Source organism: Mycobacterium sp. 1274761.0 (assembly GCF_001668615.1).
Classification (GTDB): Bacteria; Actinomycetota; Actinomycetes; order Mycobacteriales; family Mycobacteriaceae; genus Mycobacterium.
Genome location: NZ_LZMC01000058.1, coordinates 57,672 through 115,342, shown reverse-complemented (window position 1 = coordinate 115,342; position 57,671 = coordinate 57,672). Strand labels below are relative to the sequence as shown.

The window sequence follows — 57,671 nt, the reverse complement described above, 5'->3', positions numbered from 1 at the left end:
CCGCTTCAAGCTGGCGTACCGCGTCGGTCGTCACCGTTGGCCCTCCTGACAGTGCCGCGAACGAGCCGTGGTGCGCGACGGCATACCTCGCGCGTTCGCGCACATAACTCCTGACTCTACGAATCGACGGGGCCTATCGCGCTGTCTCAGCGAAAACATCGATACGCAGCCGCAGGCGCCTCGAATCGATCGCAGAAGGACGAGGTCAAGCTGGTAAACGCAAGTCAGAACGCATAGCTGTCGCATGCCGCATGCACTGGCTTGCACGGATGCCGTCGACGCCCATCCCCGTGGTCTTGGCCATGCTTGCCCTGCGGCGCGGGCTCAAGCAGCTCGCCGACCTGCTGGTGCCGCCGCAAATCGCGATGCTGGATCTCGGCCAAGGCGCGCAGAGCTGCGGCCCTTCTGTTGTGGAGCTGCTGGGAATCGAATTAGGTACAGATCTTCGCCCTAGCTGCGAAAACACTGAATATGAATTGCGCAAGATCACGCCAAAGTACGCGAAAGCAGTTGCGGAAACGCGAAAGGTGTTGACGTCGTCAACAACCTGTTACGTCATATGTCGCGTGGAGTCCCGCGCTCACCCGCGGTTCCGTGGCTGATATCCGCGGTAGGTCGAGGGATTGGCCGGCCCCGGCGATAGATCGTGTTCGCGACTGCGTCGAGGGCACGAGGGCGAATCGGATTGGCGCGCGCGTTATCGGGTTAACCCTGTAACCGTGAGGCGGCTTTCCAGCGTCGACTCGGCGTTCTGGTTCGCGGAGACGCATCAGTGTCCACCAAACGGCGGCGGACTTTTGATCTGTGACCCGTCCGAGGCACCAGGTTTTTGCTTTGCTGCGATCAGAGATCTTCTCGCCGCCCGCATCCAAGAGTTGCCGCTGCTTCGCTACCGGGTGGCCGGCGCGTCGCTGGGCCTCGACAGGCCTTGGTTTGTCGAGGATCCGAGAGTCGACGTCGATTTTCACGTCCGACGCCTCGCTGTGCCCGCGCCCGGGGGACGTCGCGAACTCGACGAGCTGGTCGGCCGTCTGATGTCCTACCCGTTGGATCGCGACAGACCGCTGTGGGAAGTGTGGGTCATCGAGGGCATCGAGCAAGGGCGTGTCGCAGCCTTGACGAAGGTTCACCACGCCCTCGTCGACGGTGTGTCGGGCACCGGCTTGTTCGAGGCCATGTTAGACGTAACCCCGGAACCGCGACCGCCTGCTGGCGAGGTCGGTCAATCGTCTGCCCAGTCCGGCGTTCCGGGAATTGCCCAGCGCGCGCTCGCCGCGATTCTGAACATCGCAATCATGACCCCCTACCGGGTGTTGCGGCTTGCTAGGCAAACGCTGTCTCAGCTGTTGGCCGTGCGCGGGCTGGCTCACAAACCGCCCCGTCATTTCAGCGCACCTACTACGCGCTTCAATGCCCCGCTTTCGCCGCAGCGGCGAGTCAGCAGCACCAGAGTGCCGCTGGATCGCGTGAAAACGGTCCAACGCACATACGGTGTCAAGCTCAACGACGTGATAATTGCCTTGGTTTCAGGCGCGCTGCGCAGTTACTTGACCGCTCGCGGCGAGCTTCCCGAGCGGCCACTTGTCGCACAGATTCCGATTTCGACCGCCACCGAAAACACGCAAGAGAGCAACCAGGTGACGACTACGACCGTCGGGCTGGCTAATGACGTGGCCGACCCCGCCGAGCGGATGAGGACAATCCATGCCAACACTCAAGGCGCGAAGGGAATGGCGAAGGTTCTGGCCGCACACCGGATCATGGGACTAACCGAGACGGTCCCGCCCGGCTTGATCGCTTTGGCCGTCCGGGCATACACCGCTAGCCACCTTGGTGGTCACCTTGCCCCCTTCAACATCGTGATTTCGAACATCCCTGGGCCGGAGTTTCCCCTCTATCTGGCGGGTGCGATCGTCGAGCAGCAGATACCCATTGGCCCGCTGATGATGGACGTCGGATTGAACATCACGTGTTTCAGCTACCAAGGGTGGGCCGAACTCGGCTTCGTCACCACTCCGGAGATCGCGAACGATATCGACGAACTAGCCAACGCCATTGAGCCAGCCCTGCAGGAGTTGGAAGAAGCTGCCGGTCTGATGGTGTCCGCTTGATCAAAGTTTGGTCGGCCGGACGACGAGTCGTTGCGGCACTGGCGACCACTGGACAGGCTCCCTGCCGTCAGCCGATGCTAGATAGATGGGGGAACCGGAGTCACCGGATCGCGCCTCCGCTGCCGCTGCCACGGGGGCTTCGGGTCACTCCGCGCTTCGGTTGGAACAGGTGGGATGCACCTACGGCTCCGGGCCTACAGCCATCGAGGCGCTCCGGGATGTCGACCTCGAGATCTGGCCTGGCGAGTTCGTAGTTTTGCTGGGTCCGTCTGGCTCGGGCAAGACCACGTTGCTCAACCTCGCCGGTGGCATCGAAGAGCCCACCGCGGGACGAATTTGGGTTGCCGGTAGGGCGTTCGCTGCTTCGCGCAAACGTGACCGCACAGCGTACCGACGCGACCATGTCGGGTTTGTCTTCCAATTCTTCAACTTGGTGCCGACTCTTTCCGCGCTGGAGAATGTGGAGATCATCGCCGAAGTCACCGGCAAGGAATCGACAGCACGAAGCCGCGACGCACTCGACATGGTGGGCTTATCCGATGTCGCCGACCGCTTTCCAGGCCAGATGTCCGGCGGTCAACAGCAACGCGTGGCTATAGCCCGAGCCATCGTCAAAGAACCGACGCTGCTGTTGTGTGACGAGCCGACGGGCAGCCTTGATCTAGCAATGGGTCGCCAAGTCCTCACTGTGCTCAGGGACATCACTCGACGACGGCACACCGCCGCACTGCTCGTGACCCACAACTCGGCGATCGCCGCGATGGCCGATCGCGTCGTCTGGCTGCAGTCGGGCACCATCGCCCGGCAGGACCAGATCACTGCGCCGCTGGAAGCGCGGGACCTCGACTGGTGAGCATGGTCCTGTCCCACAAGCTGTGCCGCGACCTATGGCGGCAGCGCTGGCAATTCGTCGCCGCCGCTGTCGTCACCGCGATCGGTGTCGCTGTGTATGTTGCCGGAACAGACGCCTACGCCAACTTGAAACAGTCGATCGACAGTGCATACGCGAATCACCTTCTGCCGGACGTCGTCATCACGGGGCCTGGGGCGTTCGGTTTGCGCACTCACGCGAAACGACTTCCGGGCGAACCGGTTCTGGATTTTCGGCAACAGGGTGATGTGGGCATCCGCATCCACAGCCACACCGTTTACGGACGCGCTGTCAGCCTGCCCCCACAGGCGCAGCCGACGGTGTCCACGTTGGCGCTGCGTTCCGGCGAGCTCCCCAGACGTGGTGCGGTGCTGATGGAAGAGCACTTCAGCCGGCACTACCAGCTAGAGCCCGGGGATACCGTCGAATTGCGTGGACCACATGGCTGGCAGACCGTGTCTGTCTCGGGTTCCGCGACGTCGACCGAGTACCTCCGGCCGGCCCGCTCCGAGCAAGAAATCATGAGCAGCCCAGAGGATTTCGGTGTGGTGTTTGTGACCGCACCCGACTTCTTGCAGGTGGTGAATCAGCCCGCGGACCAACTTTTGCTGTACGCGCGTGATCGCGACGCGGCTCCCCAGTTGCTAGACGCCGCAGAGGAATTGGCGCACGCGCGCGGACTGGCGGTCATGTCGCGCGACGAACAACCGTCGTATCGCAGGTTGCACGACGACGTCGACTCGGTTGGCACCTTCGCCAAGTTGCTCCCGTGGGTCTTCCTGGCGGCTGCGATGGTCGGAACCTACGCGCTGCTATCGCGATTGGTCGTCGCACAACGAGCCGTCGTTGGAACGCTCTTGGCGAATGGTCTTTCCGGGCCCAAAGTACGTGCCCACTATGTGGGTTACGGTGTCGCGGTCGGTTTACTCGGCGCGACAGCGGGTTTGATCGGCGGCTACTTCCTGGGCGGATGGTTCACCATCCAGTATGTAACGGCACTGGGTATGCAGCCGGGAGTGACGTCGCTGCACCCGACGAGCCTCGTAACAGGAGCTGCGGCTGGTATGTCGGCAGCCGCGCTGGCGGCGTGGGCTCCGGCACATGCCGCATCGCGGATCAGCCCAGCGGAGGCGATGCGAATATCTCCGCCCGCGGCGAAGGGTGGCTTGAGTGTTCTGGAAGCGCTGCTGCCGCCGCTTCGCCAACTGCCGGCCCGATGGCGCATGGTGTTGCGAAGCGTGACCCGCAACCGCAGGCGCACGGCCTTGACCGTGACAGGTGTCGTCATCTCGGTCTGCCTCCTGATGGTCTTCGCCGGCTTGCGCGACACCATCAACCGCTTCTTCGACCGCCAATACGGTGGCATCGAACTCCAAGACGCCCAAGTCATTACGACTGCGGGCTCGGCTGACCAAGTCGCCACCATGCTGCGTGCTGATCGGCGTATAACCGACGCAGAATTGTTCACACGCACAGACATCACCGTCGAGGCCGGCAATAACCGGGCCGAAACTCTGCTGATCGCCCTACCGCTGTCAACCCACATGCACCGATTCATCAGTCAGGGATCGACACGGAATCTCCCCAGTGAGGGCGTTTTGATGGGTCAAGGGTTGGCGAAGAAGCTCGGGGTGACCGTTGGCGACCGGGTCGGAATTACTTACTCTCATAGCAACATTCGCACCGAGCAACCGGTCGCCGGCTTCGTAGACGAACCGACGAGCCCGGTGGTGTACATCGCCGCGGCGGCCGCGCGGGCGGCACCATCCGGAGTCATGGTGAAGCTGGCGCCCGGGACGCCGCCTGACCAGATGAGCCAGACCGTGACCGCGCTACCCGGTGTGGCCGCCTATGTGTCCACAGCCGCGGTCAAAAAAACAGTTCGGGACGCGTTTTCCCTCTATAACGCCATGGTGGCGCTGCTGCAGGTTTTCGCCGCAGTGATGGCTGCGGCCCTGCTCTACAACACGATGTCGGCCAACGTCAGGGAGCGCACCGTAGAACTCGGCACACTGCAGGCAGCCGGAATAGGCAGCGGTCTGCTCGGTCGGTGGCTCGCCGTGGAAAACATGCTGCTGGTTGCGGTCGGCCTGCCGCTAGGGCTGCTTGCCGGAAGACTGCTGGCCGACGGGATTTTGGCTACCTATCAGACCGAGTACCGATGGCACATTGACATGGACACCGAAACTCCGTTCATCGTCGCCGCGGCGATTCTTGGCACCGCATTCCTCGCGCAGATTCCGGCCTTCCGGATCATCGGACGGATAGATGTGGCTAAGGTGGTGCGTGAGCGCTCGCTCTGAATCCGCTACTCAAAGCGGGTCAGTGCTCAAATAGCCCCTGACCTGCCTCTTCTCTTGTGGAGCTGCCGGGAATCGAACCCGGGTCCTACGGCATTCCCTCAAGGCTTCTCCGTGCGCAGTCCGCTTTGTCTCTACTCGGATCTCCTGATCACGCGAACAAGTCAGGATGACGATCCCAGCCGCTGTTTGGTGTCCCGTTAGGTCCCGCGACCGGACCTAGCGGTTTATCCCTCTAGCTGATGCCAGACACCGGGTCGAGGGCGTTCCCGGGCTGACAGACTTGCTGTCGCTTAGGCAGCGAGAGCGAAGTCGCGCTGAGTGTTCTCGGCGCTTAATTGGTTGCAACGACGCTTACGGTGGTCTCTTGCCTGCACCGGCACGCTTCCCTTGATTCGATGCGCGAAGTCGAAACCGTTCAGCCCCTCGCACACCTGCCGACCTTCGGCAGGACAGTCCAGTTTACCGTCCGCTTGAACAATGGCCAGGCATTGAATAATCCCGGCTAGATCACATAGTTCAGGCGCTCGACGATCCGCTTGCCCACCGCCTCGTCGCCGTCGTAGGCGATCGCGCTGTGGTCGACGGGCACCCGGCCTCCGGCCAGACGGGTGAACAACAGCCCGTCCACCGTGATCGTCGTCGTGGGCTGCGCATCGCCGAAGTCGTCGACCACCTTCGCGCGTCCGTCGACGGCCACGTTGATCGTGCGCGCCAGCGGACCGGTCAGGGCGATTCGCACCCGCGACCCGTCGGGCGCACCGCCCAACTTGCCGACGACAAAGCCCATGCTCGCGGCCATCTCGTCGAGCGCCAGCTTGGCATCGGCCCCCGCGAAGTCGCTGTCCGCGGCGGGCCTGTCGACTGCTTCGCGAACGTCATGCTCATGCATCCAGCAGTCGAAGGTCCTCACCCGCATGAATCGCCCGTAGGTATCCGGCCCCGCGGGAGTCGCGGTCACCTCGTTCCATTGCGCCTCCCCCATCGCCGACAATGCCTCGCGGCGCTGCTGCGTCGTGGTCCGGAAACGCTCCAGCAACTCCGCGTGCGACAGGTCCCGCATATTGCGCACCCACCGCTCGTTTAGGACGCCGATGTCGTTGCGCACATGCGGCAGCGTCGAGCAGTCGATGTCTGCCTCCGGCGTGCCCACGCCCTGCAGCATCGATTCGGTGCCGATCACATGTGCGACGACGTCGTGCACGGTCCAGCCCGGCAGCGACGTCGTCCTCTCCCACTCGCCGTCTGGAAGGTCTGCAACCACGCGGTCGATCGCGTCCCATGTCGCGAAGAGTCCACTCAGGACCTGGGACTTGTCCAACAGGGTGACGGGACGGGCGGGCCTGTTCACGGCCCGACGCTACGCTTACAGTCCCGCGAGCGAGCCCGAACTGCTGCTAATCGTCGGCGTGTTCATGAGCAGCCACGCCCGCTCGCGGAAGAGTCCCGCCAGGGCGAACGAAGTCGGTGATCGGCGCGGCCCGGCCGAACAGGTGGCCCTGAGCCAGTCGGCACCCCGCGGCGAAGACGGTTTCGGCCTGGGCCGTCGACTCGATTCCCTCAGCGATCACGCCCATACCAAGCTCGGTGCACAGCCGGATCACGGAGCGGTACAAGGTCATGATCCGGTTCGGCTCGGGCCCTACGGCCAGTCCGCGGTCGAGCTTGATGATCTGGACCGGCAACGCATGCAGATAGGTCAGCGAGCTGTAGCCGGCGCCGAAATCATCGAGGGCGACCCTGACGCCCATTGCGTTGAACCGTCTGATCTGCGCGGCCGCGTCGGGTAGGTCGACGATCGGCACCGTCTCGGTGATCTCGAGGACCAGTTGGTCGGGAGTGAGCCCGCACCCGTTCAACGTCTGAAGCACCCGACGCTCGAACTCGAGACTGCCCAGCCGGGCCGCGCCGATATTCACGTGCACGGTCAGGTCGGCGCCGACCGAGGAGAGCTCGCTGCAGGCCATGTTCAGCACCATCGAGTCAAGCGCGGCGCCCAGACCGGCGGCCTCGGCCGCGGCGACGAACGCGTCGGGTTGGATATCTGCCCCGTTGGGGGCGGTCCACCGCGCCAGCGCCTCGACCGCGACGGGGGTGGCATCAGGCAACCGCACCACCGGCTGGTAGGCCAGGCTGAAGCCCTCGGGTACGCCGCCCTTCGCTTGCCGCAGCGCGGTCGGAAAGTCCGTCGACACACCGAGCGACGGGCGGTAGACCACGGCCGTGTCCTTGCCCACCCGCTTGCCCGCATACATCGAGACGTCGGCCTGTCTCAACAGGTCGTCGGACGAGGGCGCGGGTTCTCCGTTCGGACGGACCAGGCCCATACTGGCGCGGACGCGAATCGACGAGCCGTGCACCGCGAACGGGTCGCGAAGCGCCACCCGGATCCGGTCGGCGACGACCTCGGGCGGTTCCTGTTCCCCATCGATGAGGATCGCGAACTCGTCGCCGCCGATGCGCGCCAGCGTGTCCGCCTCGCCGATACAACGGGCGAGCCGCTCGCCGACCGCGCGCAGCAGATTGTCGCCGCCAGCATGGCCGAACCGGTCGTTGACCTCTTTGAAGTCGTCGAGGTCGACGAAGATCAACACGAACGGGCCCCTGCGGATGGCCTCGTCGAGCCGCTCGGCGAACAGAACCCGGTTGGGCAATCCGGTCAGGGCGTCGTGGTGCACCTGATGGGCAAGCCGACTCTGAGCTTCCATCAGGCGGTTCATCAGCTGCCGGTGTGAACGCACGGCAACCACCTGCCGGCTGGCAACGAGCACGACCATCAGCAAGGTCATCGTGACAGGCACCGCCGTCAACGGCTGACCGATCAGCACGTGGAAGGCGAGCAACACGGTGATACCCAGAAAACCAACGTATGGCAGCACCAACTGTGCCCAATCGATCAGCTCGCGGGCGCGTTTGGGGGGTTGGTGCGGATGCTCGGCCATGGCGAGCCCGAGCATCAGCGGTCCCATGACGAATCCGATCCCGCCCCACAGCCGGCCGTGCTCCACCCCGACGGTTTGCAGATAGGCCAGGATTCGATCAGACGAGGCCAGCATGATCACGCCGCCGGCGAGTAGGAGGAACGTAGCCCGGTACGGGCTCTCCGGCGGATACACCATCGCCACCAGCGCCGAGGCCACCACCACGACCAGCTCGATGATCGTGTACGCGACGACAACGGTCGAGCTCGACGCCCTTGGCAGAGATCCACCTTCCACGACGTTGAAGCCGCCTAGGAAGACCATAATCGAAAACGCGATCGTCGCCACCAACCCGTCGAGGACGGTGACGCCGCGGGAGTACCGGAGTCGAGCGTCCCTTCGCGCGATCGAGCCGACCCCCGCCCCCAGCAGCACGACGCTTGCCGCCGCTCCGAAGATCGGAGGCAGAAAGAACGCGGCGACGCTAACGGCCGGGGCTGCGCCGGTGCCCGTCACGCCGCGCGCCGTCCAGTATGAGGCGAACGCGATAAGCCATGCGGTCAAGCCGCCGACGACGAGCAATCGCCACAGACGTCCGCTACCGCTCGCGCGCGCGGCGACGACCAGGCCGCAAAGAATGGACCCGACGCACACCGTCAGCTGTAATGCCGCATCGATGCGCGTGGCTATGGTGTGCCCCCAAGGCGCCGACGCGTTGATGCAGAAGACCACGAGCACGCCGGCAAACAAACCGGAGCGCAACTGGCTGCCCGTCACCGACACCCGATTATTTCCCCCTCGCGGCTCGATGGCGGTTACTCACACGCCATGATGCCCTAGGAGCAAACTCCAAACCGGGTTATCCAGCAGCGATCATCGCCACCGACCCCAGCGCCAACACCATGCCGGCCGCCTGCCACCGGGTCACCCGCTCCCGAAGCACCACGATGGCGAGCACTACGGTCGCCGCGGGATAGAGCGACATGAGCACGCCGGCCAGGGACAGTAGCGCTGTATGAACGGCCACCAAGGTCGCGACGTTGGCGCCCACATCGAACATCCCAGCGAGAATCGACAGCCGCAGCGGCGCACCGGACGGTGGAACCAGGTTGGCGGTGAAGACCGCGACGATCAGCACCACCGCGCAGGCCGCCAGCCGCGCGAACACCAGGGGCCACAACTCCGCGTCCTGCGGCGCTTGCGCGATCAACGCGAATTGCAGCCCGAATGCCACTCCGGCGCCCAGGGTCAGCCAGGCGACCGTCGTGGTGAACCTGTGCGGCGTGGTGTCCTCGTCGGTCGCCTCGCGGCTGACCAACACCACCGCGACGAGCGCAAGCACGATGCCGACAGCGGCGATCGCACCCGGCCGCTCCGCCAACGCCAGGCCGACACCGACGGGGATCGCCGCCACCACGATGGCGGTCAGCGGCGACACCACCGAAATCGGTCCGGCGGCGAGAGCGGCGTAGAACCACCACACCCCAAAGGCCTGCGAGATGCCGCACAAGCCACCCCACAGGACCGCGCCGCGAGATACGTCACCGCCGACGATCACAGCCAGAATCACCAACAGCACCAAAGCGACGGGATACGACACCAGGACTACGCGCAGCGCGGCTACCCGCCGCGATGCGATTCCCCCGATGAAATCGCTGATGCCGTAACCCAGCGCGGAAGCCAGCGCGAAAACGATTCCTATCAGGACATACCCTTGGCGCGTCGGCCCATCTCGCGTGCCACCTCGCGCTGCGCGTCACGCTTGGCAATGTCCTGGCGCTTGTCGCGGGCCTGCTTACCGCGGGCCAACGCGAGTTCCACCTTGACTTTGCCGTCGGAGAAGTACAGCGACAGCGGGACCAACGTGAGGTTGCCGTCGCGGATCTTGCCCACCAGCGCGTCAATCTGCCTGCGGTGCAACAACAATTTGCGATTGCGGCGCGGCGCATGGTTGGTCCAGCTGCCGTGGTGATACTCGGGGATGTGCAGGTTGCGCAGCCAGATCTCGCCGTCGTCGACAGTGGCGAACGCATCGGCGAGCGACGCCTGGCCGTCGCGCAGGCTCTTCACCTCGGTGCCCATCAAGGCAACCCCCGCCTCGAAAATCTCGAGAATCGAGTAGTTGTGCCGCGCCTTGCGATTGGTCGCGACCACTCGATTGTTGCTTGACCTCGTCGGGTCGGCTTTCTTGGCCACGGCTATCGACGGACGTACAACCGCAGGGTGACGTAAGCGGTGACGCCCGCCATCACGACACCGACGAATATCAACGCCGGCGAAATGTAGAGGATGTCGGCGTAGTCCACTCGCGCAATGAGATTCGCCTCATAGAACTGGTTGAGCGCATTCTCCAGGAACCAGGCTCGCACGATGATCAAGCCGATAATCGAGATGACCACACCGATGAGTGCGGCCAAACACGCTTCCAACAAGAACGGCAGCTGTGTGTACCAGCGGGTGGCACCGACCAGCCGCATGATTCCCACCTCGGTGCGACGGGTATAGGCCGCCACCTGAACCATGTTGGCTATCAACAGGATCGCACCGATCGCCTGTACCAATGCGACGGCGAACGCCGCGTTCGACAAGCCGTCGAGCACCGCGAACAACCGGTCGATCAGCTCCTTCTGGTTCAGCACGTTCAGCACACCCGGCTGGCCGGCCATCGCGTCGTCGAAGTCCTTGTGCTGCTCGGGATTGTCCAACTTGACGACGAACGAGGCAGGAAACGCGTCCTTGCCCGCGACGTCCTTGTACTGCGGGAATTTCTTGATCGCATCGTCGTAGGCCTCGTCGCGGTTCAGGAAGCGGACGGAGCGCACGTCCTGACGATCTTCGATCTTCTGCCGCAACGCCTTACACGGATCCGCATCACACGTAGGGTCATTGGCCGACACGTCATTGGTCAAGAAGACCTGGCTCTCCACCCGATCGAGATAGATGGCCTTCGAGTTGTCGGCGAGGCGCACCACCAGCAGGCCGCCACCCAACAGGCCGATGGAGATGGCGGTGGTCAGGATCATCGCGACCGTCATCGTGACGTTGCGACGGAGGCCGGTCCAGACCTCGTTGAGCAGGAAGCCGAAGCGCACTAGCGATCCATTCCGTAGATGCCGCGCTGCTCGTCGCGAACGAGGCGGCCAAGGCTGAGCTCGACGACACGCTGCCGCATCGAGTCCACGATGTGGTGGTCATGGGTGGCCATCACCACCGTGGTGCCGGTGCGGTTGATGCGCTCGAGCAGATCCATGATGTCTTTACTGGTATCGGGGTCGAGGTTGCCCGTCGGCTCATCGGCCAGCAGCACAAGCGGGCGGTTGACGAACGCGCGGGCGATCGCCACTCGCTGCTGCTCGCCGCCGGACAACTCGGCGGGCAACCGGTTGGCCTTCCCCGACAAGCCGACCATCTCGAGGACGTCAGGCACCACCCGGTTGATCACGTCACGCCGCTTACCGATCACCTCCAGAGCGAAGGCGACGTTCTCGAAGACCGTCTTCTGCTGCAGCAGCCGGAAGTCCTGGAACACACATCCGATGACCTGCCGCAGGCTGGGGACGTGCCGGCCCGGCAACTTGTTGACGTGAAATTTGGACACGCGGATGTCGCCGGAGCTGGGATGCTCCTCGGCCAGCAGCAGCCGCATGAACGTCGACTTGCCCGACCCCGACGGGCCGATCAGGAAGACGAACTCACCCTTGTCGATCTTCACCGAGACGTTGTCCAGCGCCGGACGCGCCGAGGACTTGTACTGCTTGCTGACGTGGTCGAGGGTGATCATCACGGCACGCCAGTGTAGCGGCGAGAGGCCACTGGCCTATCTCGGCGCCTGCGGCGTGGCAGGCGCGATCCCGGGCACGGGCGTGGCCGTCGTCGGGGTCGGCGTCTGCGTCAACGTCTGCGGGCCGAGCGGCCCCAACGGGCCGTCCGGATCGACCACGGTCGTTGTGGGAGCCGGCGACGTCGGGCTGGTCATCGGGGGAGTCGTCTCCGACGGAGGCGTCGTCGTGGTTGTGGTCGTCGGCGGCGTGGTCGTGGTCGTGGTGTACTCCGGCTCTTTCGGTCGCCGGACGTTCGTGCGCGGCACCCACGTGTAGTTGGGGTCGGGCACGAACCCTGGCGGCACGACGGCGGGCGCGGGCGGCGGCGGGGGTGGTTCCGCCTGGAAGGTCTGCTGCACCCAGAACAGGGCGATGAACACGCCTACCAGCACGAGGGTGGAGACGCGGAACTGACCCAGCCTTGCCTTGAACCACGACCTCACTGCTTGTGTCCCGGTGCTTGCTGAGTTTCGTCGGCCTCGGCGGGCGCCTCCGCCGGGTGCGGCAGCGCGGCGACCATCGGCGCGCTTCCATCGGACGCCACGATGCCCGCCCGTCTCAGGGCGCGGATAACGAGCACGCGGATGCGGCGACCCACCTCATACTGCTTGCCCGGCAGTGTGCGGGCCACCATCCGTAGATTCACCGTGTCCAGCTCGATGCTCTCGACACCCATAAGTTGAGGCGCGTCGAGCAGGAGATCTTTCAGCGTCGGATCCTCTATCGCCTTCTCCGCCACGCCGTGCAGCACATCGTTGACCAGGTTGAGGTCGGCCGAGGTGGGCACCGGGATGTCGACGACGGCGCGCGCCCAGTCCTTGGACAGATTGTTCGTCTTGACGATCTGGCCGTTCGGGATGGTGAACATCTCACCCTCGGTTGAGCGCAGCTTGGTGACCCGCAACGTCACGTCCTCAACGGTGCCCTCGGCCGGCAGCGCGATGCCCGCCACTGTCAGGGACACCAAATCGCCGAAGCCGTACTGCTTTTCGGTGATGATGAAGAACCCCGACAGAAGGTCCTGCACCAGTCGCTGCGCGCCGAAGCCGAGCGCGGCGCCGAGCACTGCCGCGGGTGCCACCAACGACCCGATCGGTATGGCCAGCACATCGGTGACTTCGACTGCCACCAGGACGAATAGCAGCGCCACCGAGACCCAGGAGATGACCGAGGCCACGGCTTGGCGGTGCTTGGCGCTTTCAGACCGCACCAGCTGGTCGCTCGCGCGATACTCGGCGTCGATGCGGGTGACGATGCGGCGTGCGCCCCAGTTGATGAAGCGCGCGGCCAGCAGACCGCCGATCAACAGCAGCGCGATCCGTACGCCTCGATCGAGGATCCAGACGCCGAGGTTGCCGCGCCAAAAGCCTTGCCAGCTTTCGGCGAAATTCAGTGCAAGTACGGTGCTATTCGTCATTGTGTATTGCGCCAACGGATTCCGGCCTCAAGGAACCCGTCAATGTCTCCATCCAGTACCGCAGCGGGGTTGCCGACTTCGAAGTCGGTGCGTAGGTCCTTGACCATCTGGTACGGGTGCAGCACGTAGGAGCGCATCTGATTGCCCCACGAGCTGCCGCCATCGCCCTTCAACGCATCCAGCTCAGCACGTTCTTCTAAACGCTTGCGTTCCAATAGTTTTGCCTGAAGCACTCGCATCGCCGAGACCTTGTTTTGCAATTGCGATTTTTCGTTCTGGCAGGTGACCACGATACCGGTCGGAATATGCGTCAGTCGAACAGCCGAGTCGGTGGTGTTGACCGATTGGCCACCCGGTCCGCTGGAGCGGTACACGTCGACACGCACGTCGGTGTCGGGGATGTCGATATGGTCTGTGGTCTCGACCACAGGCAACACTTCCACTTCGGCGAAGGACGTCTGACGCCGGCTCTGGTTGTCGAACGGGCTGATGCGCACCAACCGGTGCGTGCCCTGCTCCACCGACAGCGTGCCGTAGGCAAACGGCGCGTGCACCGCGAACGTCGCGCTCTTGATGCCCGCCTCTTCCGCATACGACGTGTCGAACACCTCGACGGGGTAGTTGTGCTTCTCCGCCCAGCGGATGTACATCCGCATCAACATCTCGGCCCAGTCCGCCGCGTCGACACCGCCGGCGCCCGACCGGATGTTGACCAATGCCTCACGCTCGTCGTACTCCCCTGACAGCAGCGTCCGGACCTCCATCGCCTCGATGTCCTCACGCAGCTGCTTGAGCTCGGCGTCGGCTTCGGCGATGGCCTCGGATCCGCCTGCTCCCCCTTCCTCGGCGGCGAGCTCGTAGAGCACCGGCAGGTCGTCGAGGCGCTGCCTCAACTCCTCGACACGCCGCAGCTCGCCCTGGGTATGCGACAGCTCGCTGGTGACCTTCTGCGCACGCGCCTGGTCGTCCCACAGGTTCGGGTCCGAAGCCTCGCTTTCCAGCTTCTCGATGCGGCTGCGGAGCCCCTCGACATCGAGCACCCGCTCCACCGTCGTGAGGGTGGAGTCGAGGGCGGCGATATCGGCTTGACTGTCGGGATCCACGGAAGATCAGGTTACCGACACCGCAGTTTCCGCTGACCAGCGGCAGGACGCCAGGAGCGCGTTCTAGAGTCACATGGGGGAACACGCTCGGCGATACACGCGACAGCCCCTTGCATCGCCGGGCAGCGACAGTAAGGCGCACATATGCCTCAAAGGCGTCCGTACCACGTGGCAATCGTCGGCTCAGGCCCGTCGGGATACTTCGCCGCCGCATCGTTACTGAAGTTCGCGGACAATGCCGAGGACGCCGACGTCCGAGTCGACATGCTCGAGATGCTGCCGACCCCGTGGGGCCTGGTGCGCTCCGGCGTGGCGCCCGACCATCCGAAGATCAAGTCGATCAGCGCTCAGTTCGAGAAAACCGCGCTGGATCCCCGATTCCGGTTCTTCGGCAACATCGTCGTCGGCGACCACGTGCAGGCCGCCGAGCTGGCCGAGCGCTACGACGCAGTGATCTACGCCGTAGGCGCGCAGTCCGACAGGTCGCTGGGCATTCCCGGCGAGGATCTGCCTGGCAGCGTCGCCGCCGTCGACTTCGTCGGCTGGTACAACGCCCACCCGCACTTCGAAGAAATGGCGCCCGACCTGTCCACCGGCCGCGCCGTCGTCGTCGGCAACGGCAACGTCGCGCTGGACGTGGCCCGCATCCTGGTCACCGATCCCGACGTGCTCGCCACCACCGACATCGCGGACCACGCGCTGAAAGTGCTGCATGACCGCGGCGTCGAAGAGGTGCTCATCATCGGCAGGCGTGGTCCGCTGCAGGCCCCATTCACCACGCTGGAGCTTCGCGAGCTCGGGCACCTCGAGGGCCTCGGCGATGTGGACGTGGTGGTCGATCCGGCCGACTTCGCCGACATCACCGATGAAGATTTGGAGGCGGCGAGCAAGACCGTCCGCAACAACATGAAGGTGTTGCGCGGGTACGCCGAGACGACACCCAAGGGCGCCAAGCGGCGCATCGTGTTCCGGTTCCGCACGTCTCCGATCGAGATCAAGGGCGACGGCCGCGTGGAGTCGATTGTGCTGGGCCGCAACGAACTCGTCGTCGAAGACTCCGGTCGCGTCTCGGCCAAGGACACCGGCGAACGCGAGGAGATCCCGGCGCAGCTCGTTGTCCGCGCCGTCGGCTACCGCGGGGTGCCGACGCCGGGGTTGCCCTTCGATGAGAAGAGCGGCACCATCCCCCACAGCGCCGGCCGCATCGAAGGCAGCCGCAACGAATACGTGGTGGGCTGGATCAAGCGCGGACCGACGGGCGTGATCGGCAGCAACAAGAGCGACTCTCAGGAAACGGTCGACACGCTCATCGGCGACCTCGACGGTGCGCAGCTGGCTGACTTCGATGAGGACCACGCAGAGAAGCTCGCCGAATGGCTGGTCGAGCGGCAGCCCAAGGTCGTCACCGACGACCACTGGAAGCTCATCGACGAACACGAGCGCTCGGCAGGCGGTACCGGGGGCAGGCCGCGGGTAAAGCTGACCAGCGTCGCCGAACTGTTGCGCATCGCGCACGGCTGACGACGAAACCGGCGAGGCACGAGCCGGTGAGGAGTCAGCCCAAACGCGCACGGCTGACGACGAACCGGCGAGGAACGAGCCGGTGAGGAGTCAGCCCAAACAGCACGGCTGACGACGAAACCGGCGGCCGGCGCATCTTGTCGGTGCCTCGAACTAGCGTTCGAAGTATGAGTTCGGTGGTCGTGGAGAAGCGGATTGCGGCAATGGACGCCGAGGTCGATGCGCTGCTGGACGAGCCTTTGGACGGGTTGTCGACCGCCGAACGGACAGCGGTTACCTATCAATGGGAGACGTTGGCGCGACGGATGGATGCGGTCCGCAACCGGCTGGTCGCCGCGCTGGCACAGGTGCCGACTGAAGAGCTGGGCGAGACGTCGCTGGCGCGCGCGTTGGCGACCTCGCTGCGGATCTCCAAACCAGAAGCCAATCGCCGCGTCCACGAAGCCGAGGAACTTGGGCCACGGGCCACGATCACCGGCCAGCCGCTTGAACCGGTTCTGACGAATACCGCCGAGGCGCAGCGCCGTGGACTGATCGGCGGTGAGCATGTACGGATCATCCGCCGGTTTTTCGATCAGCTTCCCGGATTCGTCGACCACAACACACGTGAAGCTGCCGAGGCGCATCTCGCCCAACTGGCAGTAGGGCTCAAGCCCGGGGAATTGCGTGCGGCGGCCGACCGGCTGGCTGTGTTGCTCGATCAAGACGGCGAACTCAGCGACGAAGACCGTGGGCGGCGGCGCTACCTGATCGTGGGCAGACAGCAATCCGACGGAATGACCGAGGTTCGCGGCCGCCTCGACCCCGAAACCCGCGCGTTGTGGGATGCGGTGGCCGCGGCGTGGGCCGCACCCGGCATGTGCAACCCCGACGACCCGACGTCCCCCGTCGACGGGGAAGCGTCCGGTGAACATCAGACTGCGGATCTGCGCTCCACCGGGCAACGTAACCATGACGCCCTCAAAGCCGTGCTGCGCGCAATGCTCGCGTCCGGACAACTGGCCAGCCACAAAGGTCTGCCAGTCACCATGGTCATTTCCACCACGCTGGCGGAACTGGAGTCCGGCAGCGGGCACGCAGTGACTGGCGGTGGCTCCCTCCTACCGATGCGGGACGTGATTCGGCAAGCGTCGGCGGCACATCGCTACCTCGCAGTGTTCGACAACCACACCGAGGAACCGCTCTATCTGGGTCGCGCCAAACGCCTGGCCACCAAGGCCCAACGCCTGGTGCTCTACGCCCGCGACCGCGGCTGCACCCGGCCCGGCTGCACTGCCCCGGCCTACCACTGCGAAGCCCACCACACCAACGGCTGGGCCAACGGCGCCCCCACCAACATCACGGCCATCACCCTGGCCTGCCCGAACGACAACAGACTTATCGAAAACACCGGCTGGGCCACCCGCACGCGCCCCGACGGCCGCATCGAATGGATCCCGCCGCCTAACCTCGACACCGGCCAAGCCCGGGTCAACAACTTCCATCATCCTCAGAAGTACCTAACGCCCGACGAACACCACGGACGTGACGACGACTCCTAGTTAGACGGATAGTTGGGCGCCGCCTCGGCGCCTGGCGGCGGACCAGCCGGCGCAAACGCCCACTTGTCGGGGTTCTGCGGCGCGTACACCACCGGGAACAGCTGGCCCATGGTCGGCCATTCGTCGACGTCCACTTCAAGGCGTTGGTAAACGACGTGCTCGTTGACGGTCGGCCCGTTGATGACACCGGTGATCGTCACGAACTGCCGGCCGGTCTCGTTGGGCCGCGGGCTCACACCAGTCACCACCAACGTGCCCTGCGCCAATTCACCGCGGATGCCGCGACGGCGCATTATCCAGGGTGCGGCGACCAGCACGACCACACCTGCGAGCAGTAGCAGCATGCCGAATTCCCACACCCGGCCATGGTAGGACTGCTGCCATGACCACGGTCGCGAATGATCTCGCACTCGCCCTGGAACTGGCGGCCGCCGCCGACGTGCTGACGCTGGACCGCTATGGCGCACTCGATCTGCGCATCGACACCAAGCCTGATCTGACACCGGTCACCGACGCCGACCGATCAACCGAAGAACTTCTGCGCTCGTCGCTGGCGCAGCACCGCCCTGACGATTCGATCTTCGGCGAAGAGCTCGGCGGCACACCGGCTTTCACCGGGCGGCAATGGGTGATCGACCCGATCGACGGCACGAAGAACTTCGTCCGGAAGGTGCCGGTGTGGTCCACGCTGATCGCGTTGTTGGTCGACGGTTCCCCCATCGTCGGCGTCGTGAGCGCTCCGGCTTTGGGGCGCCGGTGGTGGGCGGGCGCGGGCGAGGGCGCATTCACGTCGTTCGGTGGTGAGACGAGGCGGATCTCGGTTTCCGGTGTCGACGACCTCGCCTCGGCGAGCCTGTCGTTTTCTGATCTCACCACCGGCTGGGGTGAACGGCGTCAGCGCTTCATCGACCTCACCGATTCCGTCTGGCGGGTGCGGGCGTACGGAGACTTCTGGTCGTACTGCCTGGTCGCCGAGGGCGCCGTCGACATCGCCACCGAACCCGAGGCCAATCCGTGGGACCTCGCTCCCCTCGACATCCTGGTGCGGGAAGCGGGCGGGTCCTTCACGAATTTCAGCGGGCAATCCGGGCCACACGGCGGAAGCGCGCTGGCGACCAACGGCCTGCTTCACGACGCGGCGTTGCGCGTGCTCAACGCCTCCTAGAGATGTGAGACGCCTAACAGGTGCTCGCTATCTTACTCCGGAGTAAGATAGCGTCATCGGCACCTGCCCCTGACACCGAGGCTGTACACAAATGACCAACACAATCGACCGCAAGTCCGATCGCGCACCCAAGCGCAACGGACGCGAAAGCGCCATCGGAGCGCACAAGCACAAGCGCACACCGACCGACATCGGCCTGGCATTGATCACGCCGATCGTCGGTCAGGAATTCCTGGATCGCCACAACCTGCGGGATCCGCTCAATCGCGGCCTGAAGTATGGCGTCAAGCAAGTGTTCTCCGTCGCCGGAGCCGCTAACCGCCAGTTCAAGAAGATCTCCGGCGACAAGGGCGGCCCCACGCGGCTGAAGGCCAGCAGGACCGACTATTTCGACCTCACACCCGACGACGACCAGAAGATGATCGTCGAGACAGTCAGCGAGTTCGCCGAAGAGGTGCTGCGCCCCGCCGCCCGCGAAGCCGACGAAAGCGCAAGCTACCCAGCCGATCTGGTAGCCAAGGCCAATGAGCTGGGCATCACGGCGATCAACATTCCCGAGAACTTCGACGGCATCGCCGAACACCGCGCCGCGGTGACGAACTCGTTGGTGGCCGAGGCACTGGCCTACGGCGACATGGGCTTGGCTCTGCCGATCCTCGCTCCGGCGGGCGTCGCATCAGCGCTGACCCATTGGGGCAGCGCCGACCAGCAGGCCACCTATCTCAAGGAGTTCGCGGGCGAGAACGTGCCGCAAGCCTGCCTGGCGATCGCCGAGCCGCACCCGCTGTTCGACCCGACCACGCTGAAGACCACCGCCGTCCGCACCCCCAGCGGATACCGCCTCGACGGCGTGAAGTCGCTGGTTGTCGCCGCCGCCGATGCCGAATTGCTCATCGTGGCAGCGCAATTGAACGGTAAGCCCGCACTGTTCATCATCGAGTCGTCGACCAAGGGCCTCACCGTCACCCCCGATCCCAGCATGGGTATCCGGGCCGCGGCGCTCGGCAAGGTCGAGCTCGACAACGTCACTGTGCCCTTGTCGGCACGTCTCGGCGAGGACGCCGCCACTGACCGGGATTACTCGGAGGCCGTGGCGCTCTCGCGGCTCGGCTGGGCGTCACTCGCCGTCGGCACCGCCCACGCGGTTCTCGACCACGTGGTGCCCTACGTCAAGGAACGGCAGGCGTTCGGCGAGCCGATCGCCCACCGCCAGTCTGTGGCGTTCATGTGCGCCAACATCGCGATCGAACTCGACGGCCTGCGCTTGATCACCTGGCGTGGCGCCTCGCGCGCCGACCAGGGCCTGTCGTTCGCGCGCGAGGCGGCGCTGGCCAAGAAGCTCGGGACCGACAAGGGCATGCAGATCGGCCTTGACGGCGTGCAGCTGCTCGGCGGTCACGGCTACACCAAGGAACATCCCGTCGAACGCTGGTACCGCGACTTGCGCGCGATCGGTGTCGCCGAGGGCATCGTCGTTATCTAGGGATCGGAAAAACCTGTCATGGCAATCAATCTGGAACTCCCCCGCAAGCTCAACGCGGTGATCGACAAGGCGCACCAAGGTGCCGCCGAGATGTTGCGCCCGATCTCACGCAAGTGGGACCTTCGCGAGCATGAGTACCCGGTCGAGCTCGAAACCCTGGCCACCCTCTTCGAAGGCATCTCGGATGCAAAGGCTTTCGCGTTCGCAGGCGCCGAGGCGTTCGCCGGTGGTGACGAGCCCAAGGAGGCCAACCACAACGGCGGCAACATGTCCGCCGTGCTCAACGTGATGGAAATCAGTTGGGGCGACGTGGCATTGATGCTTTCAGTGCCGCGCCAGGGGCTGGGCAACGCCGCCATCTCCAGCGTTGCCACCAAGGAGCAGCTCGAACGGCTCGGCAAAGACGTGTGGGCGGCCATGGCCATCACCGAGCCGGGCTTCGGCTCCGACTCGGCGGCGGTGTCGACGACGGCCAAGCTCGACGGCGACGAGTATGTGATCAACGGCGAGAAGATCTTCGTCACCGCGGGATCGCGCGCCACCCACATCGTGGTCTGGGCGACGCTGGACAAGTCGCTGGGCCGCGCGGCCATCAAGTCGTTCATCGTGCCGCGTGAACACCCCGGAGTGACGGTCGAGCGGCTCGAGGACAAGCTTGGCATCAAGGCCTCCGACACCGCCGTCATCCGTTTCGACAACGTCCGGATCCCCAAGGACAACCTGCTCGGCAGCCCCGAGATCCAGGTCGAAAAGGGCTTTGCGGGCGTCATGGAGACTTTCGACAACACCCGCCCAGTCGTCGCCGCGATGGCCGTCGGTATCGCGCGAGCCGCGCTGGAGGAACTGCGCAAGATCCTCGAAGACGCGGGCGTCGACATCTCCTACGACAAGCCGGCGCATGCCCAGAGTGCGGCCGCCGCCGAGTTCCTGCGCATGGAGGCCGACTGGGAAGCGGGCTATCTGCTGATGGTCCGGTCGGCGTGGCAGGCCGACAACGACATTCCGAACTCCAAGGAAGCGTCGATGGGCAAGGCCAAGGCGGCCCGCGTGGCCACCGACGTCACGCTGAAGGCCGTCGAAATGAGCGGCACCACAGGCTATTCCGAGGAGACGCTGCTGGAGAAGTGGGCGCGTGACAGCAAGATCCTCGACATCTTCGAGGGCACCCAGCAGATTCAGCAGCTGGTGGTGGCGCGCAGGCTGCTCGGCTTGTCGTCGGCCGAATTGAAGTAGCGCACTTACGCCGCGACGTAATGTCGGGGCATGGACAATTTCTCCGCCCTGGTCGCCCGCAAGAACGACGATCGCATCGACTGCGCGGTCGAGACCCTGGCGGAGTCCGACCTGCCGCCCGGCGAGGTCACCATTCGGGTGGCTTATTCCAGCGTCAACTACAAAGACGCGCTGGCAGTGACGCCCAACGGCGGTGTGGTGCGCGACTATCCGGTGGTGCCCGGCATCGACCTGACCGGCGAGGTGGTCGAGTCGTCGTCCCCCGACTTCGCCGTCGGTGACGCGGTGCTGGCGCACGGCTACGAGATCGGCACCGGGCGCCACGGCGGCTACGCTGAGTACGCCCGAGTGCCCGCCGACTGGGTCGTCGCGCTGGGCCCGCTGACGCCGCGCGACGGCGCCGCCATCGGCACTGCAGGATTCACCGCAGCCATGAGCGTGCAGGCGCTGATCGACTGGGGCATAAAGCCAGACCACGGACCGATCGTCGTGACGGGAGCCACCGGCGGTGTCGGCTCCGTCAGCGTCGACCTGCTGGCCACCGCTGGCTACGAAGTCGTGGCGTCGACGGGCAAGCCGGAGGCTGCCGACCGGCTGAAGGCGCTGGGGGCGGCCGAGGTCATCGGTCGGCTCCCCGAGGACCCCGACGCGAAGCCCCGCCCGCTGGGCAAGACGCGCTGGGCCGGCGCGGTGGACTGTGTCGGCGGCAAGACACTGGCCGATGTCCTCAGCACGCTGCGCTACGGAAGTGCCGTGGCGGCCAGCGGTCTGACCGGCGGGCCCGGCCTCAACACCACCGTGATGCCGTTCATCCTTCGCGGTGTCTCATTGCTCGGCATGGACTCGGTGCAGATGCCGATCGGGCGGCGCCGCGAGCTGTGGGACAAACTCGGCACTTCGCTACGGCCGCAACACCTTTCCGACATCACCAACGAAGTCGACATCGCCGATGTCGTCGGCGTTCTCGACGAGATCCGCGAGGGCCGCTATTCGGGCCGGGCGGTGGTCAGGGTGGCCGGAGGGTTTTGATGCGCCGCGTCGTCGTCGCGGGCATCTGCGCTACAGCCATCGCCACCGCACCCGCGGCGGCAGCCGACCCTTCCGACGGGGGCTTCGAGCCGTACGGGCCCGGCGTGCCGACGATCGTGTCCGGTGGCCCGATGCCGTCGATGAACGGGGTGCCCTGCTTCGGCGGTCATCTCGGGACGTGTATGTCGCTCGGACAAAACCAACCCCCGCCGAGGAAACCCTCGACGGGGGTTGGTCACAGCCCAACGATCAGGCGTTGATCATCCAGCCTGGTTACCCAAGGTGCTCGATGAGGTCGGGCTTCATCTGCTGCAGCTGTTGACCCCAGTACTCCCAGCTGTGCGTGCCGTACGGCGGAAAGTTGAACACGGCGTTATTGCCGCCCGCGGCGATGTAGTTGTCGCGGAACGTCTCGTTGGTCCGGATCGTCAGACCCTCGAGGAACGTGGCCGGCAGGTTCGCGCCACCGAGCTCGTTCGGCGTGCCATTGCCGCAGTACACCCACAGGCGCGTGTTGTTGGCGACCAGGGCTGGAATCTGGACCATCGGGTCGTTGCGCTTCCAGGCCGGGTCGGTCTCGGCCGGGCCCCACATCGGGCCGGTCGAATAGCCGCCGGCGTCTCCCATCGCCATGTTGATCAGGAACGGCCACTGTCCCTCGGACGGGTTCAGGAAGGCCGATAGCGATCCGGCGTAGATGTACTCCTGCGGGTGATACACGGCCAGGATCATCGCCGAGTTGCCAGACATCGACAGGCCGACCGCGGCGTTGCCGTTCTGCGAGACGCCCTTGTTATTCGCCAGCCACTGCGGCAGCTCGCTGGTGAGGAACGTCTCCCACTTGTAGGTCTGGCAGCCGGCCTTGCCGCAGGCGGGCTGATACCAGTCGGTGTAGAAGCTCGACTGGCCGCCGACCGGCATCACGATCGACAACGGGGTGTCGTAGAACCACTCAAACGCCTGGGTCTCCAGATCCCAGCCGTTGTAGTCGTCGCGCGCGCGAAGACCGTCGAGCAGGTACACCGCGTGCGAGCCATTGCCCTTCTGGAACTGGACCTTGATGTCGCGGCCCATCGACGGGGACGGGACCTGAAGGTATTCAACGGGCAGCCCAGGACGTGAGAATGCGCCCGCGGTCGCCGATCCTCCCGCGAAGCCGATAATCCCGGGCAGCAACACCGCCGCCAATGCGGCGACTGTGAGCCTGCGCGCCCAGCGGCCTCGGATTTTGTCAACGATCGTCATAACTGCAGTCCATCCATCTTTCGGTTGTCGCGTTACGCCTACACCCCGCGAGCGAACTTCGCTCCGGCATCGCAGCACGGTCTTTACTGCTTGCCACGCCCGCTCCAGCAGCCCGGGGGACTGTCAGAGCAGACCGAGTGATCTTCAGTTGTGCGATGTTGAGTAAAACATGCGACCAGGGCAGTCGAAACCCCGGCCGGTACCCTGTGGCCCTTTCGTAAGCGAATTGGGGCGTTACGCCGGAGACAATTAGCAAGGGCCCGACGTCCGGGTCGGCCGTACAATTTCCACCGTATCGTGAGCGCTGATGGCCAAGAATCGGGCGGGTGCCACCACCAGCCGGTTAACTGTTGACGACTGGCTGCAGGCAGGTTTTGCGATCCTGGCCGAAGAGGGCATTACGGCGCTGAAAGTCGACCGTTTGTGTAGTCGTCTTGGTGTCACCAAAGGCAGCTTTTACTGGCATTTCACCGATATTGCCGGCTATCGCGCTGCGCTTATCGAGGCCTGGGCTGATTTGCGTGACGACGACCGGCGCCATTTCGCCGACATGTCGTCAATTCCGCCCCGGCAACGCCTCTCGCACATGATGTCGTCGCTGTTGAACGCCCGGCAGTGGACGCTGGAGCGGGCCATGCGCGAGTGGGCCAGGACCGACCCCGCCGTCGCCGCGAGCGTGCGTGTCGCCGACCAACGGGTTGTCGACGCCGTTCGGCGCGCCTTCCTCGACGACGGCTTCGATGAGGAGGAGGCCGACCTGCGCGCCAACGCCACCTTCGCCGCGGGCATCGGTTTCCTGCACCTGTCCGGACAAACGCCGAACGCCGCCGCAGCCGACCGGCGGGAGCGCTTTCTCGACCTGATGCTGACCCACTGACCGGTTTTTCCATACCTAAAAGTATGGTACGTTCGCGGCCATGACGGCCCCCACGGCGCCTGAGATCAGCCCCGAGTTCGTCGCCGCCCTTGCCGAGCGCGCACAGCAGGCCGAGCAACTGCGTCGGCTGCCCGGCGCCACCGTCGAAGAGTTCGCCGCCTCCGGCATGGCCGACCTGCTGGTTCCGGCCCGCTACGGCGGCGTGCAGGCCAACTGGCCTACCATCCTGGACCCGGTCCGCCGCATGGCCCACGGATGCGCGTCGAGCGCCTGGACACTGGGGTTTTTGATCCTGCACAACTGGATGATGGCGCTGTTCGGAGAGGAGGCGCAGGAGGAGGCGTTCGCGACGCGGCCGTTTCTGGCGCCCGCTCCCCTGGCGCCGACGGGTCATGGCGCGCCCGCCGAGGGTGGCATTCGGCTCTCCGGGCGGTGGTCGTGGGCCACCGGCGTCATGCACGGCAACTGGATCATCGTCGGTGCGCTGTGCGGTGAGGGAAGCGGCATTTATCCCGCGCTGGCGCTGCTGCCGATCGGCGACGTGACCATCGACGACGTGTGGCACACCGACGGCATGTGCGCCACCGGCTCGAACGACGTCGTCATCACCGACGCCTTCGTGCCGGCGCACCGACTGGTGCGCGTGGCTGACATCTATAAGGGCACCGCACCTGGTGCCGCGCTCCACGACGCCGACACGTACCGCTGGCCGATGGTGCCTGCGTTGGCACTGCTGGCCGCCATGCCTGCGCTCGGCAGCGCCGAACGCGCCGCCGACATCTACGCCGAGCGGTTGTCTCAACGTGTGCTCGCCTACGAGGGCGTGACACAAAAGGACAAGCCGATCGCGCAGGCGCACCTCAGCGAGGCACGGGTGCGACTGCGGGCGTTGCGGGCCCTGCTCGCCGATACCGTCGGACAGCTCGAAAACCTCGTCGCTGCAGGCGATCCCGTGCCACGGCCGGTGCGTGCTGAAGCACGCTTGTCCGCTGCCCACATCGTCGCCGAGTCACGACAGGTGATCGCGCGACTGCTCGCGGCGTCGGGCGCCAGCACGCATTTCCTGAACCATCCGCTGCAGCGGATCAAACGCGACGTCGACGTGCTGTCCGGACATGTGGTGTTCGACTACGACACCAGCCGCGAGTTGGCAGGTGCGTTGATACTGGGAATGGATGTCCCGCGAACCGCGATGGTGTGAGGAGTACCTGTGAGCGACCTCCGTGACCGACTGACGACGTTCTTTCAGAAGAACATCGCCAACCCACTGATGCGCCGGCTGCCGACCCAGACGTTGCTGGAGACGACAGGCCGCAAGTCGGGCGAGCCGCGGCACACGCCGCTCGACGGCAGCAAGGTCGGCAACCAGTTCTGGTTCGTGTCCGAGTTCGGCGAGAAGTCGCAGTACGTCAAGAACATCAAGGCCAATCCCAACGTGCGGGTGCGACTGCGCGGTCGCTGGCACACCGGCGTCGCGCATTTGGTGCCCGACGACGATCCGCGCGAAAGGCTGCGCTCGCTGCCGCAGTTCAACAGCTTCGGCGTGCGTACGTTCGGCACGAATTTGTTGACGATCCGGGTGGACCTGACTGATTAGCCCGTTGACGCGGCAGCCGTGGAAAAAGTAAAGTTAGATTTACTTTTCTACTGCGTCCTGATGTCTACGCACCCTGGAGCCAACCATGGAATCGTTCATCCACCTGCGAAAAGGCACCACGCCGCGGCGACTGCACGCAGATCTGGACGGCCTAAAAGACGACGAGCTGGGGCGCGGCGGGTTCACCGGACGCACGGCGAACATGTACCGCCGCAACGATCCGACCGCGTACCGCAGCTCGGGCCCGCTGCGGCCCGTCGACGTGCTGGCGAGCGAACTCAAGCCCAGCGATGCCACCGACGCCGCGGGTGGACCCATGCTGTTGTTCTCCAACCCGGACTGCCAGGTGCTGCTGTCGCGCCGCACCGAACCGATGCCGTTCTTCGCGCGCTACGTCGACGGAGACGTGCTGTCCTTCGTGCACAAGGGATCCGGCCTGCTGGAAACGGAATTCGGCCCGTTGCCCTACCGCGAGGGCGACTGGGTCTACATCCCGAAGGCATGCACGTTCCGTCAGGTGCCCGACAGCGAGTCGACCCTGCTCATGATCCAGACCACCGACGAACTGCGCGTGCCGCCACCGGGCACGCTCGGGCGGCACTTCCCGTTCGACCCGTCGCAGGTCGTCATCCCCGATCCCGCGCCGCTGGATGCGCCTCCCCCGTCAGGTGACTCCTACGAGGTGCGGCTGATCCACGACGGCGGTCCCACAACGCTTCGCTACGAACACCATCCGCTCGACGTTGAGGGTTGGCGCGGCGACAATTTCGCGTTCACATTCAACATCGCCGACTACAACGTCGTCACCTCCGACAGCGTGCACCTGCCGCCGACCGTGCACCTGTTCATGCAGGCGACCGGCGTGTACGTGATGAACTTCCTGCCCAAGCCCGCCGAGGGCGTGCCAGGCACCGAGCGCACGCCCTGGTATCACCGCAATGTCGACTACGACGAGATCGCGTTCTTCCACGGCGGGACGCTGTATGGGATTCCGATGCCGCCGGGCCTGATTTCGCATGCGCCGCAAGGGGTTCACCACGGCGCTCCGGAGAAAGCCCGCGAACGGGCGCGCCGCAAGTTCGACGAGTACGACCGGGTGGACTGGTCGGTGATCGCCATCGACACCCGGCGTCGGCTCGTTCCGTCCGACGAGGTTCTCGCCAACGATTTGGGGCAGCACTGATGACAATCGCAGAGGCGCCGGTCAAGTACGACTACGATCGCATTCCGTATCTGGTTGCCTACCAGAACAATTCGACGACACGCGACACCTACGGCGGCGTCGCCGAGTTGGTGGTGATGGAGAGCTATCTGCTCAAGCCGAAGGACCCAGAGCCGGCCGCCGCCGGAGCCACCTCGGTGGCGACCAAAGATACCGTGCTGGTGTTCATGCACCCGATCGGCGGCGGGGCCTACCTGCCGATGATCACCGCGCTGGCGCGGGCGGGCCATCACGTCATCTACTGCAACAGCCGATTCCGCGGCACCGACTCCGCGCTGTTGATGGAAAAGGTCGTCGAGGATCTCGGCGAGGCCATCAAGGACGCCAAGAACCGGTTGGGCTACGACAAGGTAGTGCTGGCCGGCTGGAGCGGCGGCGGCTCGCTGTCGGTGTTCTACCAGCAGCAGGCGCAGAACCCGACGATCACCGCGAGCCCGTCGGGTGACGGCCCCGACCTGACCAAACTGGGCCTGATCCCGGCCGACGGCATCATGCTGCTGGCCGCCCACGTCAGCCGCCACGGAACGCTGACCGAGTGGCTGGACGCGTCGATCCTCGACGAGTCCGACCCGTCCAAGCGCGACCCGGAGCTGGACCTCTACAACCCCGACAATCCGAACCAGCCCCCGTACACGCCGGAGTTCCTCGAGCGCTACCGCGCCGCGCAGATCGCCCGGAACCGGCGAATCACGAAGTGGGTCAAAGAAAAGCTAGCGAAACTCGTCGCTGACGGCCGGCCCGAGGACGAGTTCGGCTTCGTCGTACACGGCACCATGGCCGACCCGCGCTGGCTGGATCCGACGGTCGATCCCAACGAACGCGCACCCCGGACGACTTATCTGGGTGATCCTCAGGTGGTGAACAACAGCCCGGTCGGGCTGGCCCGGTTCTGCACCCTGCGCAGCTGGCTGTCCCAGTGGAGCTATGACGACGCCAACGGCGACGCGGTCAAGTGCGGCCCCGACATCGCCGTGCCCACCCTGGTGATCGGCAACTCGGCAGACGATGCCTGCACGCCGAGCCACACCCGCCGCCTGTTCGAGGCGATCGGGCATGCTGACAAGGAGATGTACGAAATTCCGGGCGCGAACCACTACTACTCCGGTCCCGATCAGCGCGAGACGCGGGCCAAGGCGGTCGGCATCTGCACCGACTGGCTGCACCGCCACGGGTTTTCGCTATGACCGCTGGCCCGCTGGACGGTATCCGCGTCATCGAAGTCGGCACGCTGATCTCCGGTCCGTTCGCGGGGCGGCTGCTCGGCGACATGGGCGCCGAAGTCATCAAGATCGAACCGCCCGGCACGCCGGACCCGCTGCGTACCTGGGGCCAGGCCGAACTCGACGGGCACCACTTCTTCTGGACCGTGCACGCCCGCAACAAGAAGGCCGTCACCCTCAACCTGCGCGAACCCGCGGGCCGCGACCTGTTCCTCGATCTCGTCCGACGCTCCGACATCATCGTCGAGAACTTCCGGCCGGGCACGTTCGAAAAGTGGGGCCTGGGATATGACGCACTGGCAGCCCGCAACGAAGGCATCATCCTGGTCCGGGTCTCCGGCTACGGACAGACCGGGCCCGAAGCCCACAAGGCCGGCTACGCCTCCGTCGCCGAGGCCGCCAGCGGGCTTCGGCATATGAACGGTTTCCCGGGCGGACCCCCGCCGCGGCTGGCGCTGTCACTCGGCGACAGCCTCGCGGGCATGTTCGCTGCGCAGGGTGCCATGGCCGCGCTGTACCGGCGCACGGTCACCGGCAGAGGCCAGGTCGTCGACACCGCGCTGACTGAATCCTGCCTGGCCGTGCAGGAATCGACGATTCCCGACTACGACGTCGGCGGCGTGGTGCGTGGCCCGTCGGGCACGCGGCTGGAAGGAATTGCTCCCTCGAACATCTATCGCAGCGCCGACGGCAGCTGGGTGGTGATCGCCGCCAACCAGGACACTGTCTTCCGGCGGCTGTGCGCGGCGATGGGCCAGTCCGAGCTCGCCACCGATGACCGGTTTTCCAATCACGTTGCGCGCGGACGCAATCAGGACGAGCTGGACAAGATCATCGGCGACTGGGCAGCCGAGCGCTCACCCGACGAGATCGTGTCCACGCTGTCGGAGGCCGGGGTGATCAGCGGGCCGATCAACACCGTCGCCGAGGTGGTGCAGGACCCGCAACTGCGGGCCCGCGGCATGATCGCCGACCACTGGGACGAACGAGTCGAGCGGAACATCAAGGGGCCCGGCGTGGTTCCGGCGCTATCGGAGAGCCCCGGAACGATCAGGACCGCGGGGCCGGCCCGTCCCGGTCAGCACAACGACGAGGTATACCGCGGTCTGCTCGGCAAGACCGAAGCCGAGCTGAATGCGTTGAAGGGTCAGGGAGTCATATGACCGAATTTCGCACGCGAGGAGCAGAAGAGTTCCTGCCTAGCCATGTCGACATCCGCGAGGTCGCGATGCGCGACGGCCTGCAGATCGAGGCGCCGATCCCATTGTCGGACAAGATGAAAATGCTGGAGGCCATCGTGGCCACCGGCGTCAAGGAGGTCGAGGCCACCGCGTTCGTCTCCCCCTCCAAGGTGCCCGCGCTTGCCGACGCCGCGGAGCTGGCGGCCGAACTCGCGCAGTTCCGGGATGCTGCCGGTGTCGAGTTCTCCGCGCTGGTCGCCAGCCCGAACGGCGCCAAGCGCGCAATCGCGGCGGGCCTGCACTCGATCGAGTACGTGGTGTCGGCCGCCGACGGTCACAGCCGCGCGAACGTCGGCAGGCCCACCGCCGATGCCGTCGCACAGATCCCCGACATCATTTCGATCGCCCACGACAGCGGCACATCCGTTGAGGTCATCGTCGCGACCGCGTGGGACTGCCCGTTCGACGGGCCGACGCCGCCGCAGCGAGTGCTCGACATCGTGACGGTCGCCTGCGACAACGGTGTTGATCGACTGGCGATCGCCGACACTATCGGCACCACCACGCCGCGGCGCGTCAGCGATCTCGTCGACCAGGTGCGACCACTGATCGGTGACATTCCGCTCGGTGCGCACTTCCACAACACCCGCGGCGCTGGGCTGGCCAGCGCCTGGGCCGCGGTGTGCTCGGGCATCACGCGGCTCGACGCGTCCGTCGGCGGGCTGGGCGGCTGTCCGTTCGCGCCGGGCGCCAGCGGCAACATCGCCACCGAAGACCTCGTCTATCTGTTGCGCGACAGCGGCATTCACGTCGATGTCGACCTGCAGGCCGCGATAGCGGCGGCCGAGATTGCGCAGACCGCCGTCGGCCACGAGCTGCCCGGCGCGCTGCTGCGGGCCGGTGACCGGCTGCTCGGCGAGTAGCGCGTGCCAGCCCAGACGCTGACGCCCAAGGGCCGCCAGACCCGGCACGCCATCGAAGAGGCGGCCAGGAAACTGTTCGCCGAGCGGGGCTTTCACGGTACGACGCTGGCCGACATCACCTCGGCGGCGGGAAAGTCGCCCGCGGTGTTCTACCGCTACTACACCGACAAGGAAGACCTGTTGGCCGCGCTGGCCGAATCCTTCCTGCGCGACATCGTGACCCCGTCGGGGCTGAGCCTGCGACTGCCCGATTCTCCCGATGACAGCGAGTTCTTCACCACGGTGGTCACCGGCTACTGGAACATGTTCAAGCAGAACATCGGGATCATGATCGCGGTCGCGCAGCTGGCGGCGACCCAGCGGCGATTCGCCGATGTGCAGAACGAGTTCCGGCGCTTCGGGATGGACATCGTCGCCGCATCGGTGCGCCGCGCCCAGGAGCAGGGCCACGGCACCGAACTCGATCCCGAACACACCGCCGCCGCGATCGCGTTGCTGTTCGAGAACTTCACGACCGTGTTCGTCGGCCGCTCGGGTCTGGGGCTGGAGATCGGCGACCAGGACGCCATCGCGACCCTGTCGACGATATGGAAGAAAACGCTGTACGGGTACTGACTAGACTGCGCAGAGAAAGGGAATCACCGTGGATTTCGCTCTCCCCGAACATCTTCCGGGCCTGCTGGCCGAGATGGACGAGTTCATCGAGACGGAGATCAAGCCGCTGGAGCGGGAGAACATCCAGTACTTCGACCAGCGTCGGGAGCATGCCCGCACCGACTGGGACAACGGCGGCATCCCGCGCCGTGAATGGGAGGATCTGCTCGGCGAGATGCGTAGGCGCGCCGATGCGGCCGGCTGGCTGCGGTACGGGCTGCCATCTCAATTCGGTGGCCGAGGCGGCACCAATATCGACATGGCGGTGATCCGGGAACATCTGGCGCACAAGGGTCTCGGCCTGCACAACGATCTGCAGGACGAGTCCTCGATCGTCGGAAACTTCCCTCAGGTCATCATGATGGACAGGTTCGGCACCGACGCCCAGAAGCAGGAGTGGACCGAGGCGCTGATCACCGGTGAGCGGTCGATGGCGTTCGGGTTGACCGAGCCGAACCACGGCTCGGACGCCACCTGGCTGGAGACGACGGCGGTGGCTGACGGCGGCGAGTGGGTCATCAACGGCGCCAAGCGGTTCAACACGGGGGTGCACCGCGCCACCCACGATCTGGTCTTCGCGCGCACGTCCGGCGACCCCGGCCAGGCCCGCGGTATCACCGCGTTCCTCGTGCCGACCGACGCGCCGGGCTTCACCGTGCCGTACTACTGGTGGACGTTCAATATGCCGACCGATCACGGCGAGGTCGAACTCAAGGACGTGCGGGTGCCGGCTGACGCGGTGCTCGGTGAGGTGGATCGCGGGCTGGAGGTGGGCCAGACGTTCCTGCACGAGAACCGGATTCGCCAGGCGGCGAGCAGCCTCGGCGCCGCCCAGTACTGCATCGACCGTGCCGTCGGTTACGCCAACGACCGCAAGGTGTTCGGCAAGCCGCTCGCGGTGAACCAGGCGGTGCAGTGGCCGCTGGTGGAGCTGCAGACCGAGGCGCAGATGGTCCGCCTGCTCGTGCGGTATGCCGCCTCGGAGCTGGACCGCAACCACCACATGGAGGTGTCGGACAAGGTGTCGATGGCCAACTACCGGGCCAACCGCCTGGTGTGTGAGGCCGCCGACCGGGCGATGCAGGTGTTCGGCGGTGTCGGCTACAGCAGACACGAGCCTTTCGAGCACATCTACCGTCATCACCGCCGCTATCGGATCACCGAGGGTGCCGAAGAGATCCAGATCCGGCGGGTGGCCCAGCGGCTCTTCGGTTTCGGCCGCAAGTGAAGCAGCAACTGGCCGAAGTCCTTCGGCCCGTCCTCGGCGAGGTGAGCATCGAGAACCTCACCACGTTGACCGGGGGTGCGAGCCGCACCACATGGGCGTTCGACGCCATCGGCTCAAACGGCGGCCGCCAGGCGCTGATCCTGCGCACCGGCCCCCCCGACGAGGTTCATGCAGGGATGGAGCTGGAAGCGCGCGTGCAGCAGCGGGCGGCGGCCGCAGGGGCACCGGTGCCCCATATCCTCGCCGCCGAAAATTCGGCTGCGGCACTGGGTAACCCGTATCTGATCTGCAACGCGATCGCGGGCGAGACGATCGTCAGGCGCATCCACCGCGCGCTCGACGACGCCAGGCGCGACCGGCTGCTGCGCCAGTGCGCGCAGGCGCTGGCCGCCATCCATCGCGCCGATCCAGATGGCATCGGGCTGCAGCGGGCCGAGCAGCTGTCCGAGTGGCGCCATCGGCTTGACGAAATGGCCGATACCACAGCGACATTCGAGTGGGCGTTCCGCTGGCTGGCCGCCAACCGGCCACCGGCCACGCCGCCGCGGCTCGTGCACGGCGATTTCCGGATGGGCAACTTGATCGTCGACGAGTCCGGTCTGGCCGCGGTGCTGGACTGGGAGCTGGTGCATATCGGCGAGGTCTACGAAGACCTGGCCTGGTTCTGCATCCGCGCCTGGCGGTTCGGCGCGCCGGAGGAGCTCGGCGCCGGCGGCCTCGGCAGCGTCGACACTTTTCTGTCCGCCTACGAGGACGCCGCCGGCGTCGATCTCGACCGCGACGCGTTTCGCTGGCATCTGACCGTGGCCACGCTGCGGTGGGGCGTCATCTGCCGGTTTCAGGCCGAGCGGCACCTGTCCGGGCAGACCCCGTCGGTCGAACTGGCCGCGATCGGTCGACGCGTCAGCGAAACGGAATGGGATGTGCTGGATCTGCTCACCGGGAGCTCGGACGCGAGGAGCACAAGGAGGAGTGGTCCACGATGACGTCGATGTACGGCAGGCCGACGGCCGCCGAGCTGGTCGCGGCCGTCGCGGACTTCCTGGACACCGACGTGCGGCAGTCGCTTGACGGCCAGCTCGCCTTCCACACCCGAGTCGCGGTCAATGTGCTGCGGACCGTCGAGCGCGAGCTGCGCACCGAGTCGGCAGGCGATGTCACCGCCGCGCTCGGTGAGCTGGGTTTCTCCGACGAGATCCAGTTGGCCGCCGCGATCCGCGCCGGCGAGCTCGACGGCAGAGCGGGAGAGGTGTTGCCCTGTCTTCGGACGTTGGTGCGGCATCGGCTGGCCGTCAACCACCCGGGATACGACGGGTCGACGTGATCGTCACGCCGAGATCTGCAGCAGGGTCGTTGTTTCAGCTCGCGAACAGCCCTGGCGCAGCACTCGCCGCGTGTGGGGTGCGGTCACAGTCAGACCCGCCGGACGCGGGCCAGCCACGCGGGCTCGTCGACCCGGGCACCGATCGGCAGCCCCAACGCGTCGGCGTGCACCTCGGTGACGACACCGCGATAGGTCGTCGGCTGCAAGTCCTCGAGCTCCCATCCTTCGACGAACGCATCACGGATGGTCTCGCCGCTGACCTGCGGCCCGAAGCCGCGTCCGGCGTCGGACAGCGCGAGGACGTGCACGACGCTGCCGGGGTGTGTCGCATTGCGCAGGCTCGCCACGTATTTCGGCCGATCGCTGTCGTCGAAGATGTGGAACAGCGCGCTGTCGACGATCGTGTCATAGCGCGGCTCCGGTGGCAGGTTCATCGCGTCGGCGACCTCGAACCGCGCGTCGATACCCCTGGCGGTCGCGTTGCGGCGGGCCTGCTCCACCGCCTCCGCGGCAAAGTCGATGCCCAGCACGTCATAGCCGAGGCTGGTCAGCAAAATCGTGTGCTCCCCCGTTCCGCAGCCGGCGTCGAGCACCGTGCCGCGGATCAGCCCGGTCCGTTCCAACTCGACGATCGCGGGCTGCGGTTCGCCGATCACCCACGGCGGGGTGGTGGTCCGGTAGAACTCCTCAAAGCGGTCGATCGCAGGTGTCGTGTCCATGAAATCCAGTGTTGTACCTGAACCGAAGTTGAGGTCAACTGATTACGAGGAGGCCCACCCATGCCCACAGTCACCGCCGACGTCGCCGATCGGCTCTTCGCCGCAATCGAGAACGGCGACGCCGTAACCGTCGAATCACTCTGGGCAGACGATGTGCTGGTGTGGAAGTCCGCGGAACCCGAAGACCAGGTCAAGAAACGCGCATTGCGCGTCATCACCTGGTTCATCGACACCACGACCGCACGCCGCTACGAGATCCTCGACCGCCAGTACTTCGACGGCGGATTCGTCCAGCAGCACATCCTGCACGCCACCGCCCGCAGTGGCGGATCGATCTCGATGCGGGTCTGTCTTGTGATCAAGGTGGGCACCGACGGCCTGATCCACAAAATCGACGAGTACTTCAACCCCGCGGAATTGACACCACTGCTCAACACCGGAGGATGACATGCCAAGCCTCAGCGAGTTTTTCAGCGATCCCTCATCGGCCGGATCCTGGACCGTCGTGCCCGATCAATCCACCATCACGGTGACGGCCAAGTCGTTGTGGGGTGTAATGCCCGTCAAGGGCCGCTTCACCGAGTTCAGCGGCGAAGGCCAAGTCACCGCTCCTCAAACGGTGTCCGGACACGTCGACATCAAGGCCGCATCGCTGCGCACCGGAATTGGTAAGCGCGACAAGGACTTGTACGCCGCAGATTTCTTTGACACGGAGCGGTTCCCGGACATCAACGTGGTGGTGACAGGAGCTGACAACGTCAACGGCGACACGGTCGATCTGCGTGCGGAACTGACCGTCAAGGGCACGACGAAGCCGGTTTCGTTGACCACCAAGGTGACGCCGGTCGGCGACGGCGGAATGCGGTTACACACCGAGGCCACCGTCAACCGAAAGGACTTCGGCGTCGACGGCAACATGATCGGGATGATCCCCGATAATGCGACGATCAAGGGCGACGTCGTGTTCCGCCGCACCGGCACGTAGGCGGTTGGTTTAGCATCTGCGCATGCCCGAATCATCTCGGCCGCTGCGAATACTGGTCTACAGCGACAATCCGAGGACGCGCGAACAAGTCCAGCTCGCGTTGGGCAAGCGGGTGCACCCCGATCTCCCCGAGCTGACCTACCTCGAGGTGGCCACCGGCCCCATGGTGATCGCACAGATGGACAAGGGCGGTTTCGATCTGGCCATCCTCGACGGCGAGGCCACGCCGGTTGGCGGGATGGGAATAGCCAAGCAGCTCAAGGACGAGCTCGACGATTGTCCACCGATCCTCGTGCTGACCGGACGCCGGGACGACGCCTGGCTGGCAAATTGGTCGCGCGCCGAGGCCGCGGTACCGCACCCCATCGACCCCATCCGCCTGGGTGAGGCCGTGGTGTCGCTTCTGCGCGCCCCCGTGCAGTAGCAGATTTCGCTAATTCCCGTACTGCCGTTGGGTTTTCGCGGCATGACAAAGTCAACGGCTGGCAACCAAAAACGATATTAGCCCCTTGTTGTGACGCGGTTTTGAAACATCGCTAGGCTGTGGGTCAGCTCACATCGGAAAGCCCACTGAGGGAGCGGTCACAGCTGCATGAACCTGTATCTACCCATCCTGGTGCTCGGCGCGATCGCGGCCGGATTCGCCGTCTTCTCGGTCGTTGCCGCGTTGCTCGGCGGACCCCGTCGCTTCAACCGGGCCAAGCTCGAGGCCTATGAGTGCGGCATCGAGCCGATGCCCGAACTCGCCAACCCCCAGGCCACCGGCCAGCGGTTTCCGATGAAGTACTACGTGACGGCCATGCTGTTCATCGTCTTCGACATCGAGATCGTGTTCCTCTACCCCTGGGCCGTCGCCTTCGACAGCCTGGGGGTATTTGCGCTGGTCGAGATGCTGTTGTTCATGGCCACCGTGTTCGTGGCGTACGCCTACGTGTGGCGTCGGGGAGGCTTGAATTGGGACTAGAGGAGAAGCTGCCGAGCGGCATCCTGCTCTCGACAGTCGAGAAATTGGCGGGCTACGTCCGAAAGGGGTCGCTGTGGCCTGCGACGTTCGGCTTGGCGTGCTGCGCCATCGAGATGATGGCGACCGCGGGCCCGCGCTTCGACATCTCGCGGTTCGGCATGGAACGGTTCTCGGCGACGCCGCGGCAGGCCGACCTGATGATCGTAGCCGGCCGGGTCAGCCAGAAGATGGCGCCGGTGCTGCGCCAGGTCTACGACCAGATGGCCGAACCCAAATGGGTGCTGTCCATGGGGGTGTGCGCGTCCTCTGGCGGGATGTTCAACAACTACGCCATCGTGCAGGGCGTTGACCACGTCGTTCCGGTCGACATCTACCTGCCCGGATGCCCGCCGCGCCCCGAAATGCTGCTGCACGCGATCTTGAAACTGCACGACAAGATCCAGGAGATGCCGCTGGGCGTCAACCGCGAGGAGGCGGTCCGCGAAGCCGAGAAGGCCGCCCTGGCGATCCCGCCTACCATCGAGCTCAGAGGGCTGCTGAGATGACGACACCGTCCGACGCGCCCGGCAGCTTCCCGAACGGCAAGGGCGATAAGGCCGAAAAAGAAATAGTCGGCGTCCGCCGCGGCATGTTCGGCCCCAGGGGCACCGGCGACACCTCGGGTTACGGACGGCTGGTCCGCGAGGTCGCACTACCCGGCAGCTCACCGCGGCCCTACGGCGGCTACTTCGACGAGGTCGTCGACACGCTGGCCAAGGTGCTCGGCGACGATGCGTTCGAGGCGGCCGTCGAGCGGGTCGTCGTCTATCGCGACCAACTCACCCTCGAAGTGCGCCGAGAACACCTGCGCGAGGTCATGCAGGCGCTCCGGGACGACCCCGGCCTCCGGTTCGAGCTGTCGCTCGGGGTCAGCGGTGTGCACTATCCGGCCGACACCGGTCGCGAGTTGCACGCCGTGTACCCGCTGATGTCGATCACCCACAACCGCCGCATCCAGGTGGAGGTGGCCGCGCCAGACGCCGACCCACACATCCCGTCGTTGTTCACCGTCTACCCCACGACCGACTGGCACGAGCGGGAGACCTACGACTTCTTCGGAATCATCTTCGACGGTCACCCGGCGCTGACCCGCATTGAGATGCCCGACGACTGGGTCGGGCATCCGCAACGTAAGGACTATCCGTTGGGCGGCATACCCGTCGAATACCACGGCGCCGAGATACCGCCGCCCGACGAGCGGAGGGCCTACAGCTGATGAGTCATGAAAACACCCCGCCGGAGAGCGGGGATACCGTCGTGATGGTCGGCGGCGAGGACTGGGATCAGGTGGTCAGCGCGGCCGCCGAAGCCCAAGCGGGCGAACGGATTGTGGTCAACATGGGCCCGCAGCATCCGTCGACGCATGGGGTGCTGCGGTTGATCCTGGAGATCGAAGGCGAGACCATCGTCTCGGCCCGCTGCGGAATCGGCTACCTGCACACCGGCATCGAGAAGAATCTCGAATACCGGACCTGGACGCAGGGCGTCACCTTCGTCACCCGAATGGACTACCTCTCACCGCTTTTCAACGAAACCGTGTACTGCCTCGGCGTCGAGAAGCTGCTCGGTGTCACCGACGACATCCCCGAACGCGCCAACATCATCCGCGTGATGATGATGGAGCTCAACCGCATCTCCAGCCATCTGGTCGCGTTGGCCACCGGCGGGATGGAGTTGGGCTCCATGGGCGCGATGTTCTACGGGTTCCGGGAGCGCGAGCAGATCCTGTCGATCTTCGAGACCATCACCGGGCTGCGGATGAACAACGCCTATATCCGGCCCGGGGGGCTGGCCGCCGACCTTCCTGACGAGGCGCTGCCGCAGATCCGCGACATGCTGAAGCTGATGCCGAAGAGGCTCAAGGATCTTGAGGATCTGCTGAGTGAGAACTACATCTGGAAGGCCCGCACCCAGGGCATCGGCTATTTGGACCTGACGGGATGCATGGCGCTCGGCGTCACCGGTCCCGTGCTGCGGTCCACCGGGCTGCCCCACGACTTACGCAGAGCCCAGCCCTACTGCGGCTACGAGACCTATGACTTCGACGTCATCACCGACGACGGCTGTGATGCCTACGGCCGCTACCTGATTCGGGTCAAAGAGCTGCACGAGTCGCTGAAGATCATCGAGCAGTGCGTCGAAAGGCTAGGGCGGCTTCCTTCCGGCGGGCGGGTGATGCTCGACGACAAGAAGCTGGCCTGGCCCGCCGACCTGAAGCTGGGCCCCGACGGGCTCGGTAACTCGCCTGAGCACATCGCCAAGATCATGGGCCATTCGATGGAAGGCCTGATTCACCACTTCAAGCTGGTCACCGAGGGCATCCGGGTGCCGCCGGGGCAGGTGTACGTGGCGGTCGAGTCACCGCGGGGTGAGTTGGGAGTCCACATGGTCTCAGACGGCGGGACGCGGCCGTATCGAGTGCACTACCGCGACCCCTCGTTCACCAACCTGCAGGCGGTGGCCGCCACGTGTGAGGGCGGCATGGTCGCCGACGCGATCTCCGCGGTGGCCTCGATCGACCCGGTCATGGGGGGAGTTGACCGATGAGCGCTTGCGCGAAGAGACGAGGGTACAGATGACCTTGAGCACCAACGGGTTTCCGGTGTTCCTCGAGTTGGGGCAGCGTCCGGATGAAGCCGGACCGCCGATCGGAGGCGAATCGGTTTACCCGGCTGATGTCACGGCCCGGCTGTCTGCGGCGGCGGCCGACATCGTCGCCCGGTATCCACGTTCGAGGTCGGCGTTGCTGCCGCTGCTGCACCTGGTGCAGTCCGAGGACGGCTATCTCACCAAGGCCGGAATCGCCTTCTGCGCAGCACAACTGGACCTCACCGAGGCCGAGGTGACCGCTGTCGCCACTTTCTATTCGATGTACCGGCGCACTCCCACCGGTGATTACCTCGTCGGCGTGTGCACCAACACGCTGTGCGCGATCATGGGCGGCGACGCGATTCTGGACTCGTTACAGGAACATCTCGGCATCCACGCGGGCGAGACCACCGACGCCACGGGTGACAGGGCCAGCGTCACCCTCGAACACATCGAGTGCAACGCCGCCTGCGACTACGCACCGGTGGTGATGGTCAACTGGGAGTTCTTCGACAACCAAACCCCTTCGTCGGCAAAGGATCTGGTCGACTCGCTGCGCGCCGGCGAGCAGGTCGTGCCCAGCCGCGGCGCGCCGCTGTGCAACTTCCGCGACACCTCGCGGATTCTCGCCGGCCTGCCCGACGACCGCCCCGTCACCGCCGACGGCCAGGTGCCGACGGCCACCCTGGCGGGGTTGCGCGTCGCGCGCGACCTGCACATGGAGGCGCCGGCGCCGGACGACCATCCGCCTTCGTCGATGCCGGAACCCCACGACGACAAGGCCGAGGGCGCCGAGGCAACCAAGGACGAACCGGCACCGGGACCGTCGGCCACGGTGCCCGCCGGATCGAACACCACCGAAGAAACAGACACGAGCACAACGGATTCACGCGACTGATATGGCACCTGCTACTCCCCTGACACCCGTGTTCAGCCGGTACTGGGACGAACCCGAACCCTGGTCGCTGGACACCTACCGCCGCCACGACGGGTACCGCGCCCTGGAGAAGGCGCTGGCGATGGATCCCGACGAGGTGATCACGCTCGTGAAGGATTCCGGGCTGCGCGGCCGCGGCGGAGCGGGCTTCCCGACCGGCACCAAGTGGTCGTTCATCCCGCAGGACGACACCGGCGCCGGGGCCAAGCCGCACTATCTTGTGATCAACGCCGACGAGTCGGAACCTGGTACGTGCAAGGACATTCCGCTAATTCTGACGACACCGCACTTTCTCGTCGAGGGTGCGATCATTGCCGCGTACGCCATCCGCGCCCACCACGCGTTCATCTACGTGCGCGGTGAGGTGGTCCCAGTGCTGCGTCGCCTGCAGGCGGCTGTCGCAGAGGCGTACGCGGCCGGCTACCTCGGCACCGACATCAACGGTTCGGGATTCGATCTCGAGCTCGTCGTGCACGCGGGCGCCGGCGCCTACATCTGTGGCGAGGAAACCGCGTTGCTCGACTCGTTGGAGGGCAGGCGCGGCCAGCCCCGACTGCGGCCACCGTTTCCCGCGGTGGCCGGCCTGTACGCTTGCCCGACGGTGGTGAACAACGTCGAATCCATCGCCAGCGTGCCGCCCATCGTGCTCAACGGCATCGACTGGTTCCGATCGATGGGTTCGGAGAAGTCGCCCGGCTTCACGCTGTACTCGCTGTCGGGGCACGTCACCAATCCCGGCCAGTACGAGGCACCGCTGGGCATCACGTTGCGCGAGCTTCTGGAGTATGCGGGCGGTGTCCGCGCGGGCCACGAGCTGAAGTTCTGGACGCCCGGCGGGTCGTCGACTCCCCTGCTGACCGCCGAACATCTCGACGTGCCATTGGATTACGAGGGCATGGCAGGTGTCGGGTCGATGCTCGGCACCAAGGCGCTGCAGATCTTCGACGAGACGACGTGCGTGGTGCGCGCGGTGCGCCGCTGGACCGAGTTCTACGCCCACGAGTCGTGCGGTAAGTGCACCCCGTGCCGCGAGGGCACCTATTGGTTGAGCCAGATCTACGAGCGTTTGGAAACCGGGAACGGCACCGAAGAGGACATCGGAAAGCTGCTGGACATCTCCGACACCATCTTCGGGAAATCGTTCTGCGCGTTGGGTGACGGCGCGGCGAGCCCCATCCTGTCGTCGATCAAGTTCTTCCGCGACGAGTACGTCGAGCACCTGAACGGCGGCTGCCCGTTCGATCCACACGCCTCGACGCTGATGGCGACCGAGGGGGTGGGCGCGTGACGGTGACCGAGCCGAGCCAGGATGCGCCGGCAGTGGAATTGGTGAATCTGATCATCGACGACCAGCCGATCAGTGTGCCCAAGGGCACCTTGGTGATTCGCGCAGCCGAGCTGATGGGCATCCAGATTCCGCGGTTCTGCGATCACCCGCTGCTGGATCCGGTGGGCGCCTGCAGGCAGTGCCTGGTCGAGGTCGAGGGCCAGCGCAAGCCGATGGCGTCATGCACCATCACCTGCACACCCGACATGGTGGTCCGCACGCAGTTCACCTCCGAATCCGCCGACAAGGCGCAGCACGGGGTGATGGAACTGCTACTGATCAACCATCCGCTGGACTGCCCGGTCTGCGACAAGGGCGGCGAGTGCCCGCTGCAGAACCAGGCCATGTCGAACGGCCGGGCTGAAACCCGCTTCACCGACGTCAAACGCACCTTCCCCAAACCGATTCCGATCTCCTCGGAGGTGCTGCTGGACCGCGAACGATGCGTGCTGTGTGCGCGGTGTACGCGGTTCTCCCAGCAGATCGCGGGCGATCCGTTCATCGAGCTGCTGGAACGCGGTGCATTGCAACAGGTCGGCATCGCGCCCGGCGAACCGTTCTCGTCGTACTTCTCCGGCAACACCGTGCAGATCTGCCCGGTCGGCGCCCTGACCAACACCGCCTACCGGTTCCGCGCGCGGCCGTTCGACCTGGTGTCCACGCCCAGCGCATGCGAGCACTGCGCGTCGGGCTGTGCCCAGCGCACCGACCACCGGCGCGGAAAGGTGTTGCGCCGGCTGGCCGGCGACGATCCCGAGGTCAACGAAGAGTGGAACTGCGACAAGGGCCGCTGGGCGTTCAACTACGCAGGCGTCGGCGATCGCATCACCACCCCTCTGCTGCGTGAGGCTGACGGCAAGCTGCGGCCCGCGTCCTGGGCGGAGGCGCTGCGCGTCGCCGCGACGGGGTTGGCCTCCGCCGCGGGCCGCGCCGGTGTCCTCGTGGGCGGCAGAAGCACCGTTGAGGATGCCTACGCTTACTCGAAGTTCGCCCGAATGGTGTTGACCACCAATGACATCGACTTTCGGATCCGCGCGCACAGCGACGAAGAGGCCGACTTTCTCGCCGCCCATGTCGCGGGGCAGCCGATGACGGTCACCTATGCCGACCTGGAGAAGGCGCCGGCGGTGTTGCTGGCCGGCTTCGAGCCGGAGGATGAATCGCCGATCGTCTTTCTGCGGCTGCGCAAGGCCGCCCGCAAGAACGGTGTTCAGGTGCTGGCCATCGCGCCGTTCGAGACCCGCGGCCTGACCAAGATGTCTGGGCGACTCATCCGCACGGTGCCCGGCGGTGAAGCGGCGGCGCTGGACGGGCTGACCGAGGAGACACTGCTGCACCAGCCCGGGGCGATCATCCTGGTCGGCGAGCGGCTGTCCGCATCGCGCGGGGCGCTTTCTGCAGCAGCCAGATTGGCGGCGGCGACCGGAGCCCGCCTCGGCTGGGTGCCACGGCGTGCGGGCGACCGCGGGGCGGTGGAGGCAGGCGCGCTGCCCAACCTACTGCCGGGCGGACGTCCGGTCAGCGATGCCGCCGCGCGGGAGCAGACGGCGGCCGCCTGGCACATCTCCGACGTGCCTGCTGGCCCCGGCCGCGACACGGCCGGCATCCTCGCGGCGGCGGCCAGCGGCGAACTGGGCGCGCTGCTGATCGGCGGCGTAGAACTCGCCGATCTGCCCGACCCTGACGAGGCCCTGGTTGCCATCGACGCGGTGTCGTTCGTCGTCAGCCTCGAGCTGCGGGAAAGCGCCGTCACCGGGCTCGCCGACGTGGTGTTTCCCGTTGCGCCCGTGGTGGAGAAGGGCGGCTCGTTCATCAACTGGGAGGGCAGGATTCGGCCCTTTCCGCCGTCGCTGACCAGCAATGCGACGCCCGATCTGCGGGTGCTGTACACGTTGGCCGACGAGCTCGGCGTGGACCTCGGGCTGCCGGATGCGGGGGCCGCAGGCGAGGAACTGGCGCGGCTCGGCTGGTGGGGCGGTACACGACCGGGCGCCCCGGACGTTTCGGCCGGTATCGCCCCCGAACCGGGCAAGGGTGAAGCGGTGCTGGCCAGCTGGCGGATGCTGCTGGACTCCGGTCGGCTGCAGGACGGCGAGCCCTACCTTGCCGGAACCGCGCGACCACCGGTCGTTCGCCTGTCAGCGACCACATCCGCCGAAATCGGTGCGACGGAAGGCGACTCCGTCACTGTCGCCACCAGCAACGGCGAGATCACGTTGCCGCTCGAGATCACCGATATGGATGACCGGGTGGTGTGGCTGCCACTGAACTCGCCGGGATCGGCGGTGTACCAACAACTCGGGGTGACCGCGGGCGCCGTGGTCTCAATCGGACGGGCTGAACGGTGAACTATTCAACGGCGACGGACCTCTCGGCCTTCGGGCACGACCCGATCTGGCTGATCCTGATCAAGGCGGTCGGAATCTTCGTGTTCCTGCTGCTGACGGTGCTGGCCGCGATCCTGATCGAACGCAAGCTGTTGGGCCGCATGCAGATGCGTTTCGGGCCCAACCGGGTCGGCCCGAAGGGTCTGCTGCAGTCACTCGTCGACGGGCTGAAGCTCGGGTTGAAGGAAGGGCTGATCCCGGCGGGGGTGGACAAGCCGATTTATCTAATGGCGCCGGTGATTTCGACGGTGCCCGCGTTTCTGGCCTTCGCGGTCATCCCAATGGGGCCCGTGGTGTCGGTGTTCGGTCACCGAACTCCGCTGCAGCTGACCGACCTTGCGGTGGCGGTGCTCTACATCCTTGCGGTCACCTCGATCGGGGTGTACGGCATCGTGCTGGCCGGGTGGGCGTCGGGCTCGACCTACCCGCTGCTCGGCGGTCTGCGGTCGTCGGCGCAGGTGATCTCTTACGAGATCGCGATGGCACTGTCGTTCGCGACGGTGTTCCTGTTCGCAGGCACCATGTCGACGTCGGGAATCGTTGGCGCCCAGGACGGCCGGTGGTTTGTGTTCGTGCTGCTGCCGTCGTTTTTGGTGTACCTGACCTCGATGGTCGGCGAAACCAACCGTGCGCCTTTCGATCTGCCCGAGGCCGAGGGTGAGCTCGTCGGCGGCTTCCACACCGAGTACTCGTCGCTGAAGTTCGCGATGTTCATGCTCGCCGAATACGTCAACATGACGACAGTGTCGGCCCTGGCCACCACGATGTTCCTCGGAGGCTGGCACGCACCATGGCCGATCAACATGTGGGATGGCGCTAACACCGGCTGGTGGCCGCTGCTGTGGTTCACCGCCAAGGTGTGGGCGTTCCTGTTCTTCTACTTCTGGCTGCGCGCCACGCTGCCGCGCCTGCGCTACGACCAGTTCATGGCGCTGGGCTGGAAGGTCCTGATACCGGTGTCGTTGGTGTGGATCGCGATCGTGTCGACCGCGCGCGCCCTACGCAACGCCGGTGAAACCGCTTGGAGCACCGGGTTGATCGCCGTCGGCACGGTGGTCGCACTGCTGGTAGCCGCGTTGCTGTGGCGGACGCTGCGGGCCAGGACGGTGCGCACGATACCGGTGCAGGCCGTCGACGACGGCGCGTTCCCGGTGCCGCCGCTGCCTGCAGAGCGGACGCGAGGAGCACAAGAAGCAGAGCGGACGCGAGGAGCACAGAAAGCAAAGGAGACCACTCATGCCTAAGTTCCTCGACGCAATCGCCGGCTTCGCGGTCACGTTCGGCACCATGTTCAAGAAGCCGATCACCGAGGAGTATCCGGAAAAGCCGGGCCCGGTCGCGAAGCGTTACCACGGGCGCCATCAGCTCAACCGCTACCCCGACGGGCTGGAGAAGTGCATCGGCTGCGAGCTGTGCGCGTGGGCCTGCCCCGCCGACGCGATCTACGTCGAGGGCGACAACAACACCCCGGAGGAGCGCTACTCGCCGGGCGAGCGCTACGGCCGCGTGTATCAAATCAACTACCTGCGCTGCATCGGCTGCGGCCTGTGCATCGAGGCATGCCCCACCCGCGCGTTGACGATGACCAACGAATACGAGATGGCCGACGACAACCGGGCAGACCTCATCTGGGGCAAGGACAAACTGCTCGCGCCGCTGAAGCCGGGAATGGTGGCACCGCCGCACCCGATGCAGCCCGGCAGCACCGACGAGGACTATTACCTGGGCAATATCAAGCCTGTCTCGCACACGCAAGGAGCGGAAAAGGTATCGGAGGAAGCGCGGTGACGTCGACGGCGGAAGCGGTCGTGTTCTGGGTGCTCGGCGCGGTGGCCCTGCTCGGTGCCATCGGCGTGGTCGCCGCGCCCAAGGCCGTGTATTCTGCGATTTTCCTTGCTTCGACCATGATCTCGCTCGCGGTGCTCTACATCGCGCAGGAAGCGCTGTTCCTCGGCGTCGTGCAGGTGGTCGTCTACACCGGCGCGGTCATGATGCTGTTCCTCTTCGTGCTGATGCTTGTCGGCGTCGATCTGACCGAGTCGTTCACGGAAACGATTCGCGGACAACGGGTTGCCGCGCTGATCGCCGGTTTCGGCTTCGGCGTCCTGCTGATCGCCGGGATCGGCAATGTGTCGGTGGCCGGTTTCACGGGACTGCCCGAAGCCAACAGCAGCGGCAACGTCGAGGGCCTGGCGGCTTTGATCTTCACCCGCTACCTGTGGGCGTTCGAGCTGACCGGCGCGCTGCTGATCACCGCCGCGCTCGGCGCCATGGTGCTGGCGCACCGCGAGCGCTTCGAACGCGCCAAGACTCAGCGCGAACTCGCCGAAGAACGATTCCGGCCCGGCGGCCATCCCACACCCATGCCGGGTCCGGGTGTGTTCGCCCGGCACAACGCCGTGGACATCGAGGCGCGGCTGCCCGACGGCTCAGGCTCTGAGCTGTCGGTCGCCGCGATCCTGCAACGGCGTCGGGTCAGTGACCAGCCGCAAGAATCAACGGACGGGAGCGCGAAGTGAATCCCGATAACTATCTGTACCTCTCCGCGCTGTTGTTCACCATCGGTGCGTCGGGAGTTCTGCTGCGCCGCAACGCCATCGTGATGTTCATGTGCGTGGAGCTGATGCTGAACGCGGCCAACCTCGCCTTCGTGTCGTTCTCGCGCATGCATGGTCACCTCGACGGTCAGGTGGTGGCCTTCTTCACCATGGTGGTGGCCGCCTGCGAGGTCGTCGTCGGCCTGGCGATCATCATGACCATTTTCCGTACCCGTCGCTCGGCCTCGGTCGACGACGCCAGCCTGCTGAAAAACTAAGGGCCCGATGACGATTCCGGTTTGGCTCCTGATTGCGCTGCCCCTGGCCGGGGCGGCCATACTGTTGCTGTCCGGCAAGTGGTCCAACCCGTGGGGCCACCTGCTGGGATGTGCGGCGTCGCTGGCGTCCTTCGTCGTCGGCGCGCTTCTGTTCGCCGACATGCTCGGCCGCCCCGGCGAGGAGCGGATCGTCACCGAGAGACTGTTCTCCTGGGTACCGGTCGGCGAACTGCACGTCGACTTCGGCCTACAGCTCGACCAACTGTCGATGTGCTTCGTGCTGCTGATCACCGGCGTCGGCTCGCTGATCCACATCTACTCGGTCGGCTACATGGCCGAAGATCCAGGCCGCCGCAGGTTTTTCGCCTACCTGAACCTGTTCCTGGCGGCGATGCTGCTGCTGGTGCTCGCCGACAACTACCTCGGCCTCTACGTCGGCTGGGAAGGCGTCGGCCTGGCGTCGTATCTGCTCATCGGGTTCTGGCAGCACAAGCCGTCGGCAGCCACCGCGGCCAAAAAGGCGTTCGTGGTCAACCGCGTCGGCGACATCGGCCTCGCCGTCGCCCTGATGGTGATGTTCGCCTACATCGGCTCGATCTCGTTCCACGGCGTCTTCGATGCCGCGCCGCGGCTGAGTGAGGGCACGCTCAACGCGATCGGGCTGCTGCTGTTGCTCGCCGCCTGCGGTAAGTCGGCGCAGGTGCCGCTGCAGTCCTGGCTCGGCGACGCGATGGAGGGCCCGACGCCGGTGTCGGCGCTTATCCACGCCGCCACGATGGTCACCGCGGGCGTCTACCTGATCGTGCGGTCGGGCCCGGTGTTCGATCTCGCGCCGGGTGCGCAGCTCGGCGTCGTCATCGTCGGCGCCGTCACGCTGTTGTTCGGCGCGATCATCGGCTGCGCCAAGGACGACATCAAGAAGGCGCTGGCCGCGTCGACCATGAGCCAGATCGGCTACATGGTGCTCGCCGCGGGCCTCGGCCCTGCCGGCTACGCGGTGGCGATCATGCACCTGCTGACCCACGGCTTCTTCAAGGCCGGACTGTTCCTCGGCGCGGGCTCGGTCATGCACGCGATGGACGACGAAGTGAACATGCGGTACTACGGCGGACTGCGCAAGCTGCTGCCGATCACCTTCGCCACGTTCGGGCTCGGGTACCTCGCGATCATCGGCGTCCCGCCGTTCGCCGGATTTTTCTCGAAGGACGCGATCATCGAAACCGCTTTCAACGCAGGCGGAGTCAAGGGCGTGGTGCTCGGCGGCGCGGCGTTGCTCGGTGCGGGCATCACCGCCTTCTACATGACCCGCGTCATGTTGATGACGTTCTTCGGCGAGCGACGGTGGAAACCGGAGGTCCACCCGCACGAGGCGCCGGCGGTGATGACGTGGCCGATGATCCTGCTGGCCGTCGGCTCGGTCGCGGCGGGCGGGCTGCTGGCCATCGGCGGCACGTTGGAGCAGTGGCTGGAACCCGTGGTCGGCGCCGAGGAGGTGCACCACGTCGCACCGGCCTGGGTGATCACCGTCGTCGCGCTGTCGGTCGTCGCGGTCGGCATCCTCGTCGCCTACCGGATGTACGCGCAGAAGGCGGTGCCCGACGTTGCGCCCGAAAAGGTTTCGGCGCTGACCGTCGCGGCCCGCCGTGACCTCTACGGTGATGCGATCAACGAGGAGCTGCTGATGAAGCCCGGACAAGTCCTGACCAAGGATCTGGTCTGGATCGACGACAAGGGTATCGACGGCGCCGGCAGCGGCCTGGCTGCCGTGGTCGGGCGAGTGTCTGACGGGCTGCGGCAGGTGCAGACCGGTTTCGCGCGCTCTTATGCCCTGTCGATGCTGGCCGGCGCGGCACTCGTGGTCGCGGTGATCCTGGCGGTGCAACTGTGGTGACCGCCGGCGTGCCGTGGCTGACCATCATGTGGGCGGTGCCGATGCTGGGCGCCGCGCTGGTGATGCTGATTCCCGCGTCCGCCCGCGCCGCAGCGAAGTGGTTCGGCCTGCTGGTGTCGGTGGTCGTGCTTGTGCTCGCCGTCATCCTGGCCGTCGGGTTCGATCCGGGCGGTCCGCAGTACCAATTCGTCGAAGACCAGCCGTGGATACCGTCATTCGGCACCGGCTACATCCTCGGCATCGATGGCATCGCATTGGCGCTGATCGTCCTCACCGCCGTGCTGGTGCCGCTGCTGATCATCGCGGGCTGGAATGATGCCGACGCCCAGGAGGGACTGCGCGGCCGCTCCACTCACACCTATCTGGCGCTGACGCTGGCGGTCGAGGGCATGGTCGTCATGTCGCTGATCTCGCTGGACGTGCTGCTGTTCTACGTCTTCTTCGAGGCGATGCTCATCCCGATGTACTTCCTCATCGGCGGGTTCGGCGGCGAGCACCGGTCCAAGGCAGCGGTGAAGTTCCTGCTGTACAACCTCTTCGGCGGCTTGGTCATGCTCGCCGCGGTCATCGGCCTCTACGTGGTGACCGCCCAGAGCGACGTGTTCGACTCGGGTACTTTCGATTTCCGGGCCATTGTCGACGCGGTGTCCAGCGGTGCGCTGAACGTCAACCCCGCCATCCTCAACGCGCTGTTCCTCGGTTTCATGTTCGCGTTCGCGGTCAAGGCGCCGCTGTGGCCGTTCCACCGGTGGCTGCCCGACGCCGCCGTCGAGGCCACCCCGGCCAGCGCTGTGCTGATGATGGCGATCATGGACAAGGTCGGCACGTTCGGCATGCTGCGGTTCTGCCTGCAGTTGTTCCCCGACGCCTCAAGCTATTTCCGGCCGCTGATCATCACGTTGGCCGTCATCGGCATCGTGTACGGCGCTGTTTTGGCCATCGGACAGACCGACGTCATGCGGCTGATCGCCTACACGTCGATCTCGCACTTCGGCTTCATCATCCTCGGGATCTTCGTGATGACGAGCCAGGGCCAGTCTGGCTCGACCTTGTACATGGTCAATCACGGCATCTCGACCGCCGCGCTGTTCCTGATCGCCGGTTTCCTGGTGTCGCGCAGGGGAACTCGACTGATTAGCGCCTTCGGAGGCGTGCAGAAGGTGGCACCGGTGTTGGCGGGCACCTTCCTGGTCGCCGGGCTGGCGACGCTATCGCTGCCCGGCCTGGCGCCCTTCATCAGCGAGTTCCTGGTGCTGATCGGCACATTCACCCGTTACCCGGCGCTGGCCGTGGTGGCATCACTGGCGCTGGTGCTCTCGGCGATCTACATCCTATGGATGTACCAGCGGATGATGGGCGGGCCGGTCATCGAAGGAAACGACCGGCTGCGTGATCTGCTCCCCCGCGAACTTGTCGTGGTCGCGCCGTTGATCGCGCTTCTGCTGGTCCTCGGTGTCTATCCGAAAGTAGCTCTGGACGTGATCAACCCGGCCGTCAGCCACACGCTGACCACCGTGGACCAACCCGATCCCACACCCAAACTGGCGGAAGGCGGCCCGCGATGAACCTGCCAACGCCCAGCGTCGAATACGGCCTGCTGTCGCCGATGCTGATCGTGTTCGGAGCGGCCATCGCCGGCGTCCTGGTGGAGGCGTTCGTCTCGCGTGAGCGTCGCTACGCTACCCAAGTCGTCCTCAGCCTGGCCGGACTGGCCGCCGCATTCGTGGCGGTGGTGCAGGTGACCCGCGATCTGCACGGGAACACCGGCCGCACCGCGGTCATCGGGTCCGTCGCCGTCGACACCCCGGCGCTGTTCCTGCAGGGCACGATTCTGCTCGTCGGCATCCTCGGAGTGCTGCTGATCGCCGAACGACGTATCCCTGCCGAAGTGGAGTCGGAATCAGAACGGGTTGTGCGCGGCCTTGATTCGTTCACGCCGCAGGCATCGGCGGTCGTCGGCAGCGTCGCCGAGAAGCAGGCCGTCACGACCGGCGTGATGCAGACCGAGGTATTTCCGCTGACGCTGTTCGCCGTCGGCGGGATGCTGCTGTTCCCCGCTGCCGATGATCTGCTGACGATGTTCATCGCGCTCGAGGTGCTGTCGCTGCCGCTGTACCTGATGTGCGGGCTGGCCCGGCGCCGCCGTCTGCTCTCCCAGGAAGCGGCGCTGAAGTACTTTCTGCTGGGCGCGTTTTCGTCGGCCTTCTTCTTGTACGGCTCGGCGATGCTGTACGGGTACTCCGGCACGCTGAGCCTGATCGGCATCGCCGATGCGATCCACGGCAACACCGGCAAGGCGTCACTGGCGTTGATTGGCGTGGGCCTGCTGCTGGTTGGTGTGCTGTTCAAGGTTGGTGCGGTGCCGTTCCACTCCTGGATTCCCGACGTGTATCAGGGTGCGCCGACGCCGATTACGGCGTTCATGGCCGCGGCGACCAAGATCGCGGCCTTCGGCGCCCTGCTGCGCATCTTCTATGTGGCGGTGCCGGAGATCCGCGGCGAGTGGCGGCCGGTGCTGTGGGCTATCGCGATCCTGACGATGGTGGTCGGTACCGTCACCGCGGTGACGCAATCCGACGTCAAGCGGATGCTCGCGTATTCGGCGGTGGCGCATACCGGATTCATATTGACCGGTGTGATCGCGCTCAACGAGTCGGGCCTGTCGTCGACGCTGTTCTATCTTTTCGCCTACGGGTTCAGCACGCTGGGCGCCTTCGCCGTCGTCGGCCTGGTTCGCGACAAGGGCGGCGACGAAGAGACCGCGATGGTGCGCTGGGCCGGGCTCGGCCGGCGCTATCCCATCGTCGGCATTGTGTTCTCGCTGTTTCTGCTGGCGTTCGCGGGCATCCCGTTGACGAGCGGTTTCGTCAGCAAGTTCGCGGTGTTCAAGGCCGCCGGCGAGGGTGGTGCCATTCCGTTGGTGATTGTCGGCGTGATCGCCAGCGCCATCGCGGCGTATTTCTATGTGCGGGTCATCGTGCTCATGTTCTTCACCGACCCGCCCGACGACGCGCCCGACGTGGTGGTGCCGAGCTTCCTGAGCACGGCCGTCATCACGATCACTGCCGCCGTGACGTTTGCGCTCGGAGCGCTGCCGCAGCCCCTGCTGGACGTGGCGAACCTCGCCAACCAGTTCCTGCGCTAGCGTCGACTAGTTGCGCCCAAGCCCATAAATGGGGCGCAAAGTTGCGACAAGATCGCGCTATTACGTCGATCTCGGCGAGAGGGGTAGACGTGCTTGTTCTGAGTGAGGATCGCGGCCCGGTTCGGGTGTTGACGCTGAACCGGCCCGAGGCACGGAACGCGTTGAGTCGAGGCTTGATCCGCGCGGCGTACACGGCGTTGACCGAGGCCGACACCAACGAGTCGGTGCGGGCCGTGGTGCTGACGGGAGCGGATCCCGCATTCTGCGCCGGCGTGGACCTGAAGGAGGCTCAGCGCGACGGGCTCGGCTATTTCGAGGAGTTCCGCTCGCAGAGCTGCATCGCCGCGACGGGCAACATGCGCACGCCGATCATCGGCGCCATCAACGGTGCGGTATTCACCGGTGGCCTGGAGATGGCGCTCGGCTGTGACTTCCTCATCGCCTCGGAGCGGGCCGTGTTCGCCGACACTCATGCGCGCGTGGGAATTCTTCCCGGCGGTGGGATGACAGCGCGGCTGCCGCAGGTCGTGGGCCACGCGATGGCCCGCAGACTGTCGATGACGGGTGAAGTCGTCGATGCCGCGCGCGCCGAGCGGATCGGATTGGTCACAGAGGTCGTCGCACACGAGAAACTGCTCGAGCGCGCTGTGGAGTTGGCAACGCAGATCGCCGAGGTACCGGGCCCAACGATGCTCGGGCTCAAGGAGATTTACACCACCGGCGCGGCGACGGTCATTGATCCCGCGCTGGCCGCCGAGGAGAACATTGCCTTCAAGCAGCACCGCGACTTCGAGGGACTCGGCGACCAATTTCGTGCGGTCGCCGAGCGCAACAAGCGGCAGATCGACAGCTGACAACTCCGCGACCCCGGTCCAGCGGTCAGACTCCAAACTGACGGCGACGGCAATGGGGGGTAACCCCCGCCAACTTCTCCGGTAATCGCCGTTGTTAGATCACCTCGACACTCCGTACGTTGAAGACATGGTCGCAATCACCGATCAAGGCGCCCAGCCGCGAACGCCCGCCACGACGATGCAGCCGAAGATCCGTCGCATGGGCCTCGTGCCCACCTCATCGATGATCGTCGGTGCGGCGATCGGCGCGATTTGGCTGTGGGTGCCACTCTCGATCGTATTCGTCGGCATCATGACCATCCCGTCAGTGATCGGATTCGTGCTTGCCCTCCTCACGTTCCTCTACCTGATGCGGGGCGTCGAATGGCTCGAGCGTCGGCGTAGCGAGGCCGTCTTCGGCATGGCGATCTCGGTACCGCCCCGGAAGATGGCCGATTCCACGGGCGTTCAAGGTTGGCTCCAGCAGATCGGGCTGGACATCACCAGCGCCCGGTTCTGGAAGGGCTGCCTACACCATTTCCTCCGGATGGTCTACGACCTGGCAGCCACCGGGCTCGCGCTCATTCTGCTGGCATTCGCATTGCTGGCACCAGCCGCCGCGATCGCCGCGAACCGGCCTCAAGACGCCGGACTGTCATTCATTTCGCCCGCGTTGGCCTGGCCGCTGGCCGCGATCGCGTTAGCGGCTGCAGTCGCCATAGTGATATTCGCTCCTATTCTCGACGCCAAAATCGACGGGTGGCTGCTCTCGCCATCGCCGGCCGCGATGCTTCAACGCGAGGTGAATGCGCTCGCTGACGCCAGGCTGGGCGCAGTCTCGTCCGCCCAGACCGAGCGCCACCGCATCGAACGTGACCTGCACGACAGCGTGCAACCCCGCCTCGTGTCACTGGCGATGACAATCGGCCTCGCCCAAACCAAGTTCGACAACGATCCAGTTGCCGCCAAGGGATTGATGGCCGAGGCTCTCGACGATGCGAAAACCGCCTTGGTAGAGCTGCGTAACGTCGTCCGCGGCATCGCACCGACCATCCTCGCCGACCGCGGCCTAGACGCAGCCCTCTCCTCGGTGGTGCAGCGCGCCGCCGTCCCGACAACGCTGGACATCGATCTCAGTCGGCGCATCCCTTCGGAAACCGAATCCGTCGCCTACTTCGTAGTCGCCGAGGCACTCACCAACGTCGCCAAACACGCACAGGCAACGCGGGCCGCCGTGACGGTGCGACTCGACCAGAACGAGAACAAGCTCCACGTTTCCGTATTCGACGATGGTCGGGGCGGCGCACAGATCAGCCACAGCTCGACCGCCACGGGCCTGCGTGGTCTGGCGGAGCGGGTACGCGCTGCCCGCGGCACGTTCACGGTTTCCAGTCCCGCCAGCGGGTCTACGACTGTCACTGCGGTGCTGCCATGCGAATAGTGATCGCCGAGGACTCGGCCCTTCTGCGCGGAGGTATTGCGCGCATCCTCGTCGACGCCGGCCACGAGGTGGTAGCGGAGGTGGCCGATGCCTCAAACCTGACATCTCTGGTCAACGAAACGCACCCTGATCTTGTGATCGTCGATGTGAGGATGCCGCCGACGTTCACCGATGAGGGGATCCGCGCCGCAGCGTTGCTGCGGAGCCAGAATCCCGAGTCGGCCGTAATGGTCTTGTCGCACTACGTCGAAGAGCGTTACGCCTCCGACCTGATCGCGTCGGACACCCGCGGCTTCGGATACCTGCTCAAGGACCGCGTCGCTGATGTGCCGGCATTTCTGGACGCGGTCGAGGTCGTCGGCAGCGGCGGAACTCTCCTCGACCCCGAAGTGGTGTCCCAGATACTCGCGCGGTCGCATCGCCGCAGCGCCTTGGATCAGCTGACGCCCCGCGAACGCGAGGTATTGCAGCTCATGGCCGAAGGCAGGACCAACTCGGCGATCGCCGCCACGTTGCACATGTCGACCGGCTCCGCCGAAAAGCACATCGCCTCCATCTTCACAAAGCTGGGACTGGCCCCCGATGACACCGAGAATCGCCGCGTGCTGGCCGTCTTGCACTATCTCGAGTCTTAGAGGAAGGACACGATCATGACATCGATCGACCGACTGCAACCCGCCGGAAATATGATGATGAAGAATGACCGGGGAGTGATCGAGGACGCGCTCGCACTGATCGAGGTTGACGAGGGATGGACGCAGGGCACCTACTGCCGCGACGCCGATGGTAATCAAGTGAATCCCGTTGTCGGGTCCCCGGACGAATGGGTGCGGGTTCGCACCGAGCGCGTCGGGCCGGGAAGTTATATGACGCGCACCGAGAGTGGCGCGATCCCCTGCAAGTTCTGCCTCGAAGGTGCGCTGCGGGTGGCGTCGGGCTACTGGCAAGTCATGTCGCCCCAAGCGGTACACAAGCAGGTTGATCGCCTGGAGAGCTTGATACTGGAAATGGCCAATTCCGCCGCCGAGCCGGATTGGCCGAGCCTTCGGGCATACAACGACGACGCGTCCACTACCAAAGCCGATGTGGTGCTTGTACTCAAGCGCGCCGCCGCGCATCTGGACTACCACGGGCAGGAGTAGACCTGAGGAGGACGAACGTCGCATGCCAGACACCGCCCGATCTTGACGGGCCGGGTGCTGGCGCTTCCCAGCTTTCGGCGCCCACGCTGTCCAGTCGCCGCCGCGCCGCGGTGCGCGTTGTACTCGTTTTTCTCGCCGTCTTGCTTTCTCTCGGCACGCTGGGCGTCCTCGGCGCTCTAGCCTACGGGCTCAGTGGCCTACGCCTAGTGACAGAAACAGAGAAGCTGCCGTATGGCGTGCGGTTGCTAACACTCGACACCGGCGACATCCCGCTGAGCGTCCGCCTTATCAGCGACGACGACGCCACGGAGCCTCGCGTCAATCTGCGTATTACCGCCAACACCGACGACATCCACCTGGCGGTCGCCAACGAGGGCGCCAGCGGCCGGGTCACGGTTCTCCAGAGCGGTTCCGGCTTCGCACGGTTTATCCGTAACGGAGAGATCGAGGTCGTGCTCCCGCCCACTGTCGCACGACAATTGAGCATGACCGTCAACCAGCAGTCCGGCTCGCTGTCCGCACATAGCGACCTCGATCAACTGGTGGCCAACACACACGACGGCGGGGTTGTGCTGGGCGGCAGAGCCCGCCGGGTTGACATCAACCTGCACCACGGTGACATCAGGACCAGCACCGCGATCGCCGTTTCCGATTCATTCAGAGCAGCCACCGAATCCGGCGGCATCTCCGTGGATTTCCGAGAAACCCCCCGCACCATGGAAGCGGTCGCGGAGGGTGATGTGACTGTGCGGCTACCCGCTTCCGGTCCGTATCGAGTACTCGCGCAGTCCGGGGCACGTGACGGGGAGACGACGGTGACGGTGCCGCAAACCACAACGCCGAGCGCACCCCTGGTGATGGTTCACTCAACAGGCGGCAGCGCCACAGTCACAGAGCTACGGTAAGAGCTTCGGCGAGCAACGGATTCAGCGACGTCGATGAAATCGTCAACGACCTCGCGGTGCGTGCCGAGCGGACCGTTCTCGAAGAACCACCGCGGCTTTTCGGGCAGCGAATCATACGCGGCGGCAGCGGCATTAGAGAACTCGATATGATCGCGCTGGTTCGGGGCGCCGGCCGCCCACTCGGGCCCGCTATAGAGGGTGACGACGACGTCGGGCGCGATCTCGATGATGGTCTCGGCGATCTTCGCCCGGAGTTCGGGCGTGTTGAAGATCTTGCTGTCGGGGAAGTCCCAGGACTGGACGTCGTTCACCCCGACGACCGCCGAGGACGTCAGTTGCTCGCGTTCGCGTAGCCGACCGCATTCCTCTCGGGGCATGCCGGGGATGCCGGCCTCGCCGCGGCACGCCAACGCAAAGTGGACGTGCTTGCCTTGCGACGTCCACTTGGCGACCGCGGCCGCCACCCCGTATTCGGGATCGTCGGGATGGGGAACCAACACCAGCGCGGAGCGCCAGTCTGTGGGAAAGGTTGATGAACCACGGCGTCAGGCAATCACACCATGGGCGACGATGGCGGTCGTCTGGTCGATCCATTCGTCGTCGAGATCCGTTCCCGGCGACAGCAGAAGCCGCAACATCGTCGCCCCGCCGATCACCTCGATCAGCCGCTGCGGGTCGATGTCGGCGTGCGCGTCGCCCCGCTGCAGCGCATCGGCAAGCCGCGTCCGCACCGCGGCGAACACGTCGATGAAACGGCTCATCACACGCTCGTTCAGCTCGGCGTCGGCGGACATGTCGGCGATCAGGCCAGGCAGCGCCGCACGCACCACCGGGCTGCTGAATACGTTCGCGGTGGCCGCGATCATGGCCCGCACGTCAGCGCGGAAATCCCCCGGCGGCGTCGCGATCGCCGTGGGCGCGGCGGGAAACGCGGCCTCATGAACCAGCTCCGCCTTGCTCGACCATCGGCGATACAGCGCGGTCTTCGTGGTGCCCGCCCTCTCGGCGACCGCGGCCATAGTCACGTTCGAATAGCCGATTTCCACAAGCAGATCCGTGGTCGCGCGCAATATGGCAGCGTCGATACGCGGGTCGCGCGGCCGCCCGGCCGTGTGCCCCTTGTCAACCGAACCGGGGTCTGCTTTCATAACGCTACCCACCGTATCGTAATAAGGCCGGAGGAAGAACCTTGGCTACAGAACCGGCTGTCGAAGACGTCGGCCGACTCCAGCGCTCCGCCCGTGACATCAGCACCCTGCCCGAGGTGATGTCGCAGTGGCTGTCCACGGTGATGCCCGGCGGCGTCACGCCGCAGGTGACCGTCGAGAGCGGCGTCGATTCCAACGGCATGTCCTCGGAGACGATCATTTTGACCGGCCGCTGGGAGGCCGACGGCCATCAGCGCGAGGAGAAGTGGGTGGCACGCGTCGCCCCCACCAAGGAAGACGTGCCGGTGTTCTCGTCCTACCGGATGGACCACCAGTTCGACGTGATCCGGCTGGTCGGCGAGAAGACCGATGTGCCGGTGCCGCGGGTACGGTGGCTGGAACCCACCGGGGTTGTGC

59 protein-coding genes and 1 other RNA gene (2 of these 60 cut by a window edge) are annotated in these 57,671 nt (G+C 65.6%); 44 read left to right on the top strand and 16 right to left on the bottom strand.

Features of this window, described 5'->3' with window-relative positions; all coding sequences use genetic code 11:
* On the bottom strand, positions 1–34 hold the 5' portion of the coding sequence (locus A5651_RS12160; protein ID WP_082943727.1) for a MoxR family ATPase. It extends 863 nt beyond the left edge of the window; only the first 34 of its 897 coding nucleotides appear in the window; its start codon is at positions 32–34; its stop codon lies beyond the left edge, outside the window.
* 235 nt (positions 35–269) lie between these two features.
* Between A5651_RS12160 and A5651_RS12155 the strand changes: the two genes are divergently transcribed.
* The 4 genes from A5651_RS12155 (at position 270) to A5651_RS12140 (ending at position 5,285) form a co-directional block, all read left to right on the top strand.
* Complete coding sequence (locus A5651_RS12155; protein WP_066980298.1) at positions 270–602, top strand: hypothetical protein; 333 nt, start codon at positions 270–272, stop codon at positions 600–602.
* Between the two features lie 117 nt (positions 603–719).
* On the top strand, positions 720–2,111 hold the full coding sequence (locus A5651_RS12150) for a wax ester/triacylglycerol synthase family O-acyltransferase (protein ID WP_066980294.1): 1,392 nt from the start codon (positions 720–722) through the stop codon (positions 2,109–2,111).
* An 85-nt stretch (positions 2,112–2,196) separates the two neighbouring features.
* Positions 2,197–2,964 carry an ABC transporter ATP-binding protein gene (locus A5651_RS12145; protein WP_082943723.1) on the top strand — a complete coding sequence of 256 codons (768 nt, stop codon included), beginning with the start codon at positions 2,197–2,199 and terminating at the stop codon, positions 2,962–2,964.
* 2 nt (positions 2,965–2,966) lie between these two features.
* Positions 2,967–5,285 (top strand): FtsX-like permease family protein, encoded by a 2,319-nt coding sequence (locus tag A5651_RS12140; protein WP_066980287.1) that lies wholly within the window; start codon positions 2,967–2,969, stop codon positions 5,283–5,285.
* A gap of 54 nt (positions 5,286–5,339) precedes the next feature.
* On the opposite strand, the gene ssrA is transcribed toward A5651_RS12140, so the two are convergent.
* From ssrA to prfB, 10 genes are all read right to left on the bottom strand, one after another.
* Positions 5,340–5,708, bottom strand: a transfer-messenger RNA (tmRNA) gene (ssrA, locus tag A5651_RS12135).
* 79 nt (positions 5,709–5,787) lie between these two features.
* On the bottom strand, positions 5,788–6,633 hold the full coding sequence (locus A5651_RS12130; RefSeq protein WP_066980284.1) for a maleylpyruvate isomerase family mycothiol-dependent enzyme: 846 nt from the start codon (positions 6,631–6,633) through the stop codon (positions 5,788–5,790).
* 46 nt (positions 6,634–6,679) lie between these two features.
* Positions 6,680–8,980 carry a bifunctional diguanylate cyclase/phosphodiesterase gene (locus A5651_RS12125; protein ID WP_231988666.1) on the bottom strand — a complete coding sequence of 767 codons (2,301 nt, stop codon included), beginning with the start codon at positions 8,978–8,980 and terminating at the stop codon, positions 6,680–6,682.
* A gap of 82 nt (positions 8,981–9,062) precedes the next feature.
* Complete coding sequence (locus A5651_RS12120; RefSeq protein WP_082943722.1) at positions 9,063–9,908, bottom strand: DMT family transporter; 846 nt, start codon at positions 9,906–9,908, stop codon at positions 9,063–9,065.
* Positions 9,905–10,399, bottom strand: coding sequence for an SsrA-binding protein SmpB (gene smpB / locus A5651_RS12115; protein ID WP_066980275.1), 495 nt, complete (start codon positions 10,397–10,399; stop codon positions 9,905–9,907). The genes A5651_RS12120 and smpB overlap by 4 nt, the downstream gene beginning before the upstream one ends.
* 2 nt (positions 10,400–10,401) lie before the next feature.
* Complete coding sequence (ftsX, locus tag A5651_RS12110; RefSeq protein WP_066980272.1) at positions 10,402–11,295, bottom strand: permease-like cell division protein FtsX; 894 nt, start codon at positions 11,293–11,295, stop codon at positions 10,402–10,404.
* On the bottom strand, positions 11,295–11,984 hold the full coding sequence (gene ftsE, locus A5651_RS12105) for a cell division ATP-binding protein FtsE (protein WP_066980269.1): 690 nt from the start codon (positions 11,982–11,984) through the stop codon (positions 11,295–11,297). The genes ftsX and ftsE overlap by 1 nt, the downstream gene beginning before the upstream one ends.
* A gap of 36 nt (positions 11,985–12,020) precedes the next feature.
* Entirely contained in the window at positions 12,021–12,467 is a 447-nt protein-coding gene (locus A5651_RS24920; RefSeq protein WP_082943721.1) for a hypothetical protein, read from the bottom strand.
* Positions 12,464–13,441, bottom strand: coding sequence for a mechanosensitive ion channel family protein (locus A5651_RS12095; protein WP_066980263.1), 978 nt, complete (start codon positions 13,439–13,441; stop codon positions 12,464–12,466). The genes A5651_RS24920 and A5651_RS12095 overlap by 4 nt, the downstream gene beginning before the upstream one ends.
* Positions 13,438–14,544 (bottom strand): peptide chain release factor 2, encoded by a 1,107-nt coding sequence (gene prfB, locus A5651_RS12090; protein WP_066980260.1) that lies wholly within the window; start codon positions 14,542–14,544, stop codon positions 13,438–13,440. Before prfB ends, A5651_RS12095 begins: the two co-directional genes overlap by 4 nt.
* Positions 14,545–14,688: 144 nt before the next feature.
* Between prfB and A5651_RS12085 the strand changes: the two genes are divergently transcribed.
* Complete coding sequence (locus A5651_RS12085) at positions 14,689–16,065, top strand: FAD-dependent oxidoreductase (protein ID WP_066980257.1); 1,377 nt, start codon at positions 14,689–14,691, stop codon at positions 16,063–16,065.
* Between the two features lie 167 nt (positions 16,066–16,232).
* A complete protein-coding gene (locus A5651_RS12080; RefSeq protein WP_066980254.1) occupies positions 16,233–17,606 on the top strand; it encodes an HNH endonuclease signature motif containing protein in 1,374 nt (457 codons plus the stop codon).
* On the opposite strand, the gene A5651_RS12075 is transcribed toward A5651_RS12080, so the two are convergent.
* Positions 17,603–17,965 (bottom strand): hypothetical protein, encoded by a 363-nt coding sequence (locus tag A5651_RS12075; RefSeq protein ID WP_066980250.1) that lies wholly within the window; start codon positions 17,963–17,965, stop codon positions 17,603–17,605. The genes A5651_RS12080 and A5651_RS12075 overlap by 4 nt on opposite strands.
* A gap of 23 nt (positions 17,966–17,988) precedes the next feature.
* On the opposite strand from A5651_RS12075, the gene hisN reads away from it, so the two are divergent.
* The 4 genes from hisN to A5651_RS12055 all read left to right on the top strand — a co-directional run bounded on the left by hisN (position 17,989) and on the right by A5651_RS12055 (position 22,516).
* Positions 17,989–18,771: a histidinol-phosphatase gene (gene hisN / locus A5651_RS12070; RefSeq protein WP_066980246.1), complete on the top strand. Its 783-nt coding sequence runs from the start codon at positions 17,989–17,991 to the stop codon at positions 18,769–18,771.
* 91 nt (positions 18,772–18,862) lie between these two features.
* The gene (locus tag A5651_RS12065; protein WP_066980243.1) at positions 18,863–20,254 is read left to right on the top strand and encodes an acyl-CoA dehydrogenase family protein; all 1,392 of its coding nucleotides are present in this window, start codon (positions 18,863–18,865) and stop codon (positions 20,252–20,254) included.
* An 18-nt stretch (positions 20,255–20,272) separates the two neighbouring features.
* Positions 20,273–21,487, top strand: a complete 1,215-nt coding sequence (locus A5651_RS12060) for an acyl-CoA dehydrogenase family protein (protein WP_066980240.1) — start codon at positions 20,273–20,275, stop codon at positions 21,485–21,487.
* A gap of 30 nt (positions 21,488–21,517) precedes the next feature.
* Complete coding sequence (locus A5651_RS12055; protein WP_066980237.1) at positions 21,518–22,516, top strand: oxidoreductase; 999 nt, start codon at positions 21,518–21,520, stop codon at positions 22,514–22,516.
* Positions 22,517–22,789: 273 nt separating this feature from the next.
* On the opposite strand, the gene A5651_RS12050 is transcribed toward A5651_RS12055, so the two are convergent.
* Complete coding sequence (locus A5651_RS12050; protein ID WP_066980234.1) at positions 22,790–23,761, bottom strand: esterase family protein; 972 nt, start codon at positions 23,759–23,761, stop codon at positions 22,790–22,792.
* A gap of 307 nt (positions 23,762–24,068) precedes the next feature.
* On the opposite strand from A5651_RS12050, the gene A5651_RS12045 reads away from it, so the two are divergent.
* The 11 genes from A5651_RS12045 (at position 24,069) to A5651_RS11995 (ending at position 33,987) form a co-directional block, all read left to right on the top strand.
* The gene (locus A5651_RS12045) at positions 24,069–24,638 is read left to right on the top strand and encodes a TetR/AcrR family transcriptional regulator (protein WP_066980231.1); all 570 of its coding nucleotides are present in this window, start codon (positions 24,069–24,071) and stop codon (positions 24,636–24,638) included.
* A 40-nt stretch (positions 24,639–24,678) separates the two neighbouring features.
* A complete protein-coding gene (locus A5651_RS12040; protein WP_066980228.1) occupies positions 24,679–25,839 on the top strand; it encodes an acyl-CoA dehydrogenase family protein in 1,161 nt (386 codons plus the stop codon).
* Positions 25,840–25,848: 9 nt separating this feature from the next.
* A complete protein-coding gene (locus tag A5651_RS12035) occupies positions 25,849–26,235 on the top strand; it encodes a nitroreductase/quinone reductase family protein (RefSeq protein ID WP_066980225.1) in 387 nt (128 codons plus the stop codon).
* A gap of 85 nt (positions 26,236–26,320) precedes the next feature.
* Positions 26,321–27,418 carry a homogentisate 1,2-dioxygenase gene (locus tag A5651_RS12030; RefSeq protein WP_066980222.1) on the top strand — a complete coding sequence of 366 codons (1,098 nt, stop codon included), beginning with the start codon at positions 26,321–26,323 and terminating at the stop codon, positions 27,416–27,418.
* Entirely contained in the window at positions 27,418–28,641 is a 1,224-nt protein-coding gene (locus tag A5651_RS12025) for a S9 family peptidase (protein WP_066980219.1), read from the top strand. The genes A5651_RS12030 and A5651_RS12025 overlap by 1 nt, the downstream gene beginning before the upstream one ends.
* Positions 28,638–29,840, top strand: a complete 1,203-nt coding sequence (locus tag A5651_RS12020; protein WP_066980216.1) for a CaiB/BaiF CoA-transferase family protein — start codon at positions 28,638–28,640, stop codon at positions 29,838–29,840. The genes A5651_RS12025 and A5651_RS12020 overlap by 4 nt, the downstream gene beginning before the upstream one ends.
* On the top strand, positions 29,837–30,781 hold the full coding sequence (locus A5651_RS12015) for a hydroxymethylglutaryl-CoA lyase (protein ID WP_066980213.1): 945 nt from the start codon (positions 29,837–29,839) through the stop codon (positions 30,779–30,781). The genes A5651_RS12020 and A5651_RS12015 overlap by 4 nt, the downstream gene beginning before the upstream one ends.
* Positions 30,782–30,784: 3 nt before the next feature.
* A complete protein-coding gene (locus A5651_RS12010; protein ID WP_066980211.1) occupies positions 30,785–31,396 on the top strand; it encodes a TetR/AcrR family transcriptional regulator in 612 nt (203 codons plus the stop codon).
* Between the two features lie 28 nt (positions 31,397–31,424).
* Positions 31,425–32,663 carry an acyl-CoA dehydrogenase family protein gene (locus tag A5651_RS12005; protein ID WP_066980210.1) on the top strand — a complete coding sequence of 413 codons (1,239 nt, stop codon included), beginning with the start codon at positions 31,425–31,427 and terminating at the stop codon, positions 32,661–32,663.
* Complete coding sequence (locus tag A5651_RS12000; protein ID WP_066980206.1) at positions 32,660–33,649, top strand: phosphotransferase family protein; 990 nt, start codon at positions 32,660–32,662, stop codon at positions 33,647–33,649. The genes A5651_RS12005 and A5651_RS12000 overlap by 4 nt, the downstream gene beginning before the upstream one ends.
* Complete coding sequence (locus A5651_RS11995; RefSeq protein WP_066980203.1) at positions 33,646–33,987, top strand: DUF6285 domain-containing protein; 342 nt, start codon at positions 33,646–33,648, stop codon at positions 33,985–33,987. The genes A5651_RS12000 and A5651_RS11995 overlap by 4 nt, the downstream gene beginning before the upstream one ends.
* Positions 33,988–34,076: 89 nt before the next feature.
* On the opposite strand, the gene A5651_RS11990 is transcribed toward A5651_RS11995, so the two are convergent.
* Positions 34,077–34,706, bottom strand: coding sequence for a class I SAM-dependent methyltransferase (locus A5651_RS11990; protein WP_066980200.1), 630 nt, complete (start codon positions 34,704–34,706; stop codon positions 34,077–34,079).
* A gap of 60 nt (positions 34,707–34,766) precedes the next feature.
* Between A5651_RS11990 and A5651_RS11985 the strand changes: the two genes are divergently transcribed.
* From A5651_RS11985 to A5651_RS11880, 22 genes are all read left to right on the top strand, one after another.
* Positions 34,767–35,153, top strand: coding sequence for a nuclear transport factor 2 family protein (locus A5651_RS11985; RefSeq protein WP_066980197.1), 387 nt, complete (start codon positions 34,767–34,769; stop codon positions 35,151–35,153).
* 1 nt (position 35,154) lies between these two features.
* A complete protein-coding gene (locus A5651_RS11980) occupies positions 35,155–35,691 on the top strand; it encodes a YceI family protein (RefSeq protein ID WP_066980193.1) in 537 nt (178 codons plus the stop codon).
* Positions 35,692–35,713: 22 nt separating this feature from the next.
* Positions 35,714–36,115 carry a response regulator transcription factor gene (locus A5651_RS11975; RefSeq protein ID WP_066980190.1) on the top strand — a complete coding sequence of 134 codons (402 nt, stop codon included), beginning with the start codon at positions 35,714–35,716 and terminating at the stop codon, positions 36,113–36,115.
* A 168-nt stretch (positions 36,116–36,283) separates the two neighbouring features.
* Positions 36,284–36,655, top strand: a complete 372-nt coding sequence (locus tag A5651_RS11970) for an NADH-quinone oxidoreductase subunit A (RefSeq protein ID WP_066980186.1) — start codon at positions 36,284–36,286, stop codon at positions 36,653–36,655.
* Positions 36,646–37,200, top strand: coding sequence for an NADH-quinone oxidoreductase subunit B family protein (locus A5651_RS11965; RefSeq protein ID WP_066980184.1), 555 nt, complete (start codon positions 36,646–36,648; stop codon positions 37,198–37,200). The genes A5651_RS11970 and A5651_RS11965 overlap by 10 nt, the downstream gene beginning before the upstream one ends.
* Positions 37,197–37,910 carry an NADH-quinone oxidoreductase subunit C gene (locus A5651_RS11960; RefSeq protein WP_066980181.1) on the top strand — a complete coding sequence of 238 codons (714 nt, stop codon included), beginning with the start codon at positions 37,197–37,199 and terminating at the stop codon, positions 37,908–37,910. The genes A5651_RS11965 and A5651_RS11960 overlap by 4 nt, the downstream gene beginning before the upstream one ends.
* Positions 37,910–39,241 carry an NADH dehydrogenase (quinone) subunit D gene (gene nuoD, locus A5651_RS11955; protein ID WP_066980178.1) on the top strand — a complete coding sequence of 444 codons (1,332 nt, stop codon included), beginning with the start codon at positions 37,910–37,912 and terminating at the stop codon, positions 39,239–39,241. Before A5651_RS11960 ends, nuoD begins: the two co-directional genes overlap by 1 nt.
* Positions 39,242–39,269: 28 nt before the next feature.
* The gene (gene nuoE / locus A5651_RS11950; RefSeq protein WP_066980175.1) at positions 39,270–40,181 is read left to right on the top strand and encodes an NADH-quinone oxidoreductase subunit NuoE; all 912 of its coding nucleotides are present in this window, start codon (positions 39,270–39,272) and stop codon (positions 40,179–40,181) included.
* A 1-nt stretch (position 40,182) separates the two neighbouring features.
* Entirely contained in the window at positions 40,183–41,508 is a 1,326-nt protein-coding gene (nuoF, locus tag A5651_RS11945; protein WP_066980173.1) for an NADH-quinone oxidoreductase subunit NuoF, read from the top strand.
* Positions 41,505–43,895, top strand: coding sequence for an NADH-quinone oxidoreductase subunit G (locus A5651_RS11940; RefSeq protein WP_066980170.1), 2,391 nt, complete (start codon positions 41,505–41,507; stop codon positions 43,893–43,895). Before nuoF ends, A5651_RS11940 begins: the two co-directional genes overlap by 4 nt.
* Positions 43,892–45,178 (top strand): NADH-quinone oxidoreductase subunit NuoH, encoded by a 1,287-nt coding sequence (gene nuoH / locus A5651_RS11935; RefSeq protein ID WP_066980167.1) that lies wholly within the window; start codon positions 43,892–43,894, stop codon positions 45,176–45,178. Before A5651_RS11940 ends, nuoH begins: the two co-directional genes overlap by 4 nt.
* Positions 45,171–45,722, top strand: a complete 552-nt coding sequence (gene nuoI / locus A5651_RS11930) for an NADH-quinone oxidoreductase subunit NuoI (protein WP_066980164.1) — start codon at positions 45,171–45,173, stop codon at positions 45,720–45,722. Before nuoH ends, nuoI begins: the two co-directional genes overlap by 8 nt.
* Positions 45,719–46,453 carry an NADH-quinone oxidoreductase subunit J gene (locus A5651_RS11925; protein WP_231988665.1) on the top strand — a complete coding sequence of 245 codons (735 nt, stop codon included), beginning with the start codon at positions 45,719–45,721 and terminating at the stop codon, positions 46,451–46,453. The genes nuoI and A5651_RS11925 overlap by 4 nt, the downstream gene beginning before the upstream one ends.
* On the top strand, positions 46,450–46,749 hold the full coding sequence (gene nuoK, locus A5651_RS11920) for an NADH-quinone oxidoreductase subunit NuoK (RefSeq protein ID WP_066980161.1): 300 nt from the start codon (positions 46,450–46,452) through the stop codon (positions 46,747–46,749). Before A5651_RS11925 ends, nuoK begins: the two co-directional genes overlap by 4 nt.
* A gap of 7 nt (positions 46,750–46,756) precedes the next feature.
* The gene (gene nuoL / locus A5651_RS11915; protein ID WP_066980158.1) at positions 46,757–48,640 is read left to right on the top strand and encodes an NADH-quinone oxidoreductase subunit L; all 1,884 of its coding nucleotides are present in this window, start codon (positions 46,757–46,759) and stop codon (positions 48,638–48,640) included.
* Positions 48,637–50,205, top strand: coding sequence for an NADH-quinone oxidoreductase subunit M (locus A5651_RS11910; RefSeq protein ID WP_082943726.1), 1,569 nt, complete (start codon positions 48,637–48,639; stop codon positions 50,203–50,205). Before nuoL ends, A5651_RS11910 begins: the two co-directional genes overlap by 4 nt.
* Entirely contained in the window at positions 50,202–51,785 is a 1,584-nt protein-coding gene (gene nuoN / locus A5651_RS11905; protein ID WP_066980155.1) for an NADH-quinone oxidoreductase subunit NuoN, read from the top strand. Before A5651_RS11910 ends, nuoN begins: the two co-directional genes overlap by 4 nt.
* An 89-nt stretch (positions 51,786–51,874) precedes the next feature.
* The gene (locus tag A5651_RS11900; protein WP_231988664.1) at positions 51,875–52,639 is read left to right on the top strand and encodes an enoyl-CoA hydratase; all 765 of its coding nucleotides are present in this window, start codon (positions 51,875–51,877) and stop codon (positions 52,637–52,639) included.
* A 127-nt stretch (positions 52,640–52,766) separates the two neighbouring features.
* Complete coding sequence (locus A5651_RS11895; protein ID WP_066980152.1) at positions 52,767–54,059, top strand: sensor histidine kinase; 1,293 nt, start codon at positions 52,767–52,769, stop codon at positions 54,057–54,059.
* On the top strand, positions 54,050–54,694 hold the full coding sequence (locus A5651_RS11890; RefSeq protein ID WP_066980149.1) for a response regulator transcription factor: 645 nt from the start codon (positions 54,050–54,052) through the stop codon (positions 54,692–54,694). Before A5651_RS11895 ends, A5651_RS11890 begins: the two co-directional genes overlap by 10 nt.
* 15 nt (positions 54,695–54,709) lie before the next feature.
* Positions 54,710–55,201 (top strand): hypothetical protein, encoded by a 492-nt coding sequence (locus A5651_RS11885; protein WP_231988663.1) that lies wholly within the window; start codon positions 54,710–54,712, stop codon positions 55,199–55,201.
* A 206-nt stretch (positions 55,202–55,407) separates the two neighbouring features.
* Positions 55,408–56,106 carry a hypothetical protein gene (locus tag A5651_RS11880; RefSeq protein WP_082943719.1) on the top strand — a complete coding sequence of 233 codons (699 nt, stop codon included), beginning with the start codon at positions 55,408–55,410 and terminating at the stop codon, positions 56,104–56,106.
* On the opposite strand, the gene A5651_RS11875 is transcribed toward A5651_RS11880, so the two are convergent.
* Entirely contained in the window at positions 56,064–56,606 is a 543-nt protein-coding gene (locus A5651_RS11875; protein ID WP_231988662.1) for a PIG-L deacetylase family protein, read from the bottom strand. The genes A5651_RS11880 and A5651_RS11875 overlap by 43 nt on opposite strands.
* Positions 56,607–56,651: 45 nt before the next feature.
* Positions 56,652–57,254 carry a TetR/AcrR family transcriptional regulator gene (locus A5651_RS11870; protein ID WP_066980141.1) on the bottom strand — a complete coding sequence of 201 codons (603 nt, stop codon included), beginning with the start codon at positions 57,252–57,254 and terminating at the stop codon, positions 56,652–56,654.
* Between the two features lie 41 nt (positions 57,255–57,295).
* Between A5651_RS11870 and A5651_RS11865 the strand changes: the two genes are divergently transcribed.
* Positions 57,296–57,671, top strand: the beginning of a protein-coding gene (locus A5651_RS11865) for a phosphotransferase family protein (RefSeq protein WP_066980138.1). Its footprint extends 758 nt past the window's final position; the window shows 376 of its 1,134 coding nt (coding positions 1–376); the start codon lies at positions 57,296–57,298; the stop codon falls past the right edge of the window.

Bases quoted from the DNA above. Each gene is read 5' to 3' on its own strand.
- A5651_RS12025 (WP_066980219.1), top strand. From the start codon at position 27,418: ATGACAATCGCAGAGGCGCCGGTCAAGTACGACTACGATCGCATTCCG.
- A5651_RS12050 (WP_066980234.1), bottom strand. From the start codon at position 23,761: ATGACGATCGTTGACAAAATCCGAGGCCGCTGGGCGCGCAGGCTCACA.
- A5651_RS11985 (WP_066980197.1), top strand. From the start codon at position 34,767: ATGCCCACAGTCACCGCCGACGTCGCCGATCGGCTCTTCGCCGCAATC.
- A5651_RS11895 (WP_066980152.1), top strand. From the start codon at position 52,767: ATGGTCGCAATCACCGATCAAGGCGCCCAGCCGCGAACGCCCGCCACG.
- nuoN (WP_066980155.1), top strand. From the start codon at position 50,202: ATGAACCTGCCAACGCCCAGCGTCGAATACGGCCTGCTGTCGCCGATG.
- A5651_RS11870 (WP_066980141.1), bottom strand. From the start codon at position 57,254: ATGAAAGCAGACCCCGGTTCGGTTGACAAGGGGCACACGGCCGGGCGG.
- A5651_RS11885 (WP_231988663.1), top strand. From the start codon at position 54,710: ATGACATCGATCGACCGACTGCAACCCGCCGGAAATATGATGATGAAG.
- A5651_RS12140 (WP_066980287.1), top strand. From the start codon at position 2,967: ATGGTCCTGTCCCACAAGCTGTGCCGCGACCTATGGCGGCAGCGCTGG.
- A5651_RS12095 (WP_066980263.1), bottom strand. From the start codon at position 13,441: ATGACGAATAGCACCGTACTTGCACTGAATTTCGCCGAAAGCTGGCAA.
- A5651_RS11980 (WP_066980193.1), top strand. From the start codon at position 35,155: ATGCCAAGCCTCAGCGAGTTTTTCAGCGATCCCTCATCGGCCGGATCC.
- A5651_RS12015 (WP_066980213.1), top strand. From the start codon at position 29,837: ATGACCGAATTTCGCACGCGAGGAGCAGAAGAGTTCCTGCCTAGCCAT.
- A5651_RS11890 (WP_066980149.1), top strand. From the start codon at position 54,050: ATGCGAATAGTGATCGCCGAGGACTCGGCCCTTCTGCGCGGAGGTATT.
- A5651_RS11975 (WP_066980190.1), top strand. From the start codon at position 35,714: ATGCCCGAATCATCTCGGCCGCTGCGAATACTGGTCTACAGCGACAAT.
- A5651_RS11990 (WP_066980200.1), bottom strand. From the start codon at position 34,706: ATGGACACGACACCTGCGATCGACCGCTTTGAGGAGTTCTACCGGACC.
- nuoI (WP_066980164.1), top strand. From the start codon at position 45,171: ATGCCTAAGTTCCTCGACGCAATCGCCGGCTTCGCGGTCACGTTCGGC.
- A5651_RS12065 (WP_066980243.1), top strand. From the start codon at position 18,863: ATGACCAACACAATCGACCGCAAGTCCGATCGCGCACCCAAGCGCAAC.
- A5651_RS12155 (WP_066980298.1), top strand. From the start codon at position 270: ATGCCGTCGACGCCCATCCCCGTGGTCTTGGCCATGCTTGCCCTGCGG.
- A5651_RS11995 (WP_066980203.1), top strand. From the start codon at position 33,646: ATGACGTCGATGTACGGCAGGCCGACGGCCGCCGAGCTGGTCGCGGCC.
- A5651_RS12145 (WP_082943723.1), top strand. From the start codon at position 2,197: ATGGGGGAACCGGAGTCACCGGATCGCGCCTCCGCTGCCGCTGCCACG.
- nuoL (WP_066980158.1), top strand. From the start codon at position 46,757: ATGACGATTCCGGTTTGGCTCCTGATTGCGCTGCCCCTGGCCGGGGCG.
- A5651_RS12060 (WP_066980240.1), top strand. From the start codon at position 20,273: ATGGCAATCAATCTGGAACTCCCCCGCAAGCTCAACGCGGTGATCGAC.
- ftsE (WP_066980269.1), bottom strand. From the start codon at position 11,984: ATGATCACCCTCGACCACGTCAGCAAGCAGTACAAGTCCTCGGCGCGT.
- A5651_RS12080 (WP_066980254.1), top strand. From the start codon at position 16,233: ATGAGTTCGGTGGTCGTGGAGAAGCGGATTGCGGCAATGGACGCCGAG.
- hisN (WP_066980246.1), top strand. From the start codon at position 17,989: ATGACCACGGTCGCGAATGATCTCGCACTCGCCCTGGAACTGGCGGCC.
- nuoE (WP_066980175.1), top strand. From the start codon at position 39,270: ATGACCTTGAGCACCAACGGGTTTCCGGTGTTCCTCGAGTTGGGGCAG.
- nuoF (WP_066980173.1), top strand. From the start codon at position 40,183: ATGGCACCTGCTACTCCCCTGACACCCGTGTTCAGCCGGTACTGGGAC.
- A5651_RS12085 (WP_066980257.1), top strand. From the start codon at position 14,689: ATGCCTCAAAGGCGTCCGTACCACGTGGCAATCGTCGGCTCAGGCCCG.
- A5651_RS12045 (WP_066980231.1), top strand. From the start codon at position 24,069: ATGGCCAAGAATCGGGCGGGTGCCACCACCAGCCGGTTAACTGTTGAC.
- A5651_RS12040 (WP_066980228.1), top strand. From the start codon at position 24,679: ATGACGGCCCCCACGGCGCCTGAGATCAGCCCCGAGTTCGTCGCCGCC.
- A5651_RS12055 (WP_066980237.1), top strand. From the start codon at position 21,518: ATGGACAATTTCTCCGCCCTGGTCGCCCGCAAGAACGACGATCGCATC.
- A5651_RS12020 (WP_066980216.1), top strand. From the start codon at position 28,638: ATGACCGCTGGCCCGCTGGACGGTATCCGCGTCATCGAAGTCGGCACG.
- A5651_RS11960 (WP_066980181.1), top strand. From the start codon at position 37,197: ATGACGACACCGTCCGACGCGCCCGGCAGCTTCCCGAACGGCAAGGGC.
- A5651_RS12030 (WP_066980222.1), top strand. From the start codon at position 26,321: ATGGAATCGTTCATCCACCTGCGAAAAGGCACCACGCCGCGGCGACTG.
- A5651_RS11970 (WP_066980186.1), top strand. From the start codon at position 36,284: ATGAACCTGTATCTACCCATCCTGGTGCTCGGCGCGATCGCGGCCGGA.
- nuoD (WP_066980178.1), top strand. From the start codon at position 37,910: ATGAGTCATGAAAACACCCCGCCGGAGAGCGGGGATACCGTCGTGATG.